Here is a 55912-nt window from a genome sequence, read left to right on the forward strand (position 1 = left end):
GACCGTCACGGAATCCAAGCACCATGAAAGCGCTGACCTTCAAACGCTACGGCAAATCCCCGGAAATTGGTTTTGCTGAGGTTTCCCTTCCCGGGTTGAAGCCCAATGAACTGCTGGTTGAAGTGCATGCTGCAGGGATTAATCCCATCGACAACATGATCCCTACCGGTATTTTCAAGCCTGTTCTGAAGTTTCAACTGCCCGCCATTCTGGGCAGTGATCTGGCGGGCGTGGTGACTCAGGTAGGGAGCGGTGTGACGCGCTTCAAGGCAGGAGATGAGATATATGCCAGCCTGTTCGACCTCGGTACCGGGTCCATCGCTGAGTGTGCGGTTGTACCGGAAAGTGCTGCCGCGCTGAAGCCTGCCAATCTGGACTTCGTTCAAGCAGCGTCCATTCCGATGGTAGGACTTACCTCGTGGCAAGCACTCAAAGAGCGCGGCGATCTTCAACCGGGCCAGAAAGTGTTCATCCCGGCCGGGTCCGGAGGCATTGGCAGTTTCGCGATCCAGCTTGCGAAACACCTCGGCGCCAGGGTGGCGACCAACACCAGTACGGCCAATGTACAAAGGGTCAGCAGCCTCGGCGCAGATGAAGTAATCGACTACAAGCAGCAAGCGTTCGAGGGCGTTCTGCGCGACTGTGACCTGGTGCTCGGTACGCTCAGAGGCGACGTGATCGAGAAGTCCGTTGAAGTCCTCAAGCCTGGCGGAAAGATTGTTTCTTTGGTTGGCCCTCTGGATAAAGCGTTCGCCCAGGCTCGAGGATTGAATGTCTTCCTCGGTTTTGTCTTTGGGTTGATGAGCCGCAGGATCATCCGGCTTGCGAAGAGCAAAGACGTTGCCTATTCATTCCTCTTCGTTCGCCCCGACGGCGCCCAGCTTGGGGAGATCGGTACACTGCTTGAGTCCGAACGGATTCGTCCGGTGATCGACAAGGTCTTTGCGTTCGAGCAGGCGAAGGAAGCTCTGGAGTATTTAGCCAAGGGGCATGCTAAAGGAAAGGTCGTTGTGAAGATCAGATGATGTCGAACCCAGTCGGAGTTGCATTGACTCAGCAAGGCATGTGGTTTGCTTTTTAACGAGAGCCCATATTTCAGGACGAGGTTTTCAATGTCGTCTTTCTTGGGTAAGCGAGCGACAGATGTCTCATTGTGCAATGAAGGAATGCGAACCTGTCGGCGACTTCAATCGAGGCATTCTTAAGCCGTTCGCCAGTATATTCAACAGACGAACGGCCCTGGCAGTGAGTACCTGCCTCTGTTTGTGAACTACGACGTTGATCAGCCTGGAGTGATTTCAGCTGGCCTGAATAACGCCATTTTGCTTGGCTACATGTGTTGCCAAGGCGTCCATCAGTGCCGGGGAAAGGCAGTCATACGTGGGTAACCCAATTTCGTTGAAACGGTTGCGGATCTCGTCCATTTCAGTTGGCGGGGTACCTGTTTCAATGACTGATGAAACGAACGCGGCAAAACCTGGTGCAGCCCAGCCGCTCTGAGGGGACAGTTCGGTGTGCACAAAATCCAGGCCGTGGAACGCGTGGTTCTGGTTCTCGATCCGGCCGTACAAGTGTGCGCCACAGTCCTTGCAGGCGTGTCGCTGGATGGTAGCGCTTTCATCGACGATGGCCAGTTTCGCTGCGTTGGCGATGACGCTCACTTTGTTGCGAGGCACAACGGCGATCACGGCAAACCTGGCGCCTTTTGGCTTCCAGCATTTGCTACAGCCACAGGCGTGGTTATGCAGGGTTTGGGCTTCAATCTTGATCTCAACCTTGTCGGTCATACACAGGCATCGCAGAGTGCCGCCTGCGAAATCGGCAGTTGCCGGTTTAATGCCGTTATCCAGCAAGGGGTGAAGTTTTACATCGCTCACTTTGTATCTCCAGATCTATGGGTGATGTGGAATAAGTTCCGGGGCAAGTGCCCCGGAACAGGGGAATACATCAGTATTTGATGACGGTGCGGATTGACTTGCCTTCGTGCATCAAATCAAACGCTTCATTGATACGATCCAGCGACATGGTGTGAGTGACAAAAGGCGCCAGCTCAATCTCGCCTTTCATCGAGTCTTCAACCATCTTCGGCAGTTGGCTGCGACCTTTTACGCCGCCAAACGCCGAGCCTTTCCAGGTCCTACCGGTGACCAGCTGGAAGGGGCGGGTCGAGATTTCCTGACCGGCACCGGCGACACCGATGACAATCGATTGACCCCAACCACGATGAGCGCATTCGAGCGCTGCACGCATGACATGCACGTTACCGATACATTCGAAGGAGTGATCAACACCCCAGCCCGTCATCTCGATGATCACTTGCTGGATCGGCTGTTCGTGGTCTTTCGGGTTGACGCAGTCGGTGGCGCCGAACGAACGGGCCAGTTCGAATTTGGCAGGGTTGGTATCGATCGCAATGATGCGTCCAGCCTTGGCCTGACGGGCGCCTTGAATTGCCGCCAGACCAATACCGCCCAGACCGAAGATAGCGACTGTGTCGCCTGGCTGGACTTTGGCCGTGTTGTGGACCGCGCCAATCCCCGTAGTCACACCACAGCCAAGCAGGCAGACGTGCTCAGGGTTGGCATCCGGATTGATCTTCGCGACAGAGACTTCAGCGACAACGGTATATTCGCTGAAGGTCGAGCAGCCCATGTAGTGATAGAGCGGCTGGCCGTTGTAGGAAAAGCGCGAGGTGCCATCCGGCATGACACCTTTGCCTTGAGTGGCGCGTACGGCGGTGCACAGGTTGGTTTTGCCGGATTTACAGAACAGACATTCGCCACATTCGGCGGTATACAGCGGAATGACGTGGTCGCCAACCTTCACGCTGGTCACGCCTTCGCCTACTTCAACCACAATCCCGGCACCTTCATGGCCCAGCACTACCGGGAACAGACCTTCCGGATCATCACCCGAAAGGGTGAAGGCGTCGGTATGGCATACACCGGTATCAGTGATCTTGATCAGAACTTCACCCTTGCGCGGCGGCTCAACGTCGATCTCGACGATCTGGAGCGGCTTGCCCGGTTCGAATGCAACTGCAGCACGAGATTTCATAAGATTTTCTCCAAGTGATCATGCTCATTGACCCAGGCAATCAAAACGCCTATATCAGGTCAGCGTGCGTGTTTGAAATATTTGCGCCCATGAAACGCTCTTCCAGTCGGCGAGCGTTGCGCCTCTGTCGTTTCTATATAAAGGTGCAACGTTTAACTGCGAGGGCTTTCAGGTCTGATGAGTGTTTCAACGAATCGCCAGATCCTTGCCACTCAAAACATGTGGTCAGGCCGGTTTGCAGCTAGTCAGTGCAGTGGTTCAAGCGTAAGGAAAAGACGCCTGGCTGGTTGATGCCGAAGAGCTTAGCGCTGAATGCGATAGCCAAAAACAGCCGAGAGGCTTGGACACTCCCATCACTTTGTTTGTAATAGGGCGCTCAGAATGTTCATGCGAATATCGGCGTGGAGGGTGCCTGCTTGATCACTATCAATGCTCAACCCCTTTGATCGATGACCTTGGGCTTGAGCATCAATAAGTTCGGGTCGTTACGCTTTGGAAGCCTTCACCGCCAACGCGCCGTCACCCAACAAAGCGACAACCAGCGCAGTTACGGACAAATAGATTGGATATTCCCAACCGCCGTTAGCATTGGTAAAGCTCCAGCCGTTGCCGAAATGCACAGTCGCTGCAACGAACAGTTGAACCACAGCGATTGCGGCAATCCAGCGGGCATACACGCCCAGAACCAGCATCAGGCCGCCGATGACTTCGAACGCCATGACCGGATAGGCCAGAAAACCTGGAAAGCCAATGGACTCGAAAAAGCCAGCGGTTCCTGCCGGGGTGAAGACCAACACTTTGGTCAGGCCATGGGTGATGAACATGATGCCCAGCGCGAGGCGCATAATCAGTGCGGCGTATGGAGCGGTGCGTGAATCAATCATGATGGAGCTTCCTTTGGTTTATTAGACGTATCAGTTGGAAAGTGAAAGTGTCTGGTTCAGCCACTGAGAGAAGTCAGCCAGTTCTTCCGGGACGATTTCGTGTGCCATGTCATAAAAATGAGTCTGGTGCTCCACACCGATCCGGCTCAGCCAGGCGTCAGCTTCATGTGCCCAGTCGATCGGTAGCACGTTGTCGTGATGACCATGAGCAATAAACGCTGAGACGTTTTTCAGTTGCTCCTGTGTCGCAATTCGCGGTTCGATTTCCCGCAGCATTCGCCCGCTAAGCAGCGCAAAGCCTGCCACCAGTTCAGGCTGTGTAACGCCAACACTGGCGCTCATGATTCCTCCTTGGCTGAAGCCTGCAATCACAGTGGGAAGCGGAGGAAGCGCTTCGATAAACCGGATTAACAGTTGGCGACTGGACTCCGCCTGTTCCTGATTGAACGAAGGTCCATTGCTGGTGAAATTGACCTGATACCAGGCGAAGCCTTGAGGGCTGACCTGCAACGGGCCGCGGAGCAACAAGATTTCGATGTCTTCTGGCAGGGACGCAGCCAGACTGGCCAGATTGGCTTCGTTTGATCCTACGCCGTGCAGCAACAACAATCGTGCTTTAGGGCTGGCGGTATTGCAGGCTTTACGGAAGAAAATACCTGATTCGGATTCGCGTGCCGGTTCAGAAAAAGTGATGTTTTGCATGACGTTATTTCACACCTTCAACGGGTTGAACTGAATCGAACCCTTCGTTATCGATCGAGGTAAACAGGTAGCTGTCCATGGCCAGTACGCCGTGGGTGATTCCGCCATCCAGAACCATCGTCTGATAGCTGTTACCGGCTGCGCCCAGCGCAATGAACAACGGTAAAAAATGCTCATCGGTTGGATGGGCGCGTTCGGCTGAAGGCGCGTACTGCTTGTAGTCCAACAACTGATCTATGGTCCCCGCCTGCAGGGTCCTGGCGGTCCAGGCTGCGAACTGCTTGACGTAGTCCGCACCGTGGGCTGTTGCGCCACGGAATTCGTAAAGGTTATGGGTGAGGCTTCCTGACGCCACGATCAAGACATTCATCTCACGCAGAGGCTTGAGTGCCACGCCAAGTTGCCATGCGCTGCGCGTATCAAGCGTTGCCGGCATGGAGACCTGAACCACCGGTATGTCTGCTTCCGGTGCCAGGTACAGAAGCGGTACCCATGCCCCGTGATCAAGGCCGCGAGCCGGATCCAGCCGGGATTTCCAGCCCGCTGTCTGCAGCAGATCAACAATATGACTCGCTAACTCTGGTGCGCCGGGAGCCGGGTAGGACACCTGATACAGCGCGTCCGGAAAACCGCCAAAGTCGTGAATGGTTTTAGGTGCGGTGCTCGCCGTAACACTGATTTCGCCACGGGTCATCCAGTGCGGCGACAGCACCACGATGGCGTCAGGTTTTGGTAGCTCGCGACCGAGCTCAGCCAGCTTTGGGCCAGCCAGGCCGGGCTCGATTGCGAACGTAGGAGCACCATGAGACACAAACAGCAGGGGGAATGAAGTGTTCATGGTGACGACTCCTGATGGATTAAATGTTGATTACTTGCTCAGCCAGACCGGAGCGACCGAAGTGCCCAGACCTGCGCCGTAACCTAGGTAGATGTTGAAACCTGCCAGGGGCTCCAGGTAGCGAGCGTTAACCAGGCCGCCAGCATCCACCGTGTTCCAGCCCAGGCTGCGAGCCAATGCGATAGCGGTCTGCTTGGCGCGCTCACTGTCGCTGGCAACAAATACGCTGCCGGTCTGGTCATTGGCGAACTTCGGACCATCGGCGAGTACTTGAGCGAACAGGGTGTTGAACGCTTTCACCACATTGGCTTGCGGCACAGCCTTGGCGATCTCTTCCGAGGCACTGGTATCGTGGCCGACGGTCAGCGACATGTAGTCGGCGCTCAGCGGGTTAGTAATGTCGATGACCACCTTGCCGGTCAGATCACCCAGGCTTTGCAGCGCTGCGGCAGCATCGTCATAGGCGGTGGCGACCACGATCACATCGCTGTCGCCCAAGGCTTCGGACGCTACAAAAGCGCTGACATTTACGTACTGACCAGCCAGCGCTTGGGCCTTGCTGATGTCGCGGCCGGTGATACGCACGCTGTGCCCTGCGGCAGAAAGCTGTTTCGCAAAGGCTGAACCCATGTTGCCGGTACCAATTACTGTGATTTTCATGATTACCTCTTTCTGAGTTGAGTTGCGTTTCGATGGGCTCAGTTTATAGATTGCCTGATAGGGATAAACTGGGTTAAATGTGATGGATAGTTCCACTAGGTGAGATAATCATGGATCGGGCGCTGGAAATGCAGGTGTTCTGCACCGTTGTAGATAAAGGCAGTTTTGTCGGGGCCGCGGAGCCACTCGACATGTCCAAAGCGGCCATATCGCGTTACGTAAGCGGGCTGGAGGAGCGGCTCGGCGCGCGGTTACTGCACCGCACGACTCGCAGGCTGTCATTGACGGATGAGGGGCGTCAGTTCTATCACCAGGCCCGTGAGGTGCTGGCAATGATGGATGAGGCAGAAGAAGCCGTATCGTCCACCTCGCCTGAGGCCAGCGGCGTTCTTCGCGTAAACGCCCCTGTCAGTTTTGGCGTGCTGCACCTGGCGCCGATTTGGGCTGACTTCATGAGCGCCTATCCCAAAGTCGAGTTGGAGATCAGCCTGAGTGATCGTCTAGTGGATTTGGTGGACGAAGGAATTGATGCTGCTGTGCGTATCGCACGCATGGAAAATTCTTCGTTGGTGGGGAGACAGCTGGCCAGCACCCGGATGTGTTTGTGTGCATCGCCTGCGTATCTGGCCAGTCATGCACCCATCCGCAAATTGTCAGATGTCGAACAGCATGAGGTGGTTGCCTACAGCAACTTTGCCAGCGGGAATGAATGGCATTTCGAAGGACCACAAGGCAGTGAAAGCGTAAACACGCGCTCAGTGGTTCGTTGCAATAACGGGGATACCTGCCGAGCCATTACCTTGGCCGGGGGTGGCATTTCGTTGCAGCCCAGCTTTATGGTGGCGCAGGATCTGCGGCGAGGCGATCTGATTGAAATATTGCCCGAGTACCGCTCCGTCGAATTGGGTATCTACGTGGTCTACCCGACCCGTAAACATTTGCCTGCGAAGGTGAGGGCGCTGATCAACTTTCTGGTGGAACGATTCGCCCATCCGGTATGGGAGCAGTGATTCACGCTGACCAAAAAAGCCGGCTGATAAAAAGGGGAAATCAAGCCATCAGCCGGATAAAAGGAGCGCTGTATCAGGATCGTCCGCACTCCCAGAAAATCAGGGCGCGGTCATCCATCGAGTTAGTGTCGTTGCAAAAAGCTGTGCAGGTCCGCGGCAAATTTCTCCGGGTTCTTGAAGGCCAGAAAATGATCGCCTTGCTCAGCCTTGGTGTACACGTGAAGCACCGAGTCCTGGATGACCGAATTCATCCAGCGCTGACTCTCCAGCCAGTCGCTGTACTCGCCGGTGAAGATCGCGGTCGGCACATTGATCTTTGACCGGATCACATCTCGCCAGTCGTTGGTTACGTGATCGAAAAGCACCTGTGAGGTAAATGCCATGTCATCTTTGACCACCTCTTGCACGAGGCTGATGACGTTATGAAAGTAGGGTGAGTCCATCGCCATCGCACGCTCGACAACCCGGCTTCCAGAAACGAGCATGTTGGTGGCGGTGCCGTGCGCATAGGAGGCAATCATCCGCTCGGGTGACGTGGTGAACGCCCCTGCCTCCAGTCGCTCCTGCTCTGTCCAGTCAGCGTGGCAATAGATCGAGGGTGCCTGGTCAATGATGCTCAGTGTACGAATGCCTTGGGTACCGAACAGATCAATGAAGGCCCACATCACCGAAGCGCCCATGGACCAGCCGCAGTAGTTGGCCTGCGACACACCCAGGTGGTTGGCAAATTCCTTCACGTCCATGGCATAGCGGGAAATGCGATGACCAAAGGTTACCCGTTCAGAAAGACCCTGGTTTCTTACGTCCAGCACGTACACACGGTAGTGCGTGCTCAAGAGATGCATCAGGTGAAAGTACATCGCACCATTGGCCGACCAGCCTGGGATAAAAATCAACGGTTGCCCGGTACCTGCTTCCCAATAACTCAGGTTGATCGCGTCGCTGGTGGTGAAGCTGCTTATCTTTAGATCAGCGAAGTCAGATGTCCGAAAGGGCTGGCCAATGATCTCGTGGGGGAAGTAAAAATCTTCGGTGAGCAAAGTGTTAAGCGGGACAGCTTTCAATGGGTATTTCAAGAAGGAAGCACCTGCAGTCTGGAATTGGCGATGGACATGTCCAGGCACCCGTCGCGACCTCTGGAAGTCCGGTTGATGATGATCTTCGCCAGCGGTTATCAGGAATGTTGATCGAGAATAGGGCTTGAACAGTATTGGAATAAATACTCAAAATGCGGCGACATTCGAAACGGATCATTGTTAATGGATCGGCTTAGCAGTATGGCGGCGTTCGTCAAAGCAGTTGAGATGGGCTCGTTCAGTGCAGCCGGTGACGCGATGCAGATGTCCGCGCAATTGATCGGCAAGCACGTACATCACCTCGAACAGCATCTGGGCGTGCGGTTGTTGAACAGAACGACCAGGCGGCAAAGCCTCACCGACTTCGGACGCGAGTTTTATGAGCGCTGCAAGACCATCCTTGCAGAGGTTGAAACCGCCGAGAACATGGCGGCCGAAACACAAGCAACGCCTACGGGAAGGCTTCGGGTTAACGCACCGGTCAGTTTCGGAATGCAATCGCTTGCACCAAAACTGCCGGAATTCATGAAAGCCAATCCCATGATCAGTGTCGAGCTGACGCTGGCAAACCGCGCGGTTGACGTTATTGATGAAGGCTTCGACGTGGTGTTCAGGGTCGGTCAGCTTTCCGACAGTGGCCTGGTGGCTCGTCCCCTGGCGCCTTATCAGCTGGTGCTGTGCGCTGCGCCGTCCTATCTGCGGGATAAGCCTGCCATCAAAACTCCATGGGACCTTCAGGATCACGAGTGTCTGGGCTTTACGCACACAGAACTAAGGACCCATTGGACGTTCGACGGGCCGGAAGGCAAGGTGATCGTCCCCATTAACAGCCGATTGATGGCGGATCACGGTGAACCGCTTTTGTGCGCGGCGCTGGCGGGTTTGGGGATATTGCTCCAGCCGGTAGAACTGGTGCGTAAGGCATTGCTGGCGGGCGATCTGGTTCCGCTCCTGCCGACGTATCCCATCCCCTCACGTCCGCTGCATGTCCTTTACCCACCTGACCGTCGGTTGACGCCCAAGCTGCGCAGTTTTCTGGATTTTGCGCTGATGACATTTGGCCCAGATGCAGTGAATCCTCAACTGTTTTGAAACGCTGCGTTTTGAATGCATCTCCAGAATCGGCATTTATCCAGCGGTCTTAACGCTCTACAGTCGTCGATTGCTTCTATACAGGCTGTGGAAGCTCCAATAGGGTGGCTTATGCCCACCCGATCATGATGGAGTGAAGATGAACATTCAGTTGAATACCAAGCGTGCGCTGGTCACCGCCTCGACCGGCGGGATAGGTTTTGCGATTGCCAAAGGACTCGCCCAGACTGGCGCAGAAGTGGTGATCAATGGCCGCAGTGAAGGTTCTGTAAAGGATGCGGTGGCCAAATTATCCAGCGAAGTTCCGGGTGCGAAAATCACTGGCATTGCCGCTGACCTAAGCTCTGCAAATGGTGTTGAAACGCTGGTGCAAGGCGCTGGGCATATCGACATCCTGGTGAACAATGCCGGGATCTATGGCCCTCAGGACTTCTTTGAAACTGACGACGAGGTCTGGGACAGCTACTGGCAGACCAATGTCATGTCAGGTGTGCGTCTGAGCCGCGCATTATTGCCTGCAATGGTTGCGAAAAACTGGGGCAGGGTAGTGTTCGTGTCCTCTGAGTCTGCACGCAACATCCCGGCGGACATGATTCACTACGGCGTTTCCAAAACTGCCCAACTGGCATTAGCCCGCGGTCTGGCCAAGCGCGTCGCCGGTAGCGGCGTGACGGTCAACAGTGTCCTGCCGGGACCGACGTTGTCCGACGGCGTTGCAGGCATGTTGCAAAGCGAAGTAGAGCGTACGGGCAAAACCCTCGATGACGTCGCCAAGGCATTTATCACGGAGCATCGTCCCAGCTCGATCATCCAGCGTGCCGCTACCGTCGAAGAAGTCGCGAACATGATCGTGTATGTGTGCTCGACTCAGGCGTCAGCCACCACCGGTGCGGCGCTAAGGGTTGATGGCGGCGTGGTCGATGACATCGTTTGATGCGAACCGGAGCTGTCGACAGATGTTGTAGCCACAGACGCTTTGATCGCTGACTAATCAGTCATGAAGGTCAGCGATTAGCGCCGCTCCTTCCCGATAGGGGTGAGCGCCTTCTCAAGTTTGCGCTGCAACGCTTGAGCCGCGTGCTATGTACAGATTCACTCCAATGCAGAGCATCAAGACCAGCGCTGACAGCAACATGGCGTTGGACATGCCGCTTGAGAATGATGCCTTGTCAGAGTGGGCAATCAACGTACCGAACACTGCAACGCCAATCACACCACCCAGTTGTCGGGCAGAGGCCATCAGTCCTGAGGCGACTCCGGCGTCATGCTGGCTGACGGCTGAGAGCATCGAGTTGGTGATAGACGGGACAGACATCGCACTGCCCATTCCTACCAGCATTAGCGCGCCATTGAGCAGCCAGAATGAGCTGTCGGCGGTAATCTGCGACAAGGCTAAAAACCCGACGATCTGTACGCTAAAGCCTGTAGTGATGATTCGTGTCGCGCTAACTTTCCTGGCGATGCGTGAGGAGAGCATCGTCGACAGCGTTAGCACCGCAGTCAACGGGATAAAGGACAAGCCGGTTTTGAACGCGTCGTAGTGCAGAAACGTCTGAAAATAAATACTGAAAACAAAAACCGTCCCATAGAACGTCAGATTGATGGCCGCGCCTGCCAACGCCATGCTGCCCAGTACCTTGTTGGTTGCCAGACGGGCGGGCAACATCGGATGGCTTACCCGTCGTTCGACTACGACGAATACAACCGCAGCAGTAACGGCAATGACCATCATCAGAAGGGTCTCACTCACCCAGCCCTTTGCGCTTGATTCAGTCAGCGACCAGGTCAGTGCTGCAAGGCATATCGCGATGCTGACCTGACCGGGTATATCGATTTTCTTGTCTACGCGAGGAGAGTCGGGAGCGAAGCGCATGATCAGGATGATTGCCAGCAATCCTATCGGAACATTGAGTAGAAACACGCTACGCCAGCCGAGATACTGGATCATTAAGCCGCCTATGACGGGGCCAGCCGCAAGGGCGATACCTCCACAGGCACCCCACATGGCAACGGCAGATCGCCTCGCGCCAGGGTCTTGAAATGACAATCGAATCAGCGTCAATGATGTGGGGATCAATAGCGCTGCGCCCATTCCCTGCACGACGCGCATCGCAATGAGCATCGTCATGCTGTTTGCCAGACCGCAGCCAATGGAGGCGAGGGTGAAAATAGCGAAGCCTGCTGCAAATACCGATTTTGCACCCCACTTGTCGCCCCAGGCGCCACCAAGAATCAGCAACGCGGAAAAGGGCAGGGCATAACTGTTGATCACCCACTGCAGGCCCGTGAGATCGGTACCAAATGCGTTTTCAAGAGCCCCAAGACCAACATTGACGACGCTTACGTCAAGCTGGACGACCAGAAAGCCGAGGCAGGCGGCGGCAAGAATGGCTCGTAACGAGGAGTTGGAAATAGACATAGGAGAAAGCGTAGAAACGTCCTGAGCGGTTGAAGCAAGCCGTTATGACTTGAAAAGGGCTGCCAGCATTTCCATATGCCTCGTCAGTCGCGCTGGCAGCTTTTTTGGTTACACGAACTGAAGAACCTCGTTGACCGCTTTACGCGGCTTTTGCGGCCAGTTGGTTTCTCCCGGATAACCCACGGTCACCAGCATCACAGGGATTTCGACAGCTGAAAGATTGAAAGCCTGCGCAACGGCCGCTGGGTCGAAGCCGATCATCGGGGTCGAATCAAGGCCCCGGCCTTTGGCGGCAAGCATCAGCGTCATGGCGGCGAGCGAGCCCGAGCGGATGGCTTCGTCGCGCTGCAACTGCGGGTTTTCAGCGTACATTCCCTGAGCCGCACCTACCCACATGTCGTAAACGGCTTTGTCGATGACCCCGGCATCCATCGACGGTTTCAGAGACGCAGAGATCGTTTCCTGCGGATTCAAGGTGCCGCAGACGATGAACGTCACGGCTGAGTCCATCACTTTCTGTTGGCCGTAGGCCAAGGGCAGCAAGCGTACTTTTGCCTCTTCGCTGCGCACGGCGATGAATCGCCAGTTTTGAAGGTTGAACGCAGAAGGCGCGTGGGTGGCGAGATCAATCAGATCGGCGATCTCCTGGTCTGACAGTCTGCGCTCGGTGTCGTAGTTGTTGGCGGAAATTCGGGTCTTGATAACGTCAGCGATGGCGGACATGGTGCTCTCTGTGCAGTGAAGGGGGCGAGTTGGCGCAGCCCGTTTTTCAGTCGGCGAGTCTGCGCGGATCAGATGAGTTAGCGGCTGAAGCCGTCGAACGGTGTCATGTACGCAGCACCAAACGGATCCAGACGTTTGCGAATCTCGGCATCAGGGGTGCCATACACCACCAGGCTGGTGATGGTGCACAGTTCGAGGAAGCGTTTGCCGAATGGAGCAAAGGTGGTGTCCACATGGCTGACCACGGATTCGACGTTATAGCGCTCAAGAATATGCGCAACGCTTTGATCTTCGTTGACGCTGTACTCGTAAACCAGTGTCCCCGGTTCAAGCCTGGTCGCCGGAACGATTTGCGCGATCAGCGCTTTGAACTCAGGAAAGTCGCCGGGTTTGATTGCCAGGGAGAACAGGCAGGAAATATATGGATGCATACGAGGGGCTCTTCCATCGGCGGCGTCAGATGACACCAGGGGAGGATGCATCGCTGGCCAAGCCGATGCATTCGGTGAAAAGGCTCAGGATTTAGCGGGGGCTTCACCGAACAGCTTGCCTGAGCCCGCCCAGTCCGATGGCGCGACGTCCTCGAAAATGACGTAGATGTATTCGGCAGGGGTGCCGGTGTTTTTAACGATACTTTGTGTGATTTCGGCAGCGACGGTGGCTTTCTGAGCGTGCTCTTTACCTTCGAACCAGCTAACGCGTACTACGGGCATGATGTGTTCCTCTTGGGATAAAAACTCGGTCTGAAGTGATCAGCCCGCGACATTCAGTAATCCTAGAGTAGAGGCGTCTGGCGATAAACAGCCTGAAACTATAAAGTGGGTAGCATTTATATCTACAGTCGAAGGTGCTCATGATCCCCCCCGATTCGTTTCAAGGCGTTCTCACCTTCGTCATGGCGGCGCGTTCGAGTAGCTTCACCGAGGCAGCGGGGCGATTGGGTATTTCCAAATCGGCTGTTGGCAAGTCTATTGCCCGCCTTGAAGAACGCTTGGGAGTGCAGCTGTTTCACCGCTCTACTCGCCGAATTTCTCTGACGGCTGATGGCGATGCGTACTTCATCGCATGCTCCACTGCGCTTGAAGAAATCGGGGCAGCGGAGAGTGGGCTGGGGGCGGGGACTCGGGAGCCCTCTGGCCGGTTGCGAGTGGATATACCCGTCGCATTTGGCCGTCGGGTAGTGGCGCCTTTGTTATTTGAAATTGCCAGAAAGTATCCAGCGTTGCAGTTGAACATGACCTTTTCTGATCACTTGGTCGATCCGATCGAGGAGGGCATCGACCTGCTGGTGCGTTTTGGCGAACTCAAGGACACAAGCGGCCTGGTCGCTCGCAAGCTGGCGCGACAACGTTGGGCTATCTGCGCTGCGCCGGATTATCTGGAGCGTTTCGGCGTACCTGACACTCTGGAAGATCTCAATCGTCATCATTGCATCGTAGGCCATCGACGGGGCCAGCCACTGTCATGGCGAGTCAGGGAGGGAGAACAAACCGTGCGCTATGCGCCACCCTCTACTCATCAGATAGGCGACGGTGAGGCCATGATCCTTGCAGCCGTCGCGGGTATTGGCCTCTGCCAGATGCCGCGTTGCCTGTTCAAGGACGATATGGAAGCGGGCAGGCTGGTAGAGGTGTTGGGCGGCTATGAGCCGGAGCCGGTGGAAGTCCATGCCGTCTGGCCGAAGGTGTCGCATCTGCGGCCCAAGGTGAGGTACGTGGTCGATGAGCTGGTCAAGCTGTGCGAGCATTGGCAGTAATAGGTCGATGCCGCTCTCGACCCAATACCACCGCTCGCAAGTCATTGCCACAGCCAGCCTGTCTTCGGGCCTATTCCACGGCCTCGACTACGCCCTGATCTTCCCCGAGAAACCCGCCGCTCTGGTGATGCCATAGCCGCGCATAGGTGCCATTCTTTGCAAGCAACTCGGCGTGGGTGCCTTGCTCAATGATACGGCCGTCGTCCATGACGATCAGCCTGTCCATAGCAGCAATGGTGGACAGGCGATGAGCGATGGCAATCACGGTCTTGCCCTGCATCATTTCATCAAGGCTCTCCTGGATGGCCACTTCGACTTCTGAATCCAGCGCGCTGGTGGCCTCGTCGAGTAGCAGGATCGGGGCGTTCTTGAGCATGACCCGGGCAATTGCAACGCGTTGACGCTGGCCGCCCGACAGCTTGATGCCGCGCTCGCCTACCAGGGTGTCATAGCCGGAATGGCCTTGCTTGTCACTCAATTGGCTGATGAAGCCATCGGCCTGGGCATTGGCTGCGGCGGTACGGATCTGCTCGTCGGTCGCATCGGGTCGACCATAGGCGATGTTGTCGCGAATGGACCGGTGCAGCAGGGACGTGTCCTGCGTGACCATGCCGATAGCGCTGCGCAGGCTGTCCTGGGTGACGCGCGCGATGTTTTGCCCGTCGATGCTGATCGTGCCGTTGTCCACGTCATAGAAGCGCAGCAGCAGGTTGATCAGCGTTGATTTGCCAGCGCCGGAACGACCCACCAAGCCGATCTTTTCACCGGGGCGGATGTTCAGGGTCAGGCCTTCAAGCACCTGACGTTCGCCGTTGTAATTGAAACTCACGTTGTCGAAGGTGACTGCGCCGCCCTTTGTCTCCAGTGTCGCCGCGTTCGGCGCATCCTGGACCTTGGGGCCGCGGGTCAAGGTGGCCATGCCGTCCTGTACGGTGCCGATGTTCTCGAACAACGACGTCATTTGCCACATGATCCAGTGCGACATGCCATTGATGCGCAACGCCATGGCGGTAATCGCTGCCACAGCACCCGTGCCGACCTGACCCTGATGCCACAGCCACAGGGCATAACCACCGGCACCCATGATCAACGCCACCACCAATGCCTGGTTGACGATCTCGAACTGGCTGACCAGACGCATCTGATGCAGACCAGTGACCTTGAAGTCCTCCATTGCTGCACGCGCGAAATGCGCCTCACGTTTGGAATGGGAGAACAGCTTCACCGTGGTGATGTTGGTATAGGCATCCGAGATACGACCGGTCATGGATGACCGGGCATTGGCCTGCTCCTGGCCGACCTTGCCCAGACGGGGCACGAAGTACCGCATGGCCAGACCGAACAACGCGATCCAGGCAATGAAAGGCAGCATCAGCCTCAGGTCAAAGTTACCGGCCAATGCGATGATCGCAATGAAGTAAACCCCGATCCCGGGTGCGATTTCGATAAGGGTGAACAGCACCTCACGCACGGACAGCGCCGTTTGCATTACCTTGGTGGTGACCCGTCCGGAGAACTCATCGGAGAAGAAAGAAAGGCTCTGCCGCAACATCAGCCGATGGAAATCCCAGCGCAGCCTCAAGGGCAAATTGATCGCCAGGACTTGGTGCTGCACCATCGTGCGCAACGCCACCAGCCCGATGCTGGTCACCAAGATGATGCCGATGCTCCACAGCACGCTGCTTTCCTGAGCGGCCGCATCGCCCCCGGCCTGCCAGGTCGACAGCATGTCCACAACCTGCCCGAGGAATGAAAACAGCCAGGCTTCGTAAATCGATACACCTGCGCTGAGCAGCGCAAACGCAAGGATATAACCACGGGCACCCCGCGTGCAGGCCCACAGAAAACGCGCCAAGCCCTCGGGCGGCGGCGGTACTTCATCGGGTGGAAACGGGTCGAGCCATTGTTCAAACGCGCGAAGCATGGTGATCTCCAAAACGATCCAGTGCGAAGATTCTTGCACTTAAAGGCGGCTTTAAGGTTTTTTGATCAGGAGGGAAGTGACTTGTTCAGAACTTTTTCCATGATGATCGTGCGCTCTGCGCCGTGGAACTCGTCCCTGAGCTTCTGGAAGCCCAGCGACAGATAAAACCCTTCAGCCGTAATCGAAGAGGGCACGCGCAGCAGCTTCACGCCGTTCTGCGTTGCGATTGCCTCCAGCGTCGACATCAGCCGATGCCCTATGCCTTTCCCTTGATGGACCGGGTCAACGAACACGCTCCGCACGATGTCGTTATCAAGACTTGCGGTTGCAACGACATGATCATCAAGGCTCGCGACATACACCTGGCGGCAGGTCAGAAAGTGCAGAATCGCCGAGGGTGAAAAGCTTTGCTGTACCTGCTCGATGATGTCTGGCGAATAATCCTGAGCATTGGATTTGCGCAGTGCTGCCACGATAATCCTGCTGATGGCGGGGGCGTCCGTATTTATCGCGTTTCGAATGACACAGTCCATTGGGTACTCGTATGTCCGTTAGAAGCTTTTAATACTGGCTTTGATTCCAGCTCGCTCGGCCGGCTCAGTCAGATCGCCCTCAGGCCCACTCATGCTTGGTCAGTCTTTTGAATTCTGACAAGGCGTCCAGAAACTGGTCCCTGGGGAATGACACTCTCTGATTCATCTCATTCCAGTGTACGGCCGTGATCACACCGGAAATAGTGTCGACGGCCCGACCAAAACGCTCCCAAATGACGGTGTCACCCCGTATCACTTGCTCGACCACCGCAACCGTGCAGCTCAGGTCCATGTCATCCGGACAGACCAACAGCGGCACGATGGTCGAACAGTTTTCCATGACAGGTTCGAGAATCCTCCACGCGTAGTTCGAGTCATCGTCATCAATCAACCAGCCTTGCGCAGGAACCAGTCCGTTGGTTTCGTCGTTGCCCTCACCGTCGTAAACGATGCCTTTGACCCAGTTTGCAAGTGGGATGGAATCAAGCGTGAGCACCGGGTGAGGCGCTCTCGTGTGTTTCGATTGGTACATCGTTGCGCTGATGATATTCATGCCGGGCTCAAGCGTCTAATTGACCATAGGGTGTTGTGAAGTTAAACACAGGGTGCGTATTAGCCTGTCAAAAGCTGCCAATTTACATGCTGTGTCCGACTCCGGTCGCCGAAAACAGCCCGTCGACATCTGCACTTATGATCTGCCAGAGTATCAATCGCACGCCACATTCCTTACAGAAGGTATATTTTTGATCCGCCCAGCTGAAGCAAAAGATGAGCCTGCCATAAGACACTGCGCTGAACAGGCCTACGCCCGCTATGTATCTGCAATCGGTCGCAAACCTGCTCCGATGACTGCCGACTTTGCGGCGCAAATCGCGGCGGGGATCGTTTACGTGGCAATCGATGAAAACGCCAGGTTTGAAGGTTTCGTGGTGTTTTATGCCGAGCAACAGCATGTGCTGCTGGAAAATGTGGCAGTGATGCCCGGCTCAACAGGACGTGGGGTCGGCAAATCATTGATCCGCTTTTGTGAAGAAACCAGCCGACGGCTCGGAATGAATGCGGTGCATCTTTATACCAACGAGAAGATGACGGACAACCTCCTGATTTACCCCAGGCTTGGGTATATCGAGGTGGGGCGGCGCACCGAGCATGGTTTCGAACGCGTCTATTTCGAAAAAAGTCTGGTCTGATTCACCGCGCACGGCATCTCGCCAACAAGTTGCCTCCTACCTGAAACGCACTACCCGGCAGGAGCGAACTCGTTCGCGAGGCGTCAGTTCTAACTTACCGCGTAGGACCTCTCGCCAACAAGTTGCCTTCTACCTGAAACGCACTACCCGGCAGGAGCGAACTTGTTCGCGAGGCGTCAGGTCTGACTCACCGCGTAGAACCTCTCGCCAACAAGTTGCCTCCTACCCGAAACGCGCTACCCGGCAGGAGTGAACTTGTTCGCGAGGCGTCAAGCCTGAATCACCGCGTAGAACCTCTCGCCAACAAGTTGCCTCCTACCTGAAACGCGCTACCCGGTAGGAGCGAACTCGTTCGCGAGGCGTCAGTTCTAACTTACCGCGTAGGACCTCTCGCCAATAAGTTGCCTCCTACCTGAAACGCACTACCCGGCAGGAGTGAACTTGTTCGCGAGGCGTCAGGCCTGACTCACCGCGTAGAACCTCTCGCCAACAAGTTGCCTCCTACCTGAAACGCACTACCCGGCAGGAGTGAACTTGTTCGCGAGGCGTCAGGCCTGACTCACCGTGTAGAACCTTTCGCCAACAAGTTGCCTCCTACCTGAAACGCGCTACCCGGTAGGAGCGAACTTGTTCGCGAGGCGTCAGGTCTGACTCACCGCGTAGAACCTCTCGCCAACAAGTTGCCTCCTACCCGAAATGCGCTACCCGGTAGGAGCGAACTTGTTCGCGAGGCGTCAGGCCTGACTCACCGTGTAGAACCTCTCGCCAACAAGTTGCCTCCTACCTGAAACGCACTACCCGGTAAGAGCGAACTTGTTCGCGAGGCGTCAAGCCTGAATCACAGCATAAAATTCCTATCGCCCAACCGCCGGTTTGCCGAACAGCCTCAATTGACTGACGCCACCATCTGGAAAGACGTTCAATCGGACGTGGGTGATCGCTCCCAGGCTGGGGAGTTATTCCTCATGGAAATGCTCTCGATCCATCTCCATTTTCTGTTCCGGCAAAAGCTCGCGCCAGATGAGGCTTTGCGTCTCGATCTGTCGTCAGTGCCACCTTTTACGCAGGCGGCCTGGATCGACAAACGATCCGAATAATTGCCCTTGTAGTGCAGTGTGTCGACCACTATGCGTTCGACGACTCCGGCGACACCTAACGCAACGCTGCCGACCATCATTCCTCTGCAACAATACGCAAGCCATCCCATAGCCCCATCACCTGAGTCACTGCCCCATCCAGCGTGGCATGTGGAACACCGTCGCGCGCCAAAATCGAGAGGCCCAACATGAAGCTGTCGAACACGGCTGCAAGAGTCTCCGGCATCACCGTCGCAGGCAATTCGCCTTTGCTAATGGCGCGTTCGATACAGGCAATGATACCCGCACGGTTCAGATTCCTCGTCCGTGCGAGCGGCTCGTGTGTTTCTATTGGTACATTGTTGTGCTGATTATATTCATGCTGGGCTCAAGGGTTGAATTGACCATAACGTATTGGGAATTCAATGAAGCGTTCATATGAGCCTTTCAAAAACTTTCGATTTACAGATTGTATCCTTGCAGCACGGCCGTTTGAGGTGAACGCTGCCTGTCGCGAACGAAGAGTAGACCAGCGCAGTTATCAGCAGAGGGCTTTGCCTAAAAGGGGTTCGAAAGTCAGGTCTTCGTAGACTAGTCGCTGCTACTACCCATCAGAATCCATCGTTTCCCACCGACATGGATATCGAAAGAAAACTCCCAGAACACTGGGTAAGCCGGATGGCCTTTGGTGAGACAAAACGAAGTGACGGCGTTGGCTTGGTCGATGTTCACATGCGTGAACAAGGCCTCAAGGAGAGTCAGGATTTCTGCCTGCTTTGCAGTTAGATCTATTGGGCCATAACCTTCATCTCCCAAGTGCAGCAATTGCTCTGTAATCTCGCTGCGGGCTTCGCTTGCCGTCACGTTGGAATGGTTACCAATGATTACTTCGTTACCAATGGAATGAGACAGTTGCTCCTCAAGCGTTCTGTTCAACTCAAAAGGCCCGTATGCGCTGATCCAGACGGTATAGTTGAACCCCTCCAGTAGATGCTCAAGCCTGAGGATTTCGTCTGAGCGGGAATCCTGGACAATATACATATTGGCTCCAGCGAGCAGTACTTGGGCTTATATCGTGATGCAAAACCTGAAGAAACGGTAGGGCGTCTTAGATCTTGCGAAGGCCTTAACTGCATTCGAAGGTGACGTTTTTAATCCGTCACCACGTAAACGCACCCGCCCCGATCGAGCCGCAAAGTCGGCAGTCCTCGGAGGGGGGCTATCGATTGCAGTTAGATAGCGGGCGTAGTGTTCTGATAGCAGGCTCATCTTTTGCTTCAGCTACACGGATCAGGAATATGCCTTACATGAGGGACAAGGAGAGAGGTCGTCCACCGGATAGTATCGGGTCATTGAGCGAAATGTCAGTTGACCCGATTTCTCCGAGCATAGTGAAAGCCTCAGAAAGAGGGATTGCCTGGAGCAAAAGCCTCTCCCTCAATGTGATAAACCTGCGGTTCTTCCGAGAAAAATTCCTTCAGGTTCAGCATGAACACCCTGTGGTCTTGGCTCGCCTCGAAGCCCGGTGTGTGATCCTCGAGTGTTTGCCAGCGCACGATCAGGTTGAAGTGCTGCGGGGTTTCGATTCCTTGGGCCAGCATGTGTCCGAGATAACCCTTCGCCCGGCAAAGCAACGGCGCGACCTTGGCAAATGCATCCTTGAATGTTTCGATGTGTTCCTTGTGTACGGGTAGTACAGCAATCTCATAAATCATGAGGCTTCCCCTTGAATCGATGGCACGACTTCAATTGCGATTTTTCCTTGAAGACCATTGTTGGGTGTCTCCAGCAGCGTATGGGCAAGAGCCAGGTCGGCAAGTGAATAGACGGCGCCAACATGTGGGCGAAGCTGGCCGCGTTCGATCAACGTGCTCAACTCATCCTGCTTGCCGCGGTTTTGGCGGCTGAAGACGAAGTGATAACTCGCGTTCTTACCCCAGGCTTGAATGAGGTTCTGTGGTTGGCCAATGTCGACGATTGAAACAACCCGGCCGAGTTGCGTGAGGGCGTCAGGGCTGCGGGTCAGGGTGTTGCCACCGATGGTGTCAAACACCACGTCGACGCCGCGCCCATCGGTTTCCCTATTGATGACATCGACGTAATCCTCTTTTTCGTAGTCGATGATCACATCGGCACCCATGCTTTGGGCGAACTCAACGTTGGCTTCGCGTACGGTTGTGAAAACCCGCGCTCCAATGGCTTTTGCCAACTGGATTGCTACATGACCTACGCCGCCGGCGCCGCCATGGATCAGAATGCTTTCGCCCACCTTGAGTGCCGCACGTACGGTCAGTGCTTCCCATGCCGTTCCGCCGACCAGGCTCAGGCTTGCCGCCTCAAGATGGCTCAGCGTTGCAGGTTTCTTGCCGACAATGCTTTGGGAGGCCACGTGGTACTCGGCATAACTTCCGGTGCCGTCAAATATTTGCGGGGTGTACCAAACCTCGTCGCCGGATGCGAAAGCTGTCACACCCGGGCCGACCTCTTCCACAACGCCTGATACGTCGTGGCCACTTATAGCTGGGAGTGACACCAGGTCGGCGTAGTCGCCCCGGCGCACCTGATAGTCCAAGGGGTTGATGGAGGTGGCGTGTATACGAACCAGCACCTCTCCGGAACCCGGGGCGGGTTTGGTCACGTCACGGAGTTCGAACGAGTCGGGGCCACCGAACGCTATGAGCATCATTGCTTTCATTGTAAAACCTCATTTCTAAAAAAAGGGATATCGGGAATTGTCGATATTGAGGAGCGTAAAAACTGGCTGCGTATACGCTAGTCATCAACGTACGCGGTTTCGGTTAAAAGGGATATCGGGAAATTTCGATATAGGTAAGTAAAAATTACAGCTCTTTTCCGATCAGCTCGGCCAAGGCACTTATGGTTGCTTCGTTGCGCTTGTAGTAGGTCCATTGACCAATGCGCTTTACTTCAATCAATCCAGCTCGTTGCAGCGTTGCCAGATAATCCGACACCGTTGACTGCGACAGCCCGACGCCTTCTTGAATGCTACTGACACAAACGCCAACCGTGTGTACGTCACCCTCATCTTGCGCAGGGAAGCTTTTCACCGGGTCTTTCAGCCCTTTCAGGATTTCAAGACGGGTGCGGTTTGATAGCGCTTTGAAAATTTCAAGTAAGTCCATGGCGCGAGGGTATCGAAATTTACCGATATGTCAATTAGGCGTCGCTTCAGGAATCTTTGCCCCCTGGTCACAGTATTCAATCAGCAGGTCGGTGAGCACTCTTATTTTCCGAGCAGGATGCTGGCCCGGCGGGCGAACTACATAAGCGCCTGCTGGCGGCGGGGGATACCGGGTCATGATTGACACCAGTTCGCCGCTGGCCACGTGCTTATGAGTGATCCAGTCTGGCAGCCAGGCGATGCCGATACCAGCTATGGCGGCGGCAACCAGTGCGATGCCATTGTCGGCTTTGAATGTGCCCTGCGGATGTACCGTAACAGTTTTTTCGCCATCCAGAAAAAGCCAGGACTCAGTGCCTTGCATGAGGGCTTGATGGGTAACGATCTCATCGGGTGCCTGAGGTGTCCCATGCGCCGCTAGGTAGGCCGGGCTCGCCACCAGCTTGCCAGCGATTGCCCCGATGCATCGGGCGATCAGGGTGGAGTCTTGAAGGTAGCCGACCCGAATCGCGCAGTCGTAACCTTCCCCGATCAGGTCAACGAAGCGATCACTGTAGCTCGTCTGAACCTGAAGCTTGGGATGACGTCTCGCCATCTCTGCAAGTATGGGCGCGAAGTGTGTTGGGCCGAACGTCAGTGACGCTGCAATGCGCAACCGGCCACGAAGCTCGCCGGCGGGCAAAATCGCTTCCCGTGCCATCTCGATTTCAGCGCAGGCTCGGTCTGCATAGTCGCGAAAAGTTGCCCCCGCTTCGGTGAGGGCGGCGCCGCGAGTGGAACGCGTCATCAGTTGCACGCCAAGCTCGGCTTCCAGCCTGGCGAGTCGGCGGCTGACGATGGACTTGGACACGCCCAGGCGCAGCGCTGCGCGCGAAATACCACCCGCATCGGCCATTTCTACAAAGGTCTGAAGCTCTTCGATGTCCATGTCTGCGTTCCCCTTGTGCATGTGCACTGTTCTGGCTGGAGTGTACGTCTTTGATGCCGTCGTCAGCGTTCCCCTTTCTGCGACACAGCTAATCAAAAGGTGCTACTACCTGAACGCATGCAGGAGCCGCACAGTGCAGCAGGCCACGTCGCGTAAAACGCACGTTGCCCGAAACTGACCCCGCTAATAATCCCGCTAATCGCGGCAACAAAGGATGGATTAATGACTTTTCGTAACGGGCTCGCTTCACTTCTTCGCCCGGAAGACTCCGTACTGGTACTAATCGACCACCAGCCCTTTCAACTCACCAATCTCAATAGCCATGAACCGCAAATGGTCGTGAACAACACGACTGGCCTCGCCAAGGCTGCCAAGGCGTTTGGCGTACCCACTATTCTGACCAGCGTGCAGGCAGAGCGTGGCGGTTTGATTTTTCCTCAACTCCTCGATGTATTTCCCGACCAAAAGGTTATCGACCGAACCCTTATCAACACCTGGGAAGATCCGAAGGTGGTGGATGCAGTCAAGGCAACGGGCCGTAAGCAACTGGTCATCGCCGGCCTATGGACTGAAGTCTGCGTCGCCATGCCGGTGATCCAGGCGCTTGGAGAAGGCTGGGACGTCACAGTCATTACCGACGCATCGGGCGGTGTCTCCGTCGAAGCCCACCAAGTGGCAATCCAGCGCATGATCGCGGCGGGTGCAAACATGATGACCTGGCTGGCTATTGCCGCCGAATGGCAGCGCGATTGGGCCCGGGCTGAGACAGCCGGCGCATTGACCGACGTGATGCTGCAGCACGCTGCCGGAAGCGGTGTCGCTTACTTGTGGGAACAACAGTTGCTCAATACACCGGTGCCGGCCAACGCCGAGTGAGCTGAGCCGGGTTGAGTCAATGTGTCTGGCTGGGCATTAAGTGCAGACTCAGCCAGGCATTCAAGACGATAAAAGCAGGAACCGCAACGTTTCACCGGATCATTGAGATGTGTTGCGGGACGAGGTGACGGAAACGGGGCTGGGTGTGGCGACGTTTGATCTGGAGGAGAGGATCAGCCAAAGAGACTGCCCGTTGGAGACAGCAGGTAGTCACCTCCACTAGCAGGCGAGTATCTCGATCGCAGGGCTTCGATCGAAGCCAATCAGTCGAATGCAACGCTATTCACCATCACTCTTCGGCAACAATACGCAAGCCATCCCACAGCCCCATCACCTGACTCACTGCGCCATCCAGCGTGGCATGCGGTACACCGTCGCGCGCCAGCGTCGACAGGCCCAGCATGAAGCTGTCGAACACGGCTGCAAGAGTCTCCGGCATCACCGTCGCAGGCAATTCGCCTGTGCTAATGGCGCGTTCGATACAGGCGACTATACCTGCACGATTCAGGTTTCTCGCCCGTGCGAGTGGCTCGGAGATGGCCTTGCTCTCGTCCGTGCAAGCGCTCATCAGGCCTAACGACACCAGACATCCCTTGGGATGATCGGCCTCGCACTGCATTTTCGCCGAGCGGCGAAGGGTGAGTTCAATGGCTTCCCTGGGCGGCAGGGTCGCATCGAAAAGGCTGTCGGTAACCCTGCCGTGGGTGGCGAGATAGCGTTCCATTACCTCAGTGAACAGTGCCTGTTTCGAGCCAAAGGCGGCGTAGAAGCTGGGTGCGGTAATGCCTCCGCCGATGTGAGCCTTTAGCTGACTGAGAGATGTCGCATCGTAGCCATGCTCCCAAAATAAATGCAGTGCTTGAGTGATTGCCACGTCACGGTCAAACGTGCGCGGACGTCCCATCTGTGCCATGTCCAGAGTCCTCCAAGCGTACGTGATCAAAGTCACTTAAATACTAATCGATACATAAGTCATTGACCACCTCGTTGCTTCTCCCTATATTTATACCGATCAGTATATTAGTCGGGAGATTCGAATGGCTACAGACGAGAGACAGGCCGAAAGGCTTCCGCTTGGGGCGTTGCTCGCATTGGCGATGACGGGGTTCATATGCATCGTGACTGAGACGTTACCCGCAGGTCTGCTGCCCGAGATCGGCAGTGGCCTGGGAGTATCGGCATCGTTTGCCGGACAGATGGTGACGGTTTACGCGTTGGGCTCACTGCTGGCAGCCATACCGCTGACCATTGCCACACAAAGCTGGCGTCGCAGAACAGTTTTGCTGCTGACAATTGTCGGCTTTCTGATTTTCAACTCCATCACTGCGTTGTCTTCAAATTACTGGCTGACATTAGTCGCGAGATTTTTCGCAGGCGTTTCGGCGGGTCTGGCCTGGAGCCTGATCGCAGGCTATGCGCGACGGATGGTTGTGCCTCAATTGCAGGGCCGCGCGCTGGCAGTTGCCATGGTGGGAACGCCCATCGCGTTGTCGCTCGGCGTGCCTTTGGGTACCTGGCTGGGTAGCTTCATGGGCTGGCGCATGGCATTTGGTTTGATGTCCGGGATGACCCTGGTGCTGATCGTCTGGGTGCTGCTCAAAGTGCCGGACTATCCCGGCCAGTCTTCGTCACAGCGCATGGCGCTCCGTCAGGTGTTCTTTACGCCGGGTGTGCGCTCTGTATTGGGCGTCGTGTTCACCTGGATGCTGGCTCATAACATCCTTTACACCTACGTCGCGCCCTTTGTCGCCGAGGCCGGGCTCGCAAGTGACGTGGATCTGGTGTTGCTCACCTTTGGTGTCGCCGCGTTGGCGGGCATTTGGGTCACGGGACGGTTGGTTGATCGTCATCTGCGAAAGACTGTGCTGGCCAGTCTGGCAACTTTCGCAGCGGTTTCGGTGTTCCTCGGCTTGTTTTCAAGCACTGCCGCGGCTATTTACGTCGGTGTATTTATCTGGGGCCTGACCTTTGGTGGCGCGGCTACGCTTTTACAAACTGCGCTTGCGGACTCGGCAGGTGAGGGCGCTGACGTCGCGCTTTCGATGAACGTCGTTGTCTGGAACAGCGCAATTGCGGGCGGTGGGCTACTGGGTGGCGTGCTGCTTGGGCAATGGGGCGTGAGTTCTTTCCCTTGGGTTCTATTGGTACTTTTGCTGCTAAGTCTGGCGATTGCATCCCGAGCGCGAGCCCATGGCTTTGCACAGGGCGACAGGCAGTCCGGTGAAGTGATCGCCGGTCACTGATAGGCCGGAGGTATTCAGGGGGCTGACTGCAGCTTTAACTTCCATGAGCGGCGGCAGGCTTTGAGCGTGAGGCTAGCGATTCTGGCGCATCGGCATTTTGTCGATCGTCGCGAAAATCACACTGATGTCCAGCGGCGCATACTGGTCCACCTTTGTGCCGCCGTCCTTGCCCACCAAGAGCAAACGGGTCGGGCCATCCGGCTTTACACCCAGAGTACTCAGTAGCGCCGAGGTAGCTTTTGGGTCCATGGCCTGATCATTGCGCTTGCCGACGCCATTGACCACGGAATACAGCACCATTTCGCGTTCGACAAAGGCCTCGCGGTTGGCGGGCTTCGTCAGGTCCTGCTGAAATTCAAGCCAGGTTGCGTCGCTTGCGTCGGGGGCAACTACGATCAATGGCCGGGACTGCCAGCGCTCGCTGTCCAAGGGATTGGAGGCGGTGTCGGCCATCACTTGACTGCCTGCCATGCCAAGCAGTAACGCCAGTGGAGTCATGAGGTTTTTCATTGGCATCTCCTGAACAGGATGGGTGAAGTCTTGGACCCTGACACTTTCGGTTTGCTCGCGATGACTGACCAAAGGCAGGCCGGTTCTACACGCCTGCACGTCTAAAAATCCGCAACCCGGTTAGTAAACCGGCGTGCCAGGTCAAGACTGCGCTCGAATAAGTCGAGTTAGCTCAAATCATGTAAGTCTCGCCCCAAGGGAGGCGTCAAAGACCATTCGGAAAATCTTACCTTCAAACCTTGGCGCTGCGGTGTGCAGCAAATAGGACCAACCTGATAACTTTCGGCGTCTGGAAATGGGGCAAGTCTGAGCAATGGCCAGATCAGTCCGTCTGTTGAATACTGCAAGCGCAGCACACCTTCGGAAACGGTCACACGAAGCCAGAAGTCGCCGGGATCTCCCGTAAAGCAACCAGGCGCCCAGTCTGATCTGCCTTCTGTGAGCACGCTGCTGATCATTGGATTTCCATCGTTGAACTCAATTCCCGCCTTGACCCATGTCTGCTCATCAAGCCTGACCATAATCCCGGCTTGATCATAAAGCTCACGGAAATCGGCCGTGACCCTGACTTGAGCAGTGAAGCCACCCGTGGTTTTAAACCCTAGAAAATGCCCACTGTCTCGTATGAATCCGTAGTGAGTTACACGCCAGAAATCGGTCTGAAATTCAGTGACCACTTCCAATGAGTCGTCTGAATAGGCGAGGCAATGGCTTGGTTCATTTAGCCAGTGGGCAGTTCGCCAAATTGACTCGTCAAAGCGTTGACCAGCCGCTGCAATCGGTTTTTTATCTGGCAAGATACCCTCCATGATTTGATCGCTGAGTGTGGCGGATGAGTTACGGGAAAGCCGTATCGGGCCTGGAACGCAGTCACGCGCATCGAACGCCCCTGTCACTGAATCAGGGCGACAGCGCTACCGGCGGTACGCCCATCTTATATAGCCATGTATGCCAACTTAAAGTCGCTGCAATGATTCAACCGGCCACCTGAATCAACCATTACTTATTAACTCTCCCGCCTGGTCAAACTTCATCCGGGCCGCTTCAACCTCGGGTAGTTTATCGAGCGTCCATTTATGCAATTCGCGAAATGGCTGCTGCAGTGTCTGACCCAGATGGGTGATCTCATACTGGACTGCTACGGGGGAGAAAGAGATGACCTGGCGCGACACAAGGCCGTTTCTCTCCAGACGCCGCAGGGACTGCGTGAGTGCCTTCTGAGTGACACCCTCCAGACGACGCCTGATGGCGTTAAACCGATGCGGCCCTTCATCAAGAACGGTCAGAATCATCATCGACCATTTGTCTGCGATTTGATCGAATAGTGCCCGACTTGGGCAGTCGGACGAAAAACATTGCGGCTTTAATTCCAGCATCGAAGTTTCCTCGTGTATATCTAGGCTACTCTAAGTGCCTAATTGACATCTGGTTTACAAAATATACTTATATGGCTTCCGAAAGCAAATGGAGTCCATACAATGTCAAACCCTGATACCAGCATCCTGTTTCGTCCTCTTTCCATCCGGTCGCTTGAGCTGAAAAACCGGATTGTCATGGCACCGATGACCAGGCAGTTTTCGCCTGAAGGCATTCCCGGCGAAGGGAGCGCGGCTTACTACCGTCGGCGGGCCGAGGGGCAAGTCGGATTGATCTTGTCAGAAGGAACCGTCGTTGATCGTCCCGCTTCACGTAACGGGCCCGGCATTCCTTTTTTCCATGGTGGGCCAGCGTTGGCCGGATGGAAGAATGTGATCGATTCCGTTCACAATGCTGGAGGCCGCATGGGGCCGCAACTCTGGCACACCGGTGCCGTGCGTGATGTCAGTGGCTGGGAACCTGATGCGCCAGTGGAAAGCCCATCTGGCCTCGATTCGCCAAACCAGCCACGCGGTGTGGCTATGCGCGAAGAGGATATTGCAGACGCAATAGCTGCCTTTGCCAAGGCGGCGGCGGATGCCAAGCGACTGGGTTTCGACACCGTTGAAATCCACGGGGCTCATGGCTATCTGATCGATCAGTTTTTCTGGGCGGGCACCAATCAGCGCACCGATGGCTACGGCGGGCCGACCATCAAAGAGCGCTCCCGTTTTGCCGCAGAGATCGTCTCTGCTGTTCGTCATGCGGTCGGGCCCGAATTCCCGATCATCATGCGCGTTAGTCAATGGAAGCAGCAGGACTTTGGGGTGCGCCTCGCCGAGACACCTGCGCTGATGGAAGACTGGTTGCTGCCGTTGGTCGAGGCGGGTGTCGATGTTCTGCATTGCTCACAGCGACGCTTCTGGGACCCTGAATTTCCCGAAATTGACGGTGAGAACGGGCTGAATTGCGCAGGGTGGGCGAAGAAAGTGACTGGGGCGACAACTATCAGCGTCGGTTCGGTCGGTCTGGATAATGATGTTACTCACGCATTCGCTGGCGAGGGATCCGCGCCTGCCAGTCTGGAGCGGCTTATCGAGCGCATGGAGCGTGAGGAGTTTGATCTGATCGCAGTAGGGCGTGTGCTGTTGAGCGACAAGGATTGGGTCGCCAAGGTCGCAAAAGGCGATTACGGGGATTTGAAGGGCTTCAATCCCGCATCTTTAGCCAAATTGATTTGAGACTTAAGTCGGAACTGGGTGTGCGTCTGAAAGCAGGCGCATTACCTTGAACTGAGCCTTGATGCTGAGCGCGACAGCAAAATGCCGTTCATTCTCGAGGACCACCACCTGGATGAGATTACCGAGAAACTCCAGAGTGCACTGCAACTCACGTTGAAAAGTCTCTGAGGAAATACCGATATGGCCATTCAATCGCGGCTAAGCGAACTGACTGGGGCATCCATGGATGAAGCCCAGCGTTCGGTACTCAAGGACATTCTTGCGGGCCCGAGGGGCAACCTGGATGGACCTTTTCTGGCCTGGATTCACAGTCCCGAACTGGCCAGTCATGCCCAGCGACTGGGAGCGTTCTGTCGATATGGCACACGGCTGGAGTTGCGCTTGACGGAGCTGGCGATTCTCTCCACCGCCGCATGGTGGCAGTCGCAGGCTGAGTGGCAGATTCATGAGCCGATCGCCCGTGCCGCGGGTATCACAGACTCGGTTATTGATGCACTGCGGCAGCAAGTAGCCCCGCAATTTGCGCGCGAGGATGAACAACTGGTCTATAGCCTGGGCAAGTCGTTGTACGAGACGCGTCGTATTGACGAAGATTTGTATGCGACCGCAATCCAGACGTTCGGGGAGCCTGGCCTTGTAGAGCTTGTCGGGGTTTTTGGGTATTACTCGTTGGTGGCAATGACATTGAATGTGTTCGCAGTGCGTCGTGATACCGATGCACCGCTGCCGTTTGTTGAGCTATGAGTCTGTGTTGAACTGATGCTCGGTACCTTTTGGGGCCGAAGCATGTTGCTATGAATATGTGGTGTGATGCCTTGGCAGGATCATATGGCTAGAGGCTATCCGGATCCCCGAAAAACATTTTGACTAGGCTCTAGGACGGTTTTTTCAGCTAAAAAAATCAAGTTATGCCCCCATTTTTGCCCCTATTCGCACCGGGTGTTCAAGCGATCGCGAACGGCGATTTCCACCGGCCTCAAGTCTGGCAGTGCCTGGATCAAGCCGGCAGCGTTGTTGGTTACGCCCTGACTCTTGCACTCGCGATTTTTGTTCCTAGTGGTATCGGTCAGGTCGTCGACGATGGTTGCGGTCATAATCGACCCAAGCAGGCCTACAACTGCCAGCGCTGCGGAGTAGAGAAAGATGATACGCAAGGCTTCAAGGTTCAACGGCACTTCAGGCCACAGGAAAATCCTTAGCGTCTCTGGCAGTTGGCCCATATCACCTATGCTGCGGATATCCAGCCCCAGGTAAATCGCGATGGCAGTCAAGATCGGAATGCACACCAACGGCGAGGGAATCAGCTTGCCAGTCACCGGTACATACGGGAACAGGTAGATGATCACGAGACCCACTGCGGTCATGGCGTAGACGTGCCAGCTCACGTTGGTCAATTCAGGTAACTGCGGCATGAAAATCAGAGTCGCTAACGCGTTCACAAACCCGGTGACCACGGAGCGGGAAACGAAGCGCATCAGCGACCCCAGCCTCAGGTAACCCGCGACGATTTGAAGTACCCCACAGAGCAAGTTGGCGGCCAGCAGATACTGAAGTCCGTGATCTTTAACGAGGGCTACCATTAACAATATTATGGCACCCGTAACCGACTCGCTCTCGGCGCTACTGAACATATTTGCTGTGCATGGTGTGTGGGCCGCTACCTTGGGCACGGGTATCACCGCTGCGCTGTTATCTTGGATCATGAACAACATGCCGAGTGTGCTTATCGGCGCTCTTTCCATTCAGGCCAGCGACGCTACCGGACTGGTACGTGAGGCCATGATCTATGCCAACGTCATCGGTTACGATCTCGGCCCCAAGATTACGCCAATCGGAAGCCTGGCCACGTTGCTGTGGCTGCACGTCCTGGCGCAGAAAAATATCCGTATCACCTGGGGCTACTACTTCAAAGTCGGCAGCATCCTCACCATCCCTATCTTGGTAGTGACGCTAGTGGCACTGGCGTTGCGGCTTAGCATTCCTGTCTAGGAGAACCCCATGAAAGTGCTCTTTATGTGTACGGCAAACAGCTGCCGGAGCGTTCTCTCGGAGGGGGTATTCAACCACCTGGCCCCGAGCGGCTTTACTGCAGTCAGTTCGGGCAGCTTCCCAAGCGGCCAGCTGAATCCACGCGCCGTGAGCACGCTGCAAGCGCTGGGTATCGACACCACAGGTCTCTACAGCAAAGGCTCAGAGGTTTTCTCGGATTCCCCACCGGACGTGGTGATCACGGTGTGCGACAAGGCCGGAGGCGAACCATGCCCGGTTTATTTTGGGCCTGCTGTGAAAAGCCACTGGGGCCTTGCCGACCCGTCGGATGTGGAAGGAACAGACGGCGAAATCCAGGCCGCGTTTGACGCGACAGTCAACCAGATTAGAAAGCGTTTTGAAGCATTTTTCAATCTCGATCATTTCGCACTTGCACCGGTGGAACTGAAGCGCGAGCTAGATCGAATAGGTGGCCTGTAATGGACGAGTTTTCCTCGGAGAACAGTCTGGATCTACCTAATCTGGATCAGTCGCTTATTGACGTCGCCACCTTGGATCGCCTGCAACGCAACGAGCAACCAACTCACAAGCCGCGCATCTTGTTGCTGTACGGATCAACTCCTGAGCGCTCTTTCAGCAGGCTCCTGCCCGCCGCGCTGTTCCCGGCAGTTTTGCTTCCGGGGTCTATGGCCGGATATAACCCAAGTTTCGAGGCAGCTTTTCCGTTTCCAGCCCTATGTCAGTTCTTCAGACTGCCCGCGGTTTAACGACTACCGTTACAAGCGGAAGCGTCCGACCTCCTGCTTGAGGCCCATGGCCAACTCGTTTAAGCCATTGCTGGTTCGCAGCAAGTCTTGCACGGACAGGTTGTTCTGCTCAGCCATTTGCGCAGAGCGTTCGACATTGCGTGCGACGTCCTGGCTAGCGGCTGTCTGTTCACGCAGAGCTAGGGATATCTGCTCGACCACGGCCAATACCTGCCCCGAGCTCTCGCGAATCTCAGTGATGGCGGTGCCCGCCGAGCCTGCCATTTCCACGCCTTGGTTGACCTCTAATACGCCGCTACGCATGCTTTCTACGGTCTCGCGTACGCCCAGTTGGATCTTGTCGATCATGCTGGCGATTTCTTTAGTAGATTTGCCGGTGTTTTGCGCCAGCAATCTCACCTCGTCTGCCACCACAGCGAAACCGCGCCCTTGTTCTCCAGCACGCGCCGCCTCGATTGCTGCGTTAAGGGCCAACAGATTGGTCTGGTCGGCGATGCCTTGAATTACGCTTACGATGCTGGAAATCTGCTCAGAGTGCTGTCCCAGTTCCGACACCTTGGTCGATGCGTGCTGCACGGTTCGTGCGATACCGTTCATGCTGGTCAAGGTGTTCTGAATGACCCCAGAACCATCTTTCGATTGCTGGCCCGAGCGGTTGGCGAGGTTGCCTGCTTCATCAGCGTTGTCGGAGACATGATTGATACTCACGGTCAGTTGTTCGACCGTGGCAGCCATCGCCGAGGCTGAACTGGACTGCTCGTTGACCGCTGTGGACAACTGCTCCGAAGCGCTAGAGATCATATGTACCGAGTCAACCAATTGGTTGGACGCCCGACTGATCTGCTGGATCATCTCGCGCAGGCGCGTCTGCATGCGGTCGAATGCCTTGGGCAGTTCGTCGCTGGTGCTGGTATCGATGACGGTGTCCAGGCGCCCTTCGGCCACGGCGATCGCGGCATCGATCGCGACCTGAAGGCGTGCTCGAATCGTGCGGCCGAGCGAAAACGCCAGAGTCATCGCTAAAACGGCAGCAATCAAACCTCCTGATATGAGGATCGTGACGGCTTGATCCTTCGCTTGGTTCATCTGCTCAGTGCGTTGTGCCAGTAGCACGTCTTCAGCGTGGGTCACCTCGGCAATGATGCTCCGCATGCCATCCATCTTGGCCTTGCCACTACCCCTGCTGATACGGATGTCCAAGGGCTCGTCCGCGCCAGCGTCTTGGGTCAACTGGCGTCGCTGAGCGATGATTGAATGGACATCTTCGTCAAGCCAGCGCGTTTGCAACTGTCCGAGAGCAGTGAGGCGTGCCTGTTGATCGGGGTTGTCGCTGGTCAATTGCTTGAGCGTCGCCAGCGCGTCGTCGAACTTGCGCTCGCCGGCAATTTGCGGCTCAAGAAAATTGTCCTTGGAGGAGATGACAAAACCGCGCATGCCGGTTTCGATATTGATCAGTTGCTCCAGAGCCATCTGAGCTTGGCTTAAAACCTTATAGGTGTGCACGTTGCTGTTGGTGGCGGTTTCGACCTGAACGAAACCGCGATACGCGCTAAAAACAAGGACGCCCAAGAGCGCTACGATGGCGGCGAAGCTGATGTAAAGCTTCTGTGAAATGCTGAGTTTTTTGTACATGGGTGGGCACTCGAGTGATGGACCATCCATGGCTCAGTCATTTGATTGTATTGGTAGGTTAAAGAGATTGGTGGTGTCATATGGCTACCATTCGTATCGGCGGGTAGGAAGCTCACTTTAGTGTTGGTCAAGAAAAATCCAGGACATGACAGAACTCTCAAGAAATTGAGTAGGGAAGGCTGGAAGTTATTCACTATTGCGGTGGACAGGCTTTATTTGGCTGCCATGTTGTCTGGCGTAAATCTGCCACAGACTGTGTTGAGGAGCTGCAGCGATGACGGGATCAGTCGAAATTTTCAGCAGAATGTTAGCGCCAATGACCGCTGCCGCACCGCCGATGCGGGTTGAGATCTGCCCAAAAGGCATCAGTTGAATATGGTTGGCTGCTGGGAGGATGGCGACGTCCCTTCTACCGCGCAGAAAGCTGTGGCAGCAGGTGACGATGGCCGCCTCGATGGGGGACATCTTCATTAGATTAAGGACCATGAACCTTGCAGTGTAAGCGTCTGGCCAGCTCACCTTCCTGAGCACGACGCTAAAGGCGATGGTGTCCACCAAGCCCAGAAAACACGGGATACTGCTCAAAATGCTGGCGCTTCGCTGTTTGAAATTACGGAGTTCATCGACAATGTCACCGAGCGTAACGTGCTCATTGCGACAGCCTCTGAAGAGCAGGCTCGGGCGGGGTGCCAGAAAGGTGGATCGCAGCCCTGTAAGTATCCGCGTCCTCTCAAATCAGTCCTTCGAGGGTTTAAATCCGACCGCTATTGCAACATCGGAGCTCGCCAAGCTTGCGGTTGAACTTAACATGCTGATGAAGCAGTTCCATGTATAGAGGCAATGCATTTATTGTCTAGGGATGAGTGAGGAAGCCATCTTGCTAGTCCGGTAATCGATAGCCCTGAGGCAGTAACAGCGTTGGTTAAGCGGTGTGTCCGTACGGATAGCGAGCGTGCTTTCACTGGGTGTTATAGCCAGCACAGCATTGACCTAGTTGCTGAAAACTTACTAATCCAAGCTCCTACGTTATGATTCGTACTTCAAAACGTGCGTCTACGAACCAATCAGTGTTCGGGGCTGGGTTTCAGTTCTGCGAACGCGGTTGCCAACCCCCGCCCAACGCTTTGAACACATCGAGTCGAGCTGAGCCAACTTGTTGATCTGCCGTCGCAGCCTGCGACCTCCTGCTCACCAAGCTATTTTGCGCCACCATCACGTCCAGGTAACTTATGGAGCCGGCCCGGAAGCGTTGCTCGGCCAACATGAATGCGCTCTCGGCATGATCACGCGCTTGAATCAAGGCATTGCGTTGCTCGATGGCACCTTGATAGGTACTCAGGGCTTGTTCGGACTCCTTTAACGCTGTCAGCACCACACTGTCGAAGTGTGCCAGCGAGGCTGCGCTCTGGGCCTGGGCCTGCGCAATGCGGCTACGTGCTAGGGTCATGTTCGGGAACGTCCATGAAATTAACGGCCCGAAGGAGAACGACCAAGCGCGGTCGCCTTGTAGGGAGTCGTTGCGCAGGTAGCTGGTCGAGGCACCGAGCGTGACCCGGGGATATAGGTCTGCAACTGCCACGCCGATACGTGCAGTGTCAGCGGCCAACTTACGCTCGGCCTGGCGGATGTCGGGGCGTCTGCGCAGCATGCTCATGCCATCACCAACCGGAATGGCGCCTTTTACTTCTGGAGCTTTTTCACACCAACTCGCCGCTTGTGGTATTTGCGAAGGTGGGCGGCCCGTCAGAGCTGCCAATTCGAACAACGCCGCATTTCTTTGAGCTTGAATACGTGGTACCGCTGCTTCTGCTTGGGCGAGTGCCTCACCAGATCGCTCCACATCAAGCAGCGAGCCGGAGCCGGCACGCTGGTGTCGGGTCACTAGGTCCAGCGTTCGGCTTGCAAGTTCAACAGAGGAGCGTGCTACTTCAACGGACTCTCCGTAAGCACAGGCATCCACGTAGGCTCGCGTTGTCTCCGCGACCACTACCACCTTGGTAGCATCACGGGCCGCATTGATAGCCTCAATATCGCCACGTGCCGCTTCGATGTCGCGCCTCACACGCCCGAAGAGATCCAGCTCGTAGGAAATATTCAACCCCCCGGTGTAGCTCCACTGCACAGGTGCTTGGCCGGTCCCGCTTGAAGCCGTTTGGTTGCGGCCGCGGCTGACGCCGGCGGACACATCAGTGGAAGGCAAGAGTTCCCCGCGCGTTTCTCGATAGATCGCGCGCGCTCGGTCTAGGTTTGCTAACGCCGTGCGCAGTTCGGTGTTTGCAGACAAGGCCTCCGCCACGATTGCGTCGAGGGCTGGGTCGTTGTAAAGCTTCCACCACTGCGCAGGAGGCGAAACGGCATTCACGTGCGTCGAGTCACTGACGAATGAGCCCGATGTCTTTTCAGGAAAGGCCACAGGTTGATAGTCCGGCCCACTGGCGCAGCCAGCCACACTGAGGGCTAACGCCAGTACAGCTGGCCGAGTCGCTCTTTCAATCTGCATGGGGCACCTCCGCTGAGGTCAGCTCGCGCTGGCGCGCGCTGTTCGCTGCGACGCGGTGGTCCTTGGCGATAAAGCTGTAGATGGTCGGCAAAACGAATAGCGTGAACAGCGTACCGATTAGCATGCCTGCCACGACCACGATACCGATTGAGAAGCGGCTGGCAGAGCCTGCACCCTCTGCAAAGACGAGCGGTACCAAGCCAGCGACCATCGCCGCAGTCGTCATCAGCACCGGGCGCATACGAACCGCGGCGGCTTTTTCGATGGCTTCGAGCCGACTCAGGTTCTCGTCTTGTTGGATTTGATTGGCGAAAGTGACCATAAGAATTCCGTGCTTGGATATCAGACCGATCAGCGTGACCAGTCCGATCTGCGTATAAATATTCAGCGTGGCATAGCCAAGCCAGAGCGGTACCAGGGCGCCGCACACTGCAAGCGGCACCGTGACCAGAATCACCAACGGATCACGCAGGCTCTCGAATTGCGCCGCCAGGACAAGGAAGATGACCACCAGCGCGAAACCGAAGGACAGCAGCAGACGGTTGCCTTCCTGCACGAATTGGCGGCTGTCACTAAGCCAATCGACACTATTTCCCGGCGGCAACGACTGGGATTGCAGGAAAGCCACAGCCTCACCCATGCTGACGCCGGGGCGGGGCAGCAATTGCACCGTGGCGGAGTTCATCTGGCCGAACTGTGTCAGTCCGTTGGCTTGGGCGAGTGACTGAACGTGGACTACCGTCGATAGCGGAACCAGTGCGCCGGAACTTGCCTTGACGTAGAAACGGCCAAGATCGTCGGGCGTCATGCGGTCGCCGGCTTGCACCTGCGGGATGACATCATAAGAGCGATCGTGGAAATTGAAGCGGTTGACGTAGTTCTCGCCGACCAGCACCGCCAGCGTGTCGGCGATTGCCTGCATGGTCACGCCCATCTCGCGTGCCTTCGTGCTGTCGATGGCAACGTGCGCCTGTGGGCTGTCGAACGCCAAATCATTCTGCACGTAAAGGAATAGACCGCTTGCGTAGGCCGCTCTCTTGATTTGCTCAGCCGTCTCAAACAACGTCGAGAAATCATTGGGCGAGCGCAGCACCATCTGCACCGGAAGGCCACCGCTTGATCCTGGAAGCGGCGGCAGCTGGATCGCCGTCAGTGTTTCACCGTCGATACTACTGCCGGCTGCCTGGATCTGGCTCTGAATCTGAATAGACGAGCGATCGCGTTCGGACCAGTCTTTGAAGATGGCGCCGCCCAGCATCTGGTTCTGGCCACGGCCCGTACCTCCAATATGCATAAAGCTGTTATCGAACTCGGGCAGCGACTCGAAAATCTTTTCGAGCTTCTCGGCATAGTGGGTCGTATAACCAACACCGGCATATTGGGGTGCTTTGGCGATGACGATGACCGCACCCTGATCCTCGACTGGAGCGAGTTCGCGGCGAATCCCGAGGAACAAGACCACGATGGCAGCCAGGATGGCAAAGCCAAACAAAAGAACCGCACTGCGCGCGGCCAACGTACGGGCTAACAGAAGCCGGTAGACCGATGTCAACCCGACCATGTAGCGCTCCACGAGCTTGGCCATCTTTGTCTCGCTCTGCTTGGAGCGGAGCAACATCGAGCTCATTACTGGCGATAGGGTCAGAGCAACCACGCCGGACACGATCACCGAACCGGCCAGCGTGAATGCGAACTCCTTAAAGAGGGCTCCTGTCAGGCCACCCATCATCCCTATTGGCGCGTAGACCGCCGCCAGAGTGATGGTCATGGCGATGACCGGGCCAACGATTTCACGTGCGCCGAGCAAAGCCGCACGCACCGGCGTTGCGCCTTCCTCGATATGGCGATGGATGTTCTCCACCACCACGATGGCGTCGTCTACCACCAGTCCGATGGCCAGCACCATCGCCAGCAGCGTTAATAGATTAATTGAGAAGCCGAACGCCAACATGAGCGCTGCCGTCCCAACTAGAGAGAGTGGGATGGTTACAACAGGGATGATGACTGCACGGAAAGCTCCCAAGAACAGGAAGATCACCGCGATGACGATCACGATGGCCTCTATCAACGTGTGTTCGACTTCCGCGATCGACGCGTTAACGAACCTCGCCACATCGTAGTTAGGCATCACTTTCAACCCGGGCGGCGCCATTGCACGGATTTGCGGAACTAGTTCATTTGCCTGTTTAACGATTTCCAGCGGATTGCCATCCGGCGTCGGAAAAATCGCAACGAACACGGCCGGAATACCAGTGGCAAAGGAGGCGTTGTTGTAGTTCTGCCCGCCGATCTCTACCGTCGCCACGTCTGAAAGCCGCACAACGCCGCCGATCGCTGTGGTCTTGATCACCATCTTGCGGAAGTCGTCCACGCTACGAAGGTCAGTGGCCGCGCTGATGTTGGTCACGGTCAGTGAGCTTTTCAGCTGGCCTGGTGCGGACTGCACGTTGCTGGCGCGTAAGGCGGCAGCAATTTCACCTGCTGACAGACTGCGAGCGGCCAGCTTCAAAGGGTCGATCCAGATGCGTAAGGCCAGTGTCTGGCCTCCGTAGATGTCTACGGAGCCTACCCCCGATATACCGGCGAACATGGGCTGTGCGACGCGGGCGACGAAGTCGGTAACCTGGGGGATCGTAAGGGTGTCGCTGTAGAAAGCTACATACTGGACAGCGGTGCCGCCCTCGGTGGACTTGCTGATGACTGGGTCGGCTACGCCGGCTGGCAGTTGGTACTTTACCTGCTGAACTTTCGCCAGAATCTCAGTCATTGCGCGATCGGCGTCGGCGTTGAGCACCAGTCGGGCTTTAATTTCGCTGCGGCCCTGAGTGGTCGTCGAACTCAGATACTCGATACCGCTGGCTGTGGCAATCGACTGGGAGATTGGCGTAGTTACGAAACCCTGCATGACCTCTTGAGCAGCGCCAGGTAGCGACGTGGTTATGTTGATGATGGCGTTTTCGAGGTAGGGATACTGGCGTACTGGCAGAGAGAAGACCGAAGCTAGGCCTGCCAGCAATATGAGCAGGCTCACTACTAGCGCCAGGATAGGCCTCCGAATGAAAATATCAGTGACATTCATCGCTGATCTCCTGCAGGCGACTCGGTATTGATCTTCACCGGGCCGCCGGGCTGCAGCCTGTTCTGCCCGGCAACCACTACGATGTCGCCGGCCTTGATGCCACGCGTCACCATCACGTCTTCGCCAAGCCTGCGGCCTAAGAAGACCGGAACGGCCACGGCTTTTCCGATCCCTTGTGCGTCGGCCTCCTGAACGAGTACGACCCGGTCGCCCGAGGCGGAGGTTTGGATCGCCGTCAATGGCAGCACGATGGCGTCATCGGTCGCCGGCAACTCCAGCGCTGCGGTTGCGTACATACCGGACTTCAACAGGTGGTCGGTATTCGAGAGCGTTGCCTGGACGGTGCCGTTGCGCGTTTCCCCGTCTATGCGCGGCTCGATGGTGCTAACTGTGGCTTGGAACACCCGTCCTGGAGCAGCATCCACAAAAATTCGCACCCGCGCACCGATCGACACCCTGAAAAGCTGATGCTGAGGCAAGGTGAAATTGACGTATAAAGAGTCGAGGTCCGTTAGCGTAGCGATGGCATCGCCGGCGTTCAGATACTGGCCCACGTTGACGCGTCGGATGCCGAGCTGTCCGGAGAACGGCGAACGAACGTTTTTTTGCTCAATGCGAGCATCTAATTGGCGGACAGCCGCGTGCGCCTGGCTAGCCTCGGACTTGCGCTGATCCAGCAGCTCTCGGGGCTCTGCCCCAGTGGGCGCCAGCTCCTGTGACCGCCGTAATTGCATCTGGGTGAAATCGGCCCGCGCCACGGCGGCTGCGCGATCTGCCAATTCGGGGGCATCGTAAAGCTGAACCAGCGAGTCGCCTTCCCTAACGACCTGGCCCGCTGTGAAGTTGATGGCAGTTACTCTCCCTGCGGAATCAGGGGCCAGAAGAACTTCACGAACAGCTTGCAGACCGCCAACTGCTTGCAGTTCTTCTGCGACGCTGCGGGGCTGCGCAACGATGGTCGAAACCAATGCTGGCGGCCTCGCCGGTGGGGCTGCGGCTCCCGCGCGTGCTACGCGCCAGGCGTACAAGCCGCAAAAGATGATTGCCAGGCCAACCAGACTGAGCAGGATTGCATGTGTATTTCTGCTGAGCTTGCCGGAATTACCGTTTTCAGAGTGTGCGCTCGTTGTCGGCGCGTTAAAAAGCAATCGCAAGGCGATGAACAGAGCCAGGGCGACGGCGATAGCTCCCGCTAGGTAGACCGAAGCAATCCCCTGAGCGCCAGCCAGCGCGCCGGCCAGCGGACTGGCCAGGCCCAGTGCTATATCCATAAACGCCACGTAAGCGCCCATGGCCAGGCTGCGAGTCTGCACAGGGGCGCGTCGCACGGCTTCTACACCGAATGCCGGAAAGGCCAGTGAGTAGCCAAAGCCCGTCAGCGCGGCACCCAAGTAAGCTAGCGACGTAGTGTCTGCGCCCCAGATGAGCAACTGCCCGATGGTTTCGATGACCACGCTCACGAGGGCCACCTTGGCACCCCCAAGCTTATCGGGCAGGTGCCCCAAGAAAATGCGCGCGCCGATGAAGGCCAGACCGAATGCCGTGAAGGCAAGCGAGGCATTCCCCCACTGCTTCTCGGCGAACAGCAGCGCAATGAAAGCGGTGATTAGGCCGAAACCTACGCTTGAAAGCGCTAGGCCCATACCAGGCCACAACACCGCGCCCAGCACCTTGTAAAAAGGCGTTCGACGGTTGGCAGAAGGCGCGACAGCGCGCACCCGCGCGGCCACGGCGAGGGCCAGGAAAGGAATGATCGTCACGGCGACCGCAATGCCTGAGAACCCCCACTGAGCGTTGACCGCAACACCCAGGGGCGCACCCAGCGCGTAGGCTCCATAGATGGCCATGCCGACCCAGGCCATCACCTTGCCCGCGTGCTGCGGCCCTACCAGTCCGAGGGACCAGCCCAGCGCCCCGGTAGCGATGAGGCTTTCGCCCAGTGCCAGCAATATACGGCCTAGCACCAGGATCCATACGGATGCGGCAGGTGTGGAAACGAAAACCAGGGAGGCGATATAGGCCAGGCCGGAACTGGCCGAGAATAGACAACCTACGATCACTGCACGTCTGGCGCCCTTCAGGTCAGCGAGGTTACCAGCCCAAGGGCGGGAGAGGAGGGCGACGGCAAATTGCATGCCGATGACTAAACCGATTGCCAGATTGCTCATGCCGAGGGAGTCGTGCAGATGCAGCGGCAGCACAGGCATCTGCATTCCAATAGTCAGAAATGCGATAAAGACCGCCAGAGTAATGGGCAGCAGCGTCAGAAAGACATTGCCAGTTTGCGATGACTCCACCGCCGGCGTCGGCGAGGAGGAGTTCAGAGTTGAAGCCATGAGGTTGTCCGTTCTACATCTGGAGGAGGCCCTAAGGCGCTGTGCATTAAAAATACGATCAATGTTTCGCATTTTGTCAACAATATGAGGAATTAATCGCATTGAAAATTCGCATTTCGGTTCGCGTTTTATATGCCGCCGCCTCAAGCCGTGAAATACAGCTAGCTAGCGCTAAAAGAGAGACTTGACGCTGAAACGAATCAAGCCACGAAGAGCGAAGGTTCCTTAAGTACTCAGGTTTTTCGTCAAGAAAACCGCGTTTTCGGTGGCTACCGAGTGCGATCAGTTAATTGCACCGCTACAGGGCGCGGAGGAACTTTGGGGGCACTGCGCCATTGGCCGAGACAGTCGACTAGATGGTCGCTTGAAGGCTGTGCGACTGGCCAATACCGCGCTAGAATATGAGCGATTCATCGCATTGAAGATGGCGGTGAATAACCAACATTTCTCTTATCGAACATCGCGTTGCCAGGCCAAGATGACCACACGCCGCCGTCCCGATATCGCTTCGCGCAAGCAACCCCAGCAAGTGCGTTCAACTGAACTGGTCGCCGCTATTCTTCAGGCAGCAACTCACGTTCTTGCACAGGAAGGCTCCACCCGCTTCACTACGGCGCGCGTGGCGGAGAAGGCCGGTGTCAGTGTTGGATCGGTCTATCAGTACTTTCCCAACAAAGCGTCGATCCTGTTCCGCCTGCAGACCGATGAGTGGATGCACACCACCCAGATGCTGCGAGACATTCTCGAAGACGCAAAAAACCCACACTTCGAACGTTTACGCACACTCGTCCATACCTTTCTGCGATCAGAATGCGAAGAAGCTGAGGTTCGCGGTGCGCTCAATGACGCGGCACCGCTCTATCGCGATAGCCCTGAGGCTCAAAAAGCCCGGACCGAGGGAGATCGGATGTGCGAAGCCTTCATCGTTGAGGTGTTGCCGAACGCATCAGCGTCGTCTCGTGTGCTGGCCGCAGACCTAATCTTTACGACGCTCGGCACGGTCGGGAGTGATTTTTCTCGCACCCGGCGGACTAAGGCAGAAATCAAAGCTCAGGCCGATGCGATGGCCGATATGTTTTGCGCTTACCTCCAGGCGCTGCAACAACCGTGACGGCCGATGTTGTTCAACGTGCCCGACCATGCTCGGACCCATACGTGATATTTGAGGGAGCCCCCACTGCGCCAATATCGTTACTTAGCAATTACCGAACCGGGCTGGTTGACGGCAAGCAACCCATACCGTCCAGCGTGGCCTCAACAGCTTGGTCCAAGGGTGTATGCTCTTCTCGGCCCAGCGTGGCAACAAGTTGGACATTGGTCATCTGCACTGGAATGCGCCACATGTAACGCAGTTCCCGTATCTCGCGGAAGGTAGGCAGAAAAGGCGAAGCGAGCGTGACGAACCACCAGGGGAAGGCACGCAGTTTCGGCGCCGCGCCCCCACGCTTCATTACGACTCGGCTGATCGCCGCGGCCATTTGCTGGCCGTTATCGTCCCAATGGCCGGCCATGTGAAATACCGCAAAGGGCAGCAGCTCCGCACGCCGCTCCAGCAGTTGCACCATGGTCCGCGCAACGTCGGGAAGGTAGGCCCATTGGTGACCAACACCAGGCGTGCCGGGAAGACTCACGCTGGTAACAGCTTTCCCGGGTTTGAGCAGACCTTGGGTAAACCAACTTTGCACCGCCTTAGGCCCAAAGAAGTCGCCCGCGCGCACGATAATTACCCGGCAACCTTCCGCGGTCGCGCTGTGTAAACGTTGCTCCAGCTCCACGCGAATCGCGCCTTTGCGCGACAGTGGTTGTTGCGGGGAACGCTCATCAATGAGGGGGAAAGCACTCGGCCCGAAGTTGTACAGCGTGCCGGGTAAGACGATGGTTGCGCCCTGGGCTTTCGCCGCTGCGATGGTGTTGTCCAGCATGGGCAGCACAAGCTCTGCCCAACGTTGGTAGCCCGGTGGATTAACCGCATGCACGATGACTGAGCAGCCTTGTGCTGCTGCCATTACATCGCTGCGGTTCATCGCGTCGCCGATGACCCAGTTAATGCCATCACGTTTGCCCGCGAGATTGGCTCCGCCACGTTGTAGCGCATGCACGTCCCAGCCTTGCCCTTGCAACTGACGCATCACTTCGCCGCCAATGCCGCCGGTTGCGCCCAGTACCAGTACCTTGTTGTTGCCGTTCATGGTGTATCTCCCGCTTGAATTTATGTGAAGCAAGCTTGCGCGGGTTTCATGCTTAATAAAATTGCCTAATAGCGTTGGGTATCTATACATTTATGCATGGATACTGAAATCAGCTGGGAGCTTTACCGCTCATACTTAAGCGTGTTGCTAGAGGGGTCGTTATCGGCAGCCGCGCGGGCAATGGGCGTGGCACAACCGACGGTGGGGCGCCATATCGCCGCGCTGGAAGCGCAACTTGGCCTGGCGCTTTTCACCCGCTCGCAACTGGGGCTATTGCCGACTGAAGCGGCCATCACGCTCAAGCCTTATGCCGAAGCAATGATGGCTAGTGCAGCAGCGCTTAAGCGCGCGGCAGAAAGTCAAGGTGACGGGGTGCAAGGAACGGTGCGCATCAGCGCAAGCGAAGTAATTGGCGCCGAAGTGCTGCCACCGATCATCAGTCAACTGCAAAGCACCTACCCAGCCTTGAAAGTTGAACTGGTGCTGACTAACCAGGTTCAGGATTTAGTGCGCCGCGACGCCGATATTGCCGTGCGTATGGCGCAGCCCACGCAAGAGGTACTGATCGCCCGCCGAGTCGGTGAGATTGAACTGGGCCTGCATGCCCATGAACGCTACCTGCAGGCCCGCGGTACGCCCATCAGCTTGGCAGAGCTCAAGCACCATGCGTTGATCGGCTTTGACCAAGAAACCCCCTTCCTGCGCGCCGCGCGGCAGGTGTTGCCAGTGTGGCATCGCGAGGCCTTTATGCTGCGAAGCGACAGTGACCTCGCACAGTTAGCGATGATTCGCGCCGGTGCGGGTATCGGTGTGTGCCAAGCAGGGCTCGCCAAGCGCACCCCCGAACTAGTTCGCGTGTTACCGCAGTTCGGACCTAAGCTGGAAACCTGGCTGACCATGCATGAGGACTTACGAACCAGCCCGCGCTGCAAGGTGACGTTTGATGCTTTATTTCTGGATCTTCAGCAGTACGCAGTGTAGGTCCGGACGCTGCTGTTGCTAATGCGTTCGCCCCAATGAAATGCCAAGCTGCCGTGCAAGGCCTATGCTTAAAACACGTCAAATAATCAACCAGTCGGGGCCTACCATGAGCATCAATTTATCTCAATTACCTTCAGGCTTTCCGCGCCGTTGTCGGCCACGGCAGCTTTCGTAAAGTGAGACGCCGTTCGTGTTGCGTAGCCCGCCCTCACCTGCGTGCACGTCAAGGTCAATGCCATTCAGTGCGGGTGTCACCGCTTTGGGTCTAGCCAGCCGGTCATTGCCCATGGAGTAGTGAACCCTAATGCCCTGCCACCCCAGGATGGCCGGGGTGGTGGCGAGGTAAGGTTGCGCGGCTGACTGGAACTCCAGGGATGATGTACGGAGTGTCTCCACCAACCAGCAAGCGCCTATGCGGCCAGTCTCGGCATCGAAAGTCAGCATCGGTGGACGCTCGGCGCATCGCGCCATTGCGTCGCCACAGCGGTCGCGAAACGTGCAGCCCTCCGGCAATGCGGAAAGATTGGGACCTGTCCGGGAATGGTCATCAGGTCCTGACCAGGCTCGACTTGTTCCGCTAAGCCACTGAGCAAGCGTTTCTTATAGGGGGGACGCGGGTCGGTGATCACTTGAGTGTAATGCCTTGCTCAACCACTGCGCCGGTATTCATCACATAAACCCGGTCGCAAAACTGCGAAAACTAGCGCCAAAGTATTTTGTCGTTGGCCCTTTTTCTGCAATCACAGCTAGCCCACCCATTTGTACTCCGAAGAAAGCTGAAGTGGCTGGCATCGCTGATCTGGACGTACCCACTCGACGTCGCAGGTATTCGACTGGCCAGGCCGCTGGGAGACAGCGGCAGGCCTTCACAGATCAGGCGAAGATTTTTAGCAGGATGGTTGAACCGATGACCGTTGCAGCACCGCCAATGCGTGTGGAAATCTGAGCGAATGGCATCAGTTGCATGCGATTGGCAGCCGAGAGAATCGCAACGTCGCCAGTCCCTCCCAAGCCACTGTGGCAGCAAGTGACAATCGCTGATTCGATGGGAAACATCTTCATTAGGTTGCCGACCAGAAATCCTGCCGCAGTCATTGCAACCACCACTGCGAGACACACCATAACGTAGCCGATAGAAAAGACCTTCACGACACTATCCAAGGGTACGTAGAGCATGCCCAGGCCGATCATCACCGGCCATATAAAAGCCGACGAAACCAATTTGTAGAATGTATGGCAGCCTTTTTCGAGTCGATCTGGCAGGGCGCGCACGTACTTGAACACCACGGCGGCGAGAATCATCATCACCGGACCAGGGATGCCGACTACTTTTTCAAGCAAGCCACCGAAGACGAAGAACGCGCAGATCAACAGAACGCCAGCGCCCATCAGGCGAAAATCTACAGGGCCGTTGTCGTCTTCTTTGACCTTGAACTTGTCGTTCTCTTCTTTTGCACGGATCAGGGTGCCTTCACCGTTGATGGATGGTCGCTTGAGCGCGATGCGTGCCAGCACGCCGGAGCAAATGATTGCAATGATATTGCCAACTACCGCTGCCGGCACTAACTGAGCCACATACTGGTCCGGTGTGCCTCCTAGGATTGCAGAATACGCCAAGGACAAAGGCAGAATACCTTCTCCAATCCCACCGCCTAGAATAGGCACGATGATGAAGAAGAAGGTGTGGTGAATCGTGTACCCAAACAGCTGGCCGACGAGCATTCCTGCGACGACTGCGGCGAGCGTTCCCGCTGCAAGTGGAATGAACATTCTCAGCATTCCCTGGATTAGGGTAAAGCGGCTCATGCCCAATATGCTGCCAACCACCAGACTGGCAATCACGAAGTAGAGAAAGTTGGCGTCCTTCATGAGCATCTTGGTGGCATCAATCGTCGGAGCACCAAAAAAACCGTAGAAAACTAAAACCGACGGCAGCATCAAGCAAAGAATAGCGCCGCCGCCAATTTCCTTGAGCAGGGGCAACCGCTGGCCGAGTTGTCCGAAAAACACGCCCATGGTCATGATGACGGCCAGTCCACCGATCATGTTTTTGGGCAAAAAGCCCAAGTGCGCGGACAGAAAAACTATGACAGCAATACCAATGAAAATGGGTAATGGGATAACGCCGATTTCATACGCAAGTATAGAGTTCAATCGGCTTTTAATGCCGCTTGATGGGCGTGTGTTGCTTTCGACGGATTGCTTGTAGGGCGCATTCATGGTGCGTATTCCTCTGGTTGTTTTTATCGAGGATGTTTTTAGGTCACGGCCAGCGCGATGCATTGATCGGGCATTTTTGATGTTATCCTTGAAGAATTACATAATAAATAGCTAGGTCATGACCCTTATGAACACGAATCGTGAGCAATCTTTGCTGCCAGATGACCTACGCGTATTTCTCACGGTCATTCGCAAAAACGGTTTCAATCACGCGGCTGAAGCGCTCGGTTATTCACCTGCTTATGTCAGCAAACGCGTTTCGATTCTTGAAGCTACTCTCGGTGCCAGGCTTCTGCATCGCACTACCCGGCGAATCGCACTGACTGACGATGGAGAGCGTGTCCGGGTCTGGGCGACTGGTTTTTTGGGGGACATGGACGACTTCATCAGCGAGCTGACCGACTCGCGACAGCAATTGCGTGGGAGTCTGCATATTTGTAGCACCTTCGGCTTCGGCCGAAACCACGTGGCTCCGGCCATCACTACCTTGTCTCAGCTCTATCCAAAGCTGGAGATCCGCCTTGATGTATTTGACCGTGTAGTAGATATCGTCAACGAAGGCTTCGATCTTGAGATTCGCGTCGGTGACGATTTACCCAGTCAGTTCTTAGGCAAGAAACTGGTGAGCAACCGCAGAGTGCTTTGCGCAACCCCTGAATACCTTGAGCGCCGAGGGACACCGCAGACAGTCGATGAACTCGCTGCCCACGACTGCCTTGTGCTCAAAGAGCGCAACAATGCATTCGGCATCTGGAATCTTGCGCGTGGAGGGACGGAGGAGTCGGTCAGGGTCAGCGGCCCTTTGTCATCGAACAATGGCGAGATTGTACTGCGTTGGGCACTGAGCGGCGCTGGCATCATTCTACGATCGCTTTGGGACGTCAAACCCATGCTTGAGAGTGGCGAATTGGTACAAGTTTTGAATGACTACAGCCAGAGCGCCAACGTTTGGGCGGTGTACCCGACGCGGGTCAGCCAGTCGGCCAAGCTAAGAGTTTGTATCGAATTCTTCGAACAGCATTTCCACGAGTTGTCCTTGGGCTGAAATCTGAGCGCAGACATCTCAGCGTAAACGCACTTAGATGTCCGCACTCAATGCAATCAGCCAAGCCACGGGTTCTGTGCCAAGTGCTGTGTTTCGAAAGCACGGATTTGCTCAGACTTCTGTAAGGTACTTCCAATAGCGTCGAGGCCTAGCATCAGTGACTCTTTGCGCAACCCATCGATCTTGAACGCAATAGCTGACCCGTCGCTGAGCTTAATCGTTTGATTGGGTAGATCGACGCTGATAGTTGTCGTCGACTGCTGACTCACCACTCGCGCAAGCGCTCGCAGTTCGCTCTCGGCAAGCTGAATGGCCAGCACCCCATTGCGCTGGCAATTGTCGTAGAAAATGCCGGCGAAGCTGGTGCCAATCAACGCGCGGACGCCCAGTTGCTTCAGACCCCATACGGCATGCTCGCGACTCGATCCGCAACCAAAATTCGGACCAACAACGAGAAAACTGGCCGCGCTCCAGGCTGGTTGATTGAGCACGAACTCTGGATTCAGGTCCCCGGACTTAAGAAAGCGCAGGTCAAAGAACACACCTTTGTCCAACCCACTACGGTCAATACCTTTTAGGAACTGCTTGGGCATGATCACATCGGTGTCGACATTAGACGCCAGGATAGGGGCAGCTTTGCCAGTGACGATTTCAAAGGGTTGCATGGCTCAAGCCTCCTCGGCGAACGAACGGACATCGGACAGGTGGCCATGAATTGCTGCTGCCGCTACCATGGCAGGGCTCATCAAGTGGGTACGAGCACCGGCGCCCTGACGACCTTCGAAGTTGCGGTTGGTGCTGGATGCACAGCGGTCACCGGGAGCTAGAACGTCATCATTCATGGCCAGGCACATGGAACATCCCGATTGACGCCATTCGAAGCCAGCATCTAGGAAAATCTTGGCCAGTCCTTCCTCTTCAGCCTGATCACGCACCAGAGTCGAGCCGGGTACGATCATGGCCCGCACTGTAGGCGCGACTTTCTTGCCTTCCACGACCCGCGCGACGTCGCGCAGGTCTTCAATCCTGGCGTTCGTGCATGAGCCGATAAAAGCGTGGCTGATGGCAACCTCATCCAGACGCATGCCTGGCTCCAGACCCATGTATTTCAGCGCGCGCTGCATGCCTTGTCGAAGGATTAGGTCGGCCTCATCATTCGGGTCCGGAACGGTAGCGCCGATAGCCGATGCCTGATCAGGGCTAGTACCCCACGTCACCATGGGCTCCAGGTCGTCGACGTCGACTACAACTTCCGCATCGAAGGTTGCATCCTTGTCAGAATAGAGCTCACGCCATTTTTTTTCGGCCGCCTCCCACTGTTCGCCTTTTGGGGCGCGAGGTTTGGATTTAACGTAGGCATAAACCTTCTCGTCCGGCGCCATGAAGGCTCCGCGTGCTCCAGCTTCCACGGCCATGTTGCAGATAGTCATACGAGCCTCGACGCTCAGTGCCGAGATAGCTGGTCCAGTGAATTCAATAGCGTAGCCGGTCGCACCAGAGGCGCCGATCTTTTCGATCAGCACCATGATGATGTCCTTGGAGGTCACGCCCATACGCAACTGGCCGTTCACTGTCACGCGCATAGATCTCAGGCGCTTGTAGACGAGAGTTTGCGTGGCCAGCAAGTGTTCAATTTCCGAGGTGCCGATACCGAAACCAAACGCTCCAAGTGCGCCGTAGGTCGTCGTATGGCTATCGCCAGCCGCAACTACCATACCCGGCAAGATGAAGCCCTGCTCGGGAGCGACTACGTGTTCGATACCTTGCCGTTTATCCAGCACATCAAAGAGTTCAATGCCAAATTCGCGGCAGTTTTCTTCGAAGTATGAGACCTGTAGAGCACCGCCTGCATCTGGCATGGCAGCCACACGAGCGGGCGCGGTGGGATTGACGTGGTCGACGACGGCCAATGTCGCCGAAGGCCTCCAAACCCTGCGTTTCGCTTCGCGCAGACCGCTGAAAGCTTGAGGGCTGGTGTATTCATTGGCGACTTGACGGTCAATGTAGAGCAACACGTGCCCCTGATCATCAAGGGTGCACACTGTGTGACTGTCGATATGCTTCTGGTAAAGGGTACGAGGGCTGGTCATAGCAGTTCGCTCTTTTTTGTTGTGCGAGATCACGGTAAACATGATTCACAGAATATTCTTATTGGAAAACGCATCAATAGCTTCAAGGTGATCGTGTAGAACACGTATTGTGTTCAATTGAATTGTTTTGATAGCTAATAGTTCGCGTTAGGCTTCATCTGGGCCTTTTCGGCAACAGTTCTAAGCAGAGAAACGGGAAGCTGGCGCGCATTGCTGTAGCGCTCCGAGTGGACGGCGAAGGGATCGACCGAAGACTAATCTGATCGTGACGATCGCCTGTTCGGTGAACCGGCATTAAGAGAGTGGTCAAACAGAAACATAATCAGCATTTACGGATGAGCCAGCAGTGAGTTCAGAGCCAAAGGCATCAGCGACCAAAAGCTTAAAATGGGAGTCACCCATTCGTTCGATAGGTAGCTGGCCTGAGTCGACGGCCTTGACTATCTGGGGTATGTGATAGTCCGAAAGCAGGTGCGATTGTCGGTAAACCATCGAATTGAAAAAAAAGTTAAGCCACAAGACTGCGGGACGTTAGCCAGTTGGTTATCGAAAGCGATGCTCACCGTTCCGCTGAAAGCTTCAGGCCGGTCTTCGCTCCCCCAGATCAATGTCGGTTGAAGGCGCAGAAAGGTGAAGATCTGCTGCCAGTTTCCCTGCGACACGAGCGCAGTCCAAATCGCTTTACCTTCCTGAGTCGACTCGACCAGTCCATGCGATTGCAGTTCGTCGAACACGGCGATGTTAGATGAAGGAATACCTTCAATCGATTGCGACAGCAGGTAGGCTCGCAGCTTATCCGTGACCGTTTTGCTGACAAGCCATAGGGCATCCTCGGTCAGCCATCCCGCGGCACCCGGCTGGTTGAGTTTCAGCTCGTGCTGGACCAGATGACGCAACCCGCTGATCAGGTGGTACTGCAGTGAAAGACTGTGCGCTTGTAATGCCTTGCTTGGGTTGCCGCCGATGTTCTGTGCGGTAGAAACGCGGTCGGCCTGCATCACCAACTCACCGAGCACGCCAGCGCGTTCGTACTGACCTGCCAGGACATATAACAGGCTAGCCCATAGTGGCGGAAAGCCACAAACTGCACGCGACCAGCTCCAGCCCATGGTCAAGCATGCCGCCGAGATACGCATGGTGGTGTGTCTCGCTGGCGGGGAGTTGCTGGACTTGTTCAGCGTAACGATGTATCGGATTTAAATAGAGCTGGCTGAACTGCGCGTGGGAGAGGGCGGTGTACTGCCATATGCGGTCTAGTAACTGACGGCGGTGCTCCGCAGCCAACAAGCTGTCGGCCGATTCGATAGGCAGGTAACCTCCGACGACGTTGGCGGTCGGTGGCGGGGGGGGGCTTCTGCCTTTTGTGGCGAAACAGGCTGAGCATCGTAATCTCCGGGAAATGGCTGGGAAAGTGGCCTTTTAGCTTTTTTGGATAGAACTCTTACCCTTGAGTCCCCATTCCCTTCCAACCCTTACCTGTTCTTTTGGCTCGTGTCCCTTTATGCGGCAATAGGGATATTGATTTTGCTAGGCATTGTTTTGTTGGTGGCTGGTACGGCAAAGACAAGAGTCGGTACACTGCGGTGCCTATTTTTGGGTCTTGCCATGAATCTCACTCACGCCACGCTCGTGCTGCTGCTCGCGGCACGTATCCATGGGACCGACGAAGCCGTCAGGGCTTCAGCGAAGAGTGTGGTCAAGAAGTTGCCGCGCAGTAAACGCGATCTCGTGCGGCAGTTCCTTATGTCGTATGGCGTCCCATAAGATATCGAGTTTCTGGGCCAAGGATGGCCATTGCTTGAGTCTACTGCTTGGGCTACTCGGATTCGGATTCTCCTGAGTGATTAAGGATTCGAAATCCATTAGTCCGCACCAGCGAATTGCTACCTCGATGGGACGGTAGAACAATTTTGCGTGGGGATGGGGCCAGCAGTATTCGTCCATAAAGCCATCCTGCATCCTTCAAGATGTCTGCGTCAGTCAGTCATGAGAGCACTGTTTCTTGTTCCAAGAGCAAACATTGATGGCTGAAAGTCGGGGCGCATCTCTACGTAGGCGAAATTTCATGGCAACCCGAGCTGATTCTCAGATCGATTCGTTATCCTCATTAATCATTATTTATCGTATCTAAATTTGTCCAGCTTTCCTGACGAATGACCGTCCCAAGGCAACCTGCGCCTTTCCTGGGTTGAAGGCGTTTGAAAAAAAGGTTCCAGTTGAAAACTCAGGCGTTTCCGCGGGACTTTCGCTCACCTAGCACTCAACGAAAGCTTTCCCGCTAGCTCGCGCTGTGATTCTCTGAACGGTTCCAGATCGGCCCTCGGTCAGGCGGCCCGGCAGCTTGGCTACCGCTCAACTGGTCGTTAATTTCCATGCTCACCCTGATGCGTTCTGGACTCATTGCGACGAGTGGCCAGCTTGGCAGTAGGCCTCTTCCGCCCGCTTGTGGTGGCTTTGGCAAATCGATTTCAGTTAATATTATTAATGGTTAATTGACATAACTACTTGCGCGGGCTAGCTTGAGCTCATCGGCAAAACACTGCAATCAACAACAGAGGTGTGAGATGAGTAAATACGACAATCGCTGGCACACAGTAATGGTAAACGTAGAGGGCGGTATCGCTTGGATAACGTTGAATCGCCCCGAAAAGCGCAATGCCATGAGCCCGACCCTGAACAGGGAAATGCGTGACGTATTGGAGACTGTCGAGCAGGACCCAGAAGCTCAGGTGTTGGTTCTGACAGGCGCGGGCACTGCTTGGACGGCTGGTATGGATCTCAAGGAATACTTCCGGGAAGTAGACGGCGGTCCTGAAATTCTTCAAGAGAAGATTCGTCGTGATGCTTCTGAATGGCAGTGGAAGTTATTGCGCATGTACAGCAAACCGACAATCGCCATGGTCAACGGTTGGTGCTTTGGCGGTGGTTTTAGCCCGCTTGTGGCGTGCGATCTTGCGATCTGTGCGGATGAGGCGACCTTCGGCCTTTCCGAGATCAATTGGGGGATTCCACCGGGCAATCTGGTTAGCAAAGCGATGGCTGATACGGTCGGGCATAGGCAGTCGCTTTACTACATCATGACTGGCAACACCTTCAACGGTCAGAAGGCCGCCGAGATGGGCCTGGTCAACAAGAGCGTTCCGCTGTCGCAGTTGCGCGAAGAGGTGACCTTGCTGGCTCAGGACCTCTTAAACAAGAACCCGGTGATATTGCGCGCCGCCAAGCACGGCTTCAAGCGATGCCGTGAGCTAACGTGGGAGCAGAGTGAAGATTACCTGTACGCCAAGCTTGATCAGGCACAGCTACGAGATCCAGAGCACGGACGCGAGCAAGGTTTGAAACAGTTTCTGGACGACAAAAGCATCAAGCCAGGGCTGCAAGCTTATAAACGTTGAGCCTGATAGGCAGCGCGTTTCATTCACCAGGAGCGCGTATCGCCCTTTCTGACAATCAAAATAATAGAGGGAATACCCCCATGTTTGACGTGCCGTTATTGATAGGTGGCCAGGCTCGCCCGGCCAGCGATGGCAAGACCTTCGAGCGTCGCCATCCTCTAAGCGGGGAAGTTGTTTCCAGGGTGGCCGCAGCGACAGTAGACGATGCCGATGCTGCCGTCAGCGCCGCAGAGGCTGCATTCCCTGCCTGGGCGGCGCTTGGGCCAGGAGAGCGCCGCAGTAGATTGTTACGTGCGGCTGATCTGGTACAAGCGCGCAGTCAAATGTTCGTGGACATGGCGGTTGAGACAGGCGCAATGAGCAACTGGTATGGTTTTAATGTAAAGCTAGCCGCCAATATACTGCGCGAAGCCGCCTCGATGACGACTCAGATCAATGGTCAGGTCATCCCTTCCGATGTGCCAGGCAGCTTTGCCATGGCTTTGCGTCAACCCTGCGGTGTGGTGCTCGGAATCGCGCCTTGGAATGCGCCTGTCATCCTTGCCACTCGAGCCATCGCTATGCCGTTGGCCTGTGGCAACACCGTCGTTCTCAAGTCTTCCGAGTCGAGCCCCGCAGTGCATCGACTGATGGGGCAAGTGCTGCATGAGGCGGGATTGGGCGATGGTGTGGTCAATATCATCAGCAACGCGCCTCAGGATGCGGCAGCTATCGTCGAGCGTTTGATCGCTAATCCGGCGGTGCGTCGTGTCAACTTTACCGGCTCTACCCATGTAGGGCGAATTGTAGGTGAGTTGTCGGCACGTCACTTAAAGCCAGCGTTGCTGGAGTTGGGCGGTAAGGCACCCCTGTTGGTGCTTGATGATGCAGACCTGGACGCGGCGGTTGGAGCTGCTGCGTTTGGCGCCTACTTCAATCAGGGGCAAATATGCATGTCCACCGAGCGGTTGATCGTAGATCAGCGGATTGCCGATGTCTTTATCGAAAAACTGGTGCATAAGGTCGCGACTTTACGCGCTGGTGATCCTGACGCTGCTGACTCGGTCCTGGGATCGTTGATCGACGCTTCGGCAGGGCAGCGCATCAAGGTTTTAGTTGATGACGCACTCAGCAAGGGCGCGCGGCTACTGATTGGAGGACAAGTTGAGGGCAGTGTCATGCAACCAACCTTGCTTGACGGCGTTACCGACCGCATGCGGCTATATCGAGACGAGTCGTTCGGCCCGGTTGCGGTCGTGTTGCGCGGGGAGGGCGACGAGGCGCTACTTTCGCTAGCCAATGATTCCTCGTTCGGGCTTTCGTCCGCTATTTTCAGTCGTGACACCAGCCGGGCTCTCGCGCTTGCCCAGCGGCTTGAATCAGGCATCTGTCACATTAATGGCCCGACGGTACACGATGAGGCGCAGATGCCGTTTGGAGGCGTCAAAGCCAGTGGTTATGGAAGTTTTGGCGGCAGTGCTTCTATCGAGCATTTCACCCAATTGCGCTGGGTGACTTTGCAAAACGGCCCTCGTCATTACCCGATCTGAAGGGCATATCCCTGACCAACAATAACAAAAGGGCGTTAGCCCATATCGCGGCCTTTTACAGACTTTAATTTGGAGTCGGGGCACGCGCCTTGCTAAAGGACAGTGCATGAACAATAAGTCCAGCATCACAACATCCTCAGACCAGGTTGGTAATCTGCGCGATGTCGCCGTGGGTAGGCCCCAGGTAGAGATTCGAATCGACGGCAATGTGATGCACCTGCAAGCCGTCGAGCCTTTGCAGGATTATCCAGATCGATGGCTTGATCGCTTGGTCCACTGGGCCGAGGTCCGGCCGCATCAAACATTTGTTGCTCAGCGTGATGCTCAGGGCCATTGGCAGCACATCACCTACGTGCAAATGCTCCAGCGCACTCGTCAAATCGCTCAGGCGTTGTTGAGTTTCGGTTTGTCTGCCGAGCGGCCGCTGGTGATGCTTTCCGGTAATGATCTGCAGCATTTGCAACTGGCCTGTGGCGCGATGTATGCCGGGATTCCCTACTGCCCGGTGTCGCCAGCCTATTCGCTGGTGTCCAAGGACTTTTGCAAACTGCGACATGTAGTCGAGACGTTGGAGCCGGGGCTGGTGTTCGCGGCCGACGAGCGCTTTGCCGATGCAATCAGAGCGGTGATTGCGAGTGACGTTCCGCTGATTTTGACGCAGGGGCATCTGGTCGAGCGACGCTGCGTGACATTTGAAAGCTTGCTGGAGTTTTCTGATGTTACCGATGCGCAGGCGGCCTTTGCCTTGACCGGTCCTGACAGCATTGCCAAATTCCTTTTCACCTCGGGTTCGACCAGCGTGCCCAAGGCGGTGATTACCACCCAGCGCATGCTCTGCGCCAATCAGCAGATGCTCCTGCAAACGTTTCCTGTGTTCGCCCAAGAGCCACCGGTGCTTGTGGATTGGCTGCCCTGGAACCATAC

Annotated in this window: 50 protein-coding genes and 8 pseudogenes (1 of these 58 cut by a window edge); 21 read left to right on the forward strand and 37 right to left on the reverse strand. The window is 55.9% G+C overall.

Annotated features, from left to right (window positions below):
• The first annotated feature begins 23 nt into the window (after window positions 1-23).
• Window positions 24-1025: an NADP-dependent oxidoreductase gene (locus tag H8S59_RS02120; RefSeq protein WP_187520335.1), complete on the forward strand. Its 1002-nt coding sequence runs from the start codon at window positions 24-26 to the stop codon at window positions 1023-1025.
• 273 nt (window positions 1026-1298) lie between these two features.
• Here H8S59_RS02120 and gfa read toward each other — a convergent pair whose 3' ends face one another.
• The 6 genes from gfa to H8S59_RS02150 form a co-directional block, all read right to left on the reverse strand.
• On the reverse strand, window positions 1299-1877 hold the full coding sequence (gene gfa / locus H8S59_RS02125; protein ID WP_187520336.1) for an S-(hydroxymethyl)glutathione synthase: 579 nt from the start codon (window positions 1875-1877) through the stop codon (window positions 1299-1301).
• Between the two features lie 70 nt (window positions 1878-1947).
• Window positions 1948-3057, reverse strand: coding sequence for an S-(hydroxymethyl)glutathione dehydrogenase/class III alcohol dehydrogenase (locus tag H8S59_RS02130; RefSeq protein ID WP_095097780.1), 1110 nt, complete (start codon window positions 3055-3057; stop codon window positions 1948-1950).
• A gap of 485 nt (window positions 3058-3542) precedes the next feature.
• On the reverse strand, window positions 3543-3941 hold the full coding sequence (locus H8S59_RS02135; RefSeq protein ID WP_187520337.1) for a DoxX family protein: 399 nt from the start codon (window positions 3939-3941) through the stop codon (window positions 3543-3545).
• A 30-nt stretch (window positions 3942-3971) separates the two neighbouring features.
• Window positions 3972-4643, reverse strand: a complete 672-nt coding sequence (locus H8S59_RS02140) for an alpha/beta hydrolase (RefSeq protein ID WP_187520338.1) — start codon at window positions 4641-4643, stop codon at window positions 3972-3974.
• A 4-nt stretch (window positions 4644-4647) separates the two neighbouring features.
• Entirely contained in the window at window positions 4648-5481 is an 834-nt protein-coding gene (locus H8S59_RS02145; protein ID WP_187520339.1) for a DODA-type extradiol aromatic ring-opening family dioxygenase, read from the reverse strand.
• A gap of 30 nt (window positions 5482-5511) precedes the next feature.
• Window positions 5512-6141 (reverse strand): NADPH-dependent F420 reductase, encoded by a 630-nt coding sequence (locus H8S59_RS02150; protein ID WP_187520340.1) that lies wholly within the window; start codon window positions 6139-6141, stop codon window positions 5512-5514.
• A 110-nt stretch (window positions 6142-6251) separates the two neighbouring features.
• On the opposite strand from H8S59_RS02150, the gene H8S59_RS02155 reads away from it, so the two are divergent.
• Window positions 6252-7151, forward strand: coding sequence for a LysR family transcriptional regulator (locus tag H8S59_RS02155; RefSeq protein ID WP_187520341.1), 900 nt, complete (start codon window positions 6252-6254; stop codon window positions 7149-7151).
• A 122-nt stretch (window positions 7152-7273) separates the two neighbouring features.
• Here H8S59_RS02155 and H8S59_RS02160 read toward each other — a convergent pair whose 3' ends face one another.
• Window positions 7274-8227: an alpha/beta fold hydrolase gene (locus H8S59_RS02160; protein ID WP_187520342.1), complete on the reverse strand. Its 954-nt coding sequence runs from the start codon at window positions 8225-8227 to the stop codon at window positions 7274-7276.
• 183 nt (window positions 8228-8410) lie between these two features.
• On the opposite strand from H8S59_RS02160, the gene H8S59_RS02165 reads away from it, so the two are divergent.
• Window positions 8411-9319, forward strand: coding sequence for a LysR family transcriptional regulator (locus H8S59_RS02165; RefSeq protein ID WP_187520343.1), 909 nt, complete (start codon window positions 8411-8413; stop codon window positions 9317-9319).
• A 139-nt stretch (window positions 9320-9458) separates the two neighbouring features.
• Window positions 9459-10253 (forward strand): SDR family NAD(P)-dependent oxidoreductase, encoded by a 795-nt coding sequence (locus tag H8S59_RS02170; RefSeq protein WP_187520344.1) that lies wholly within the window; start codon window positions 9459-9461, stop codon window positions 10251-10253.
• A 114-nt stretch (window positions 10254-10367) separates the two neighbouring features.
• On the opposite strand, the gene H8S59_RS02175 is transcribed toward H8S59_RS02170, so the two are convergent.
• The 4 genes from H8S59_RS02175 to H8S59_RS02190 form a co-directional block, all read right to left on the reverse strand.
• A complete protein-coding gene (locus tag H8S59_RS02175; protein WP_187520345.1) occupies window positions 10368-11738 on the reverse strand; it encodes an MFS transporter in 1371 nt (456 codons plus the stop codon).
• Window positions 11739-11846: 108 nt separating this feature from the next.
• On the reverse strand, window positions 11847-12461 hold the full coding sequence (locus H8S59_RS02180; RefSeq protein ID WP_187520346.1) for a nitroreductase family protein: 615 nt from the start codon (window positions 12459-12461) through the stop codon (window positions 11847-11849).
• A gap of 77 nt (window positions 12462-12538) precedes the next feature.
• Window positions 12539-12892 carry a putative quinol monooxygenase gene (locus H8S59_RS02185; RefSeq protein ID WP_187520347.1) on the reverse strand — a complete coding sequence of 118 codons (354 nt, stop codon included), beginning with the start codon at window positions 12890-12892 and terminating at the stop codon, window positions 12539-12541.
• An 84-nt stretch (window positions 12893-12976) separates the two neighbouring features.
• Window positions 12977-13174 (reverse strand): tautomerase family protein, encoded by a 198-nt coding sequence (locus H8S59_RS02190; protein WP_187520348.1) that lies wholly within the window; start codon window positions 13172-13174, stop codon window positions 12977-12979.
• Window positions 13175-13314: 140 nt separating this feature from the next.
• Here H8S59_RS02190 and H8S59_RS02195 point away from each other — a divergent pair, with 140 nt between their 5' ends.
• On the forward strand, window positions 13315-14217 hold the full coding sequence (locus H8S59_RS02195) for a LysR family transcriptional regulator (RefSeq protein ID WP_095097712.1): 903 nt from the start codon (window positions 13315-13317) through the stop codon (window positions 14215-14217).
• A gap of 70 nt (window positions 14218-14287) precedes the next feature.
• On the opposite strand, the gene H8S59_RS02200 is transcribed toward H8S59_RS02195, so the two are convergent.
• From H8S59_RS02200 to H8S59_RS02210, 3 genes are all read right to left on the reverse strand, one after another.
• On the reverse strand, window positions 14288-16141 hold the full coding sequence (locus H8S59_RS02200; RefSeq protein WP_187520349.1) for an ABC transporter ATP-binding protein: 1854 nt from the start codon (window positions 16139-16141) through the stop codon (window positions 14288-14290).
• 65 nt (window positions 16142-16206) lie between these two features.
• Window positions 16207-16674 carry a GNAT family N-acetyltransferase gene (locus H8S59_RS02205; protein WP_187520350.1) on the reverse strand — a complete coding sequence of 156 codons (468 nt, stop codon included), beginning with the start codon at window positions 16672-16674 and terminating at the stop codon, window positions 16207-16209.
• A 79-nt stretch (window positions 16675-16753) separates the two neighbouring features.
• Window positions 16754-17227, reverse strand: coding sequence for a hypothetical protein (locus tag H8S59_RS02210; RefSeq protein ID WP_187520351.1), 474 nt, complete (start codon window positions 17225-17227; stop codon window positions 16754-16756).
• 52 nt (window positions 17228-17279) lie between these two features.
• Here H8S59_RS02210 and H8S59_RS02215 point away from each other — a divergent pair, with 52 nt between their 5' ends.
• Window positions 17280-17864 carry a GNAT family N-acetyltransferase gene (locus H8S59_RS02215; RefSeq protein ID WP_343073028.1) on the forward strand — a complete coding sequence of 195 codons (585 nt, stop codon included), beginning with the start codon at window positions 17280-17282 and terminating at the stop codon, window positions 17862-17864.
• Window positions 17865-18718: 854 nt separating this feature from the next.
• Here H8S59_RS02215 and H8S59_RS02220 read toward each other — a convergent pair.
• The 7 genes and pseudogenes from H8S59_RS02220 to H8S59_RS02250 all read right to left on the reverse strand — a co-directional run.
• A pseudogene (locus tag H8S59_RS02220) lies at window positions 18719-19026 on the reverse strand (allantoicase); the annotation flags it as partial.
• An 11-nt stretch (window positions 19027-19037) separates the two neighbouring features.
• Window positions 19038-19277, reverse strand: a pseudogene (locus tag H8S59_RS02225) (TetR/AcrR family transcriptional regulator); the annotation flags it as partial.
• 254 nt (window positions 19278-19531) lie between these two features.
• On the reverse strand, window positions 19532-19981 hold the full coding sequence (locus H8S59_RS02230; protein ID WP_187520352.1) for a hypothetical protein: 450 nt from the start codon (window positions 19979-19981) through the stop codon (window positions 19532-19534).
• Window positions 19982-20340: 359 nt separating this feature from the next.
• A complete protein-coding gene (locus tag H8S59_RS02235; protein WP_187520353.1) occupies window positions 20341-20655 on the reverse strand; it encodes an antibiotic biosynthesis monooxygenase family protein in 315 nt (104 codons plus the stop codon).
• The gene (locus tag H8S59_RS02240) at window positions 20652-21635 is read right to left on the reverse strand and encodes a zinc-dependent alcohol dehydrogenase family protein (protein ID WP_187520354.1); all 984 of its coding nucleotides are present in this window, start codon (window positions 21633-21635) and stop codon (window positions 20652-20654) included. The genes H8S59_RS02235 and H8S59_RS02240 overlap by 4 nt, the downstream gene beginning before the upstream one ends.
• A 145-nt stretch (window positions 21636-21780) precedes the next feature.
• Entirely contained in the window at window positions 21781-22083 is a 303-nt protein-coding gene (locus tag H8S59_RS02245; protein WP_187520355.1) for an ArsR/SmtB family transcription factor, read from the reverse strand.
• Window positions 22084-22113: 30 nt separating this feature from the next.
• Window positions 22114-23010 (reverse strand): LysR family transcriptional regulator, encoded by an 897-nt coding sequence (locus H8S59_RS02250; RefSeq protein WP_187520395.1) that lies wholly within the window; start codon window positions 23008-23010, stop codon window positions 22114-22116.
• A gap of 222 nt (window positions 23011-23232) precedes the next feature.
• Between H8S59_RS02250 and H8S59_RS02255 the strand changes: the two genes are divergently transcribed.
• Window positions 23233-23886, forward strand: coding sequence for a hydrolase (locus tag H8S59_RS02255; RefSeq protein WP_187520356.1), 654 nt, complete (start codon window positions 23233-23235; stop codon window positions 23884-23886).
• 289 nt (window positions 23887-24175) lie between these two features.
• On the opposite strand, the gene H8S59_RS02260 is transcribed toward H8S59_RS02255, so the two are convergent.
• Window positions 24176-24799, reverse strand: coding sequence for a TetR/AcrR family transcriptional regulator (locus tag H8S59_RS02260; protein ID WP_187520357.1), 624 nt, complete (start codon window positions 24797-24799; stop codon window positions 24176-24178).
• Window positions 24800-24923: 124 nt separating this feature from the next.
• Here H8S59_RS02260 and H8S59_RS02265 point away from each other — a divergent pair, with 124 nt between their 5' ends.
• Window positions 24924-26129, forward strand: coding sequence for an MFS transporter (locus H8S59_RS02265; protein WP_187520358.1), 1206 nt, complete (start codon window positions 24924-24926; stop codon window positions 26127-26129).
• A gap of 72 nt (window positions 26130-26201) precedes the next feature.
• On the opposite strand, the gene H8S59_RS02270 is transcribed toward H8S59_RS02265, so the two are convergent.
• From H8S59_RS02270 to H8S59_RS02280, 3 genes are all read right to left on the reverse strand, one after another.
• Window positions 26202-26639: a DUF4174 domain-containing protein gene (locus H8S59_RS02270; RefSeq protein ID WP_187520359.1), complete on the reverse strand. Its 438-nt coding sequence runs from the start codon at window positions 26637-26639 to the stop codon at window positions 26202-26204.
• Window positions 26640-26806: 167 nt separating this feature from the next.
• Window positions 26807-27448, reverse strand: a complete 642-nt coding sequence (locus tag H8S59_RS02275; RefSeq protein WP_187520360.1) for a DUF1349 domain-containing protein — start codon at window positions 27446-27448, stop codon at window positions 26807-26809.
• A 183-nt stretch (window positions 27449-27631) separates the two neighbouring features.
• Window positions 27632-28015, reverse strand: a complete 384-nt coding sequence (locus H8S59_RS02280; protein WP_187520361.1) for a winged helix-turn-helix transcriptional regulator — start codon at window positions 28013-28015, stop codon at window positions 27632-27634.
• 102 nt (window positions 28016-28117) lie between these two features.
• On the opposite strand from H8S59_RS02280, the gene H8S59_RS02285 reads away from it, so the two are divergent.
• A complete protein-coding gene (locus tag H8S59_RS02285) occupies window positions 28118-29236 on the forward strand; it encodes an NADH:flavin oxidoreductase (protein ID WP_187520362.1) in 1119 nt (372 codons plus the stop codon).
• Window positions 29237-29416: 180 nt separating this feature from the next.
• Window positions 29417-29980 carry a carboxymuconolactone decarboxylase family protein gene (locus H8S59_RS02290; protein ID WP_187520363.1) on the forward strand — a complete coding sequence of 188 codons (564 nt, stop codon included), beginning with the start codon at window positions 29417-29419 and terminating at the stop codon, window positions 29978-29980.
• A 251-nt stretch (window positions 29981-30231) separates the two neighbouring features.
• On the opposite strand, the pseudogene H8S59_RS02295 reads toward H8S59_RS02290, so the two are convergent.
• Window positions 30232-30843: pseudogene (locus H8S59_RS02295) on the reverse strand (SulP family inorganic anion transporter); the annotation flags it as partial.
• On the opposite strand from H8S59_RS02295, the pseudogene H8S59_RS02300 reads away from it, so the two are divergent.
• The 3 genes and pseudogenes from H8S59_RS02300 to H8S59_RS27135 all read left to right on the forward strand — a co-directional run.
• A pseudogene (locus H8S59_RS02300) lies at window positions 30830-31225 on the forward strand (ArsB/NhaD family transporter); the annotation flags it as partial. The pseudogenes H8S59_RS02295 and H8S59_RS02300 sit on opposite strands and share 14 nt — an antisense overlap.
• 9 nt (window positions 31226-31234) lie before the next feature.
• Window positions 31235-31705 carry an arsenate reductase ArsC gene (locus tag H8S59_RS02305; RefSeq protein ID WP_187520365.1) on the forward strand — a complete coding sequence of 157 codons (471 nt, stop codon included), beginning with the start codon at window positions 31235-31237 and terminating at the stop codon, window positions 31703-31705.
• Window positions 31705-31872: pseudogene (locus H8S59_RS27135) on the forward strand (arsenical resistance protein ArsH); the annotation flags it as partial. The gene H8S59_RS02305 and the pseudogene H8S59_RS27135, both read left to right, overlap by 1 nt.
• A 129-nt stretch (window positions 31873-32001) precedes the next feature.
• On the opposite strand, the gene H8S59_RS02315 reads toward H8S59_RS27135, so the two are convergent.
• Window positions 32002-33624 carry a methyl-accepting chemotaxis protein gene (locus H8S59_RS02315; protein WP_187520366.1) on the reverse strand — a complete coding sequence of 541 codons (1623 nt, stop codon included), beginning with the start codon at window positions 33622-33624 and terminating at the stop codon, window positions 32002-32004.
• 186 nt (window positions 33625-33810) lie between these two features.
• Complete coding sequence (locus tag H8S59_RS27055; protein WP_343073029.1) at window positions 33811-34179, reverse strand: 2-hydroxycarboxylate transporter family protein; 369 nt, start codon at window positions 34177-34179, stop codon at window positions 33811-33813.
• On the opposite strand from H8S59_RS27055, the pseudogene H8S59_RS26910 reads away from it, so the two are divergent.
• Window positions 34180-34459 (forward strand): annotated as a pseudogene (locus H8S59_RS26910) (methyl-accepting chemotaxis protein); the annotation flags it as partial.
• A 249-nt stretch (window positions 34460-34708) separates the two neighbouring features.
• Here H8S59_RS26910 and H8S59_RS02325 read toward each other — a convergent pair.
• The 3 genes from H8S59_RS02325 to H8S59_RS02335 are packed head-to-tail and all read right to left on the reverse strand — an operon-like array spanning window position 34709 to window position 41539.
• A complete protein-coding gene (locus H8S59_RS02325; RefSeq protein WP_187520367.1) occupies window positions 34709-36124 on the reverse strand; it encodes an efflux transporter outer membrane subunit in 1416 nt (471 codons plus the stop codon).
• Window positions 36114-39203, reverse strand: coding sequence for an efflux RND transporter permease subunit (locus H8S59_RS02330; RefSeq protein WP_187520368.1), 3090 nt, complete (start codon window positions 39201-39203; stop codon window positions 36114-36116). Before H8S59_RS02330 ends, H8S59_RS02325 begins: the two co-directional genes overlap by 11 nt.
• Window positions 39200-41539, reverse strand: a complete 2340-nt coding sequence (locus tag H8S59_RS02335) for an arabinose transporter (protein ID WP_187520369.1) — start codon at window positions 41537-41539, stop codon at window positions 39200-39202. The genes H8S59_RS02330 and H8S59_RS02335 overlap by 4 nt, the downstream gene beginning before the upstream one ends.
• Window positions 41540-42017: 478 nt before the next feature.
• Here H8S59_RS02335 and H8S59_RS02340 point away from each other — a divergent pair, with 478 nt between their 5' ends.
• Window positions 42018-42650, forward strand: a complete 633-nt coding sequence (locus H8S59_RS02340; protein ID WP_187520397.1) for a TetR/AcrR family transcriptional regulator — start codon at window positions 42018-42020, stop codon at window positions 42648-42650.
• Between the two features lie 91 nt (window positions 42651-42741).
• Here the strand turns inward: H8S59_RS02340 and H8S59_RS02345 are convergent, their stop codons facing one another.
• Window positions 42742-43728 (reverse strand): NAD-dependent epimerase/dehydratase family protein, encoded by a 987-nt coding sequence (locus H8S59_RS02345; RefSeq protein ID WP_187520370.1) that lies wholly within the window; start codon window positions 43726-43728, stop codon window positions 42742-42744.
• A gap of 96 nt (window positions 43729-43824) precedes the next feature.
• On the opposite strand from H8S59_RS02345, the gene H8S59_RS02350 reads away from it, so the two are divergent.
• Complete coding sequence (locus H8S59_RS02350) at window positions 43825-44709, forward strand: LysR family transcriptional regulator (RefSeq protein WP_187520371.1); 885 nt, start codon at window positions 43825-43827, stop codon at window positions 44707-44709.
• A 396-nt stretch (window positions 44710-45105) separates the two neighbouring features.
• Here H8S59_RS02350 and H8S59_RS02360 read toward each other — a convergent pair.
• Window positions 45106-45406 (reverse strand): annotated as a pseudogene (locus H8S59_RS02360) (oligopeptide/dipeptide ABC transporter ATP-binding protein); the annotation flags it as partial.
• A 176-nt stretch (window positions 45407-45582) separates the two neighbouring features.
• Window positions 45583-46929, reverse strand: coding sequence for a 2-hydroxycarboxylate transporter family protein (locus H8S59_RS02365; RefSeq protein WP_187520372.1), 1347 nt, complete (start codon window positions 46927-46929; stop codon window positions 45583-45585).
• 127 nt (window positions 46930-47056) lie between these two features.
• Between H8S59_RS02365 and H8S59_RS02370 the strand changes: the two genes are divergently transcribed.
• Window positions 47057-47974, forward strand: a complete 918-nt coding sequence (locus H8S59_RS02370) for a LysR substrate-binding domain-containing protein (RefSeq protein WP_187520373.1) — start codon at window positions 47057-47059, stop codon at window positions 47972-47974.
• Window positions 47975-48030: 56 nt separating this feature from the next.
• Here H8S59_RS02370 and leuD read toward each other — a convergent pair whose 3' ends face one another.
• The 3 genes and pseudogenes from leuD to H8S59_RS02385 all read right to left on the reverse strand — a co-directional run.
• Window positions 48031-48639, reverse strand: coding sequence for a 3-isopropylmalate dehydratase small subunit (gene leuD / locus H8S59_RS02375; RefSeq protein ID WP_187520374.1), 609 nt, complete (start codon window positions 48637-48639; stop codon window positions 48031-48033).
• A 3-nt stretch (window positions 48640-48642) separates the two neighbouring features.
• Complete coding sequence (gene leuC / locus H8S59_RS02380; RefSeq protein WP_187520375.1) at window positions 48643-50064, reverse strand: 3-isopropylmalate dehydratase large subunit; 1422 nt, start codon at window positions 50062-50064, stop codon at window positions 48643-48645.
• 518 nt (window positions 50065-50582) lie between these two features.
• Window positions 50583-51448, reverse strand: a pseudogene (locus H8S59_RS02385) (TraI domain-containing protein); the annotation flags it as partial.
• 221 nt (window positions 51449-51669) lie between these two features.
• Here H8S59_RS02385 and H8S59_RS27445 point away from each other — a divergent pair.
• The 4 genes from H8S59_RS27445 to H8S59_RS02400 all read left to right on the forward strand — a co-directional run.
• Window positions 51670-51828 (forward strand): DUF7740 domain-containing protein, encoded by a 159-nt coding sequence (locus H8S59_RS27445; RefSeq protein WP_484573321.1) that lies wholly within the window; start codon window positions 51670-51672, stop codon window positions 51826-51828.
• 800 nt (window positions 51829-52628) lie between these two features.
• Window positions 52629-53459: a p-hydroxycinnamoyl CoA hydratase/lyase gene (locus H8S59_RS02390; RefSeq protein ID WP_187520376.1), complete on the forward strand. Its 831-nt coding sequence runs from the start codon at window positions 52629-52631 to the stop codon at window positions 53457-53459.
• Window positions 53460-53539: 80 nt separating this feature from the next.
• Window positions 53540-54988, forward strand: a complete 1449-nt coding sequence (locus H8S59_RS02395) for an aldehyde dehydrogenase (RefSeq protein WP_187520377.1) — start codon at window positions 53540-53542, stop codon at window positions 54986-54988.
• A 106-nt stretch (window positions 54989-55094) separates the two neighbouring features.
• Window positions 55095-55912, forward strand: the beginning of a protein-coding gene (locus tag H8S59_RS02400; protein ID WP_187520378.1) for a feruloyl-CoA synthase. The gene runs 1054 nt beyond the window's last position; only the first 818 of its 1872 coding nucleotides appear in the window; its start codon is at window positions 55095-55097; its stop codon lies beyond the right edge, outside the window.

Origin of the sequence: Pseudomonas folii, assembly GCF_014357575.1 — a bacterium.
Taxonomy (GTDB): domain Bacteria; phylum Pseudomonadota; class Gammaproteobacteria; order Pseudomonadales; family Pseudomonadaceae; genus Aquipseudomonas; species Aquipseudomonas folii.

What these genes read in the sequence shown, in the direction of transcription:
- H8S59_RS02140 (WP_187520338.1), bottom strand. Translation starts at nt 4,643, where the DNA reads ATGCAAAACATCACTTTTTCTGAACCGGCACGCGAATCCGAATCAGGT.
- H8S59_RS02365 (WP_187520372.1), bottom strand. Translation starts at nt 46,929, where the DNA reads ATGAATGCGCCCTACAAGCAATCCGTCGAAAGCAACACACGCCCATCA.
- H8S59_RS02270 (WP_187520359.1), bottom strand. Translation starts at nt 26,639, where the DNA reads ATGAAAAACCTCATGACTCCACTGGCGTTACTGCTTGGCATGGCAGGC.
- H8S59_RS02330 (WP_187520368.1), bottom strand. Translation starts at nt 39,203, where the DNA reads ATGAATGTCACTGATATTTTCATTCGGAGGCCTATCCTGGCGCTAGTA.
- H8S59_RS02265 (WP_187520358.1), top strand. Translation starts at nt 24,924, where the DNA reads ATGGCTACAGACGAGAGACAGGCCGAAAGGCTTCCGCTTGGGGCGTTG.
- H8S59_RS02280 (WP_187520361.1), bottom strand. Translation starts at nt 28,015, where the DNA reads ATGCTGGAATTAAAGCCGCAATGTTTTTCGTCCGACTGCCCAAGTCGG.
- H8S59_RS02260 (WP_187520357.1), bottom strand. Translation starts at nt 24,799, where the DNA reads ATGGCACAGATGGGACGTCCGCGCACGTTTGACCGTGACGTGGCAATC.
- H8S59_RS02205 (WP_187520350.1), bottom strand. Translation starts at nt 16,674, where the DNA reads ATGGACTGTGTCATTCGAAACGCGATAAATACGGACGCCCCCGCCATC.
- H8S59_RS02325 (WP_187520367.1), bottom strand. Translation starts at nt 36,124, where the DNA reads ATGCAGATTGAAAGAGCGACTCGGCCAGCTGTACTGGCGTTAGCCCTC.
- H8S59_RS02180 (WP_187520346.1), bottom strand. Translation starts at nt 12,461, where the DNA reads ATGTCCGCCATCGCTGACGTTATCAAGACCCGAATTTCCGCCAACAAC.
- H8S59_RS02230 (WP_187520352.1), bottom strand. Translation starts at nt 19,981, where the DNA reads ATGTATATTGTCCAGGATTCCCGCTCAGACGAAATCCTCAGGCTTGAG.
- H8S59_RS02240 (WP_187520354.1), bottom strand. Translation starts at nt 21,635, where the DNA reads ATGAAAGCAATGATGCTCATAGCGTTCGGTGGCCCCGACTCGTTCGAA.
- H8S59_RS02345 (WP_187520370.1), bottom strand. Translation starts at nt 43,728, where the DNA reads ATGAACGGCAACAACAAGGTACTGGTACTGGGCGCAACCGGCGGCATT.
- H8S59_RS02340 (WP_187520397.1), top strand. Translation starts at nt 42,018, where the DNA reads ATGACCACACGCCGCCGTCCCGATATCGCTTCGCGCAAGCAACCCCAG.
- H8S59_RS02350 (WP_187520371.1), top strand. Translation starts at nt 43,825, where the DNA reads ATGGATACTGAAATCAGCTGGGAGCTTTACCGCTCATACTTAAGCGTG.
- H8S59_RS02305 (WP_187520365.1), top strand. Translation starts at nt 31,235, where the DNA reads ATGAAAGTGCTCTTTATGTGTACGGCAAACAGCTGCCGGAGCGTTCTC.
- H8S59_RS02390 (WP_187520376.1), top strand. Translation starts at nt 52,629, where the DNA reads ATGAGTAAATACGACAATCGCTGGCACACAGTAATGGTAAACGTAGAG.
- H8S59_RS02120 (WP_187520335.1), top strand. Translation starts at nt 24, where the DNA reads ATGAAAGCGCTGACCTTCAAACGCTACGGCAAATCCCCGGAAATTGGT.
- H8S59_RS02195 (WP_095097712.1), top strand. Translation starts at nt 13,315, where the DNA reads ATGATCCCCCCCGATTCGTTTCAAGGCGTTCTCACCTTCGTCATGGCG.
- H8S59_RS02210 (WP_187520351.1), bottom strand. Translation starts at nt 17,227, where the DNA reads ATGAATATCATCAGCGCAACGATGTACCAATCGAAACACACGAGAGCG.
- H8S59_RS02190 (WP_187520348.1), bottom strand. Translation starts at nt 13,174, where the DNA reads ATGCCCGTAGTACGCGTTAGCTGGTTCGAAGGTAAAGAGCACGCTCAG.
- leuD (WP_187520374.1), bottom strand. Translation starts at nt 48,639, where the DNA reads ATGCAACCCTTTGAAATCGTCACTGGCAAAGCTGCCCCTATCCTGGCG.
- H8S59_RS27445 (WP_484573321.1), top strand. Translation starts at nt 51,670, where the DNA reads ATGAATCTCACTCACGCCACGCTCGTGCTGCTGCTCGCGGCACGTATC.
- H8S59_RS02165 (WP_187520343.1), top strand. Translation starts at nt 8,411, where the DNA reads ATGGATCGGCTTAGCAGTATGGCGGCGTTCGTCAAAGCAGTTGAGATG.
- H8S59_RS02395 (WP_187520377.1), top strand. Translation starts at nt 53,540, where the DNA reads ATGTTTGACGTGCCGTTATTGATAGGTGGCCAGGCTCGCCCGGCCAGC.
- H8S59_RS02285 (WP_187520362.1), top strand. Translation starts at nt 28,118, where the DNA reads ATGTCAAACCCTGATACCAGCATCCTGTTTCGTCCTCTTTCCATCCGG.
- H8S59_RS02170 (WP_187520344.1), top strand. Translation starts at nt 9,459, where the DNA reads ATGAACATTCAGTTGAATACCAAGCGTGCGCTGGTCACCGCCTCGACC.
- H8S59_RS02145 (WP_187520339.1), bottom strand. Translation starts at nt 5,481, where the DNA reads ATGAACACTTCATTCCCCCTGCTGTTTGTGTCTCATGGTGCTCCTACG.
- H8S59_RS02250 (WP_187520395.1), bottom strand. Translation starts at nt 23,010, where the DNA reads ATGGACATCGAAGAGCTTCAGACCTTTGTAGAAATGGCCGATGCGGGT.
- leuC (WP_187520375.1), bottom strand. Translation starts at nt 50,064, where the DNA reads ATGACCAGCCCTCGTACCCTTTACCAGAAGCATATCGACAGTCACACA.
- H8S59_RS02290 (WP_187520363.1), top strand. Translation starts at nt 29,417, where the DNA reads ATGGCCATTCAATCGCGGCTAAGCGAACTGACTGGGGCATCCATGGAT.
- H8S59_RS02130 (WP_095097780.1), bottom strand. Translation starts at nt 3,057, where the DNA reads ATGAAATCTCGTGCTGCAGTTGCATTCGAACCGGGCAAGCCGCTCCAG.
- H8S59_RS02315 (WP_187520366.1), bottom strand. Translation starts at nt 33,624, where the DNA reads ATGTACAAAAAACTCAGCATTTCACAGAAGCTTTACATCAGCTTCGCC.
- H8S59_RS02370 (WP_187520373.1), top strand. Translation starts at nt 47,057, where the DNA reads ATGAACACGAATCGTGAGCAATCTTTGCTGCCAGATGACCTACGCGTA.
- H8S59_RS02150 (WP_187520340.1), bottom strand. Translation starts at nt 6,141, where the DNA reads ATGAAAATCACAGTAATTGGTACCGGCAACATGGGTTCAGCCTTTGCG.
- H8S59_RS02185 (WP_187520347.1), bottom strand. Translation starts at nt 12,892, where the DNA reads ATGCATCCATATATTTCCTGCCTGTTCTCCCTGGCAATCAAACCCGGC.
- H8S59_RS02175 (WP_187520345.1), bottom strand. Translation starts at nt 11,738, where the DNA reads ATGTCTATTTCCAACTCCTCGTTACGAGCCATTCTTGCCGCCGCCTGC.
- H8S59_RS02255 (WP_187520356.1), top strand. Translation starts at nt 23,233, where the DNA reads ATGACTTTTCGTAACGGGCTCGCTTCACTTCTTCGCCCGGAAGACTCC.
- H8S59_RS02245 (WP_187520355.1), bottom strand. Translation starts at nt 22,083, where the DNA reads ATGGACTTACTTGAAATTTTCAAAGCGCTATCAAACCGCACCCGTCTT.
- H8S59_RS02335 (WP_187520369.1), bottom strand. Translation starts at nt 41,539, where the DNA reads ATGGCTTCAACTCTGAACTCCTCCTCGCCGACGCCGGCGGTGGAGTCA.
- H8S59_RS02155 (WP_187520341.1), top strand. Translation starts at nt 6,252, where the DNA reads ATGGATCGGGCGCTGGAAATGCAGGTGTTCTGCACCGTTGTAGATAAA.
- H8S59_RS02275 (WP_187520360.1), bottom strand. Translation starts at nt 27,448, where the DNA reads ATGGAGGGTATCTTGCCAGATAAAAAACCGATTGCAGCGGCTGGTCAA.
- H8S59_RS02235 (WP_187520353.1), bottom strand. Translation starts at nt 20,655, where the DNA reads ATGATTTATGAGATTGCTGTACTACCCGTACACAAGGAACACATCGAA.
- H8S59_RS02200 (WP_187520349.1), bottom strand. Translation starts at nt 16,141, where the DNA reads ATGCTTCGCGCGTTTGAACAATGGCTCGACCCGTTTCCACCCGATGAA.
- H8S59_RS02135 (WP_187520337.1), bottom strand. Translation starts at nt 3,941, where the DNA reads ATGATTGATTCACGCACCGCTCCATACGCCGCACTGATTATGCGCCTC.